The 56,970-nt window shown below is 66.8% G+C and carries 48 protein-coding genes and 1 pseudogene (1 of these 49 cut by a window edge); 19 read left to right on the top strand and 30 right to left on the bottom strand.

Features of this window, described 5'->3' with window-relative positions; genetic code table 11:
* Positions 1-166 precede the first annotated feature (166 nt).
* The 4 genes from MRBLAR12_RS19375 to MRBLAR12_RS19360 form a co-directional block, all read right to left on the bottom strand.
* Positions 167-934, bottom strand: coding sequence for an amino acid ABC transporter ATP-binding protein (locus MRBLAR12_RS19375; RefSeq protein ID WP_364747721.1), 768 nt, complete (start codon positions 932-934; stop codon positions 167-169).
* Positions 931-1,950 (bottom strand): amino acid ABC transporter permease, encoded by a 1,020-nt coding sequence (locus MRBLAR12_RS19370; protein ID WP_364747719.1) that lies wholly within the window; start codon positions 1,948-1,950, stop codon positions 931-933. Before MRBLAR12_RS19370 ends, MRBLAR12_RS19375 begins: the two co-directional genes overlap by 4 nt.
* Before the next feature lie 6 nt (positions 1,951-1,956).
* On the bottom strand, positions 1,957-2,859 hold the full coding sequence (locus tag MRBLAR12_RS19365; protein ID WP_364747717.1) for an ABC transporter substrate-binding protein: 903 nt from the start codon (positions 2,857-2,859) through the stop codon (positions 1,957-1,959).
* A gap of 81 nt (positions 2,860-2,940) precedes the next feature.
* The gene (locus tag MRBLAR12_RS19360) at positions 2,941-4,212 is read right to left on the bottom strand and encodes an alpha-hydroxy acid oxidase (protein WP_364747715.1); all 1,272 of its coding nucleotides are present in this window, start codon (positions 4,210-4,212) and stop codon (positions 2,941-2,943) included.
* A gap of 131 nt (positions 4,213-4,343) precedes the next feature.
* On the opposite strand from MRBLAR12_RS19360, the gene MRBLAR12_RS19355 reads away from it, so the two are divergent.
* Positions 4,344-5,972 (top strand): PucR family transcriptional regulator, encoded by a 1,629-nt coding sequence (locus MRBLAR12_RS19355; RefSeq protein ID WP_364747713.1) that lies wholly within the window; start codon positions 4,344-4,346, stop codon positions 5,970-5,972.
* Between the two features lie 117 nt (positions 5,973-6,089).
* On the opposite strand, the gene MRBLAR12_RS19350 is transcribed toward MRBLAR12_RS19355, so the two are convergent.
* From MRBLAR12_RS19350 to MRBLAR12_RS19335, 4 genes are all read right to left on the bottom strand, one after another.
* The gene (locus MRBLAR12_RS19350; RefSeq protein ID WP_364747711.1) at positions 6,090-6,695 is read right to left on the bottom strand and encodes a class I SAM-dependent methyltransferase; all 606 of its coding nucleotides are present in this window, start codon (positions 6,693-6,695) and stop codon (positions 6,090-6,092) included.
* A gap of 24 nt (positions 6,696-6,719) precedes the next feature.
* Positions 6,720-8,087 (bottom strand): diacylglycerol/lipid kinase family protein, encoded by a 1,368-nt coding sequence (locus MRBLAR12_RS19345; protein WP_229993882.1) that lies wholly within the window; start codon positions 8,085-8,087, stop codon positions 6,720-6,722.
* Positions 8,088-8,258: 171 nt separating this feature from the next.
* Positions 8,259-8,594: a cupin domain-containing protein gene (locus MRBLAR12_RS19340; RefSeq protein WP_229993881.1), complete on the bottom strand. Its 336-nt coding sequence runs from the start codon at positions 8,592-8,594 to the stop codon at positions 8,259-8,261.
* A gap of 125 nt (positions 8,595-8,719) precedes the next feature.
* On the bottom strand, positions 8,720-9,037 hold the full coding sequence (locus tag MRBLAR12_RS19335) for an acylphosphatase (RefSeq protein ID WP_229993880.1): 318 nt from the start codon (positions 9,035-9,037) through the stop codon (positions 8,720-8,722).
* A gap of 226 nt (positions 9,038-9,263) precedes the next feature.
* Between MRBLAR12_RS19335 and MRBLAR12_RS19330 the strand changes: the two genes are divergently transcribed.
* Complete coding sequence (locus tag MRBLAR12_RS19330; protein WP_229993879.1) at positions 9,264-9,527, top strand: YegP family protein; 264 nt, start codon at positions 9,264-9,266, stop codon at positions 9,525-9,527.
* A gap of 61 nt (positions 9,528-9,588) precedes the next feature.
* Here MRBLAR12_RS19330 and MRBLAR12_RS19325 read toward each other — a convergent pair whose 3' ends face one another.
* A complete protein-coding gene (locus tag MRBLAR12_RS19325; protein WP_364747708.1) occupies positions 9,589-10,113 on the bottom strand; it encodes a hypothetical protein in 525 nt (174 codons plus the stop codon).
* A 43-nt stretch (positions 10,114-10,156) separates the two neighbouring features.
* Here MRBLAR12_RS19325 and MRBLAR12_RS19320 point away from each other — a divergent pair, with 43 nt between their 5' ends.
* Positions 10,157-10,327, top strand: a complete 171-nt coding sequence (locus MRBLAR12_RS19320) for a hypothetical protein (RefSeq protein WP_364747706.1) — start codon at positions 10,157-10,159, stop codon at positions 10,325-10,327.
* A 182-nt stretch (positions 10,328-10,509) separates the two neighbouring features.
* Here the strand turns inward: MRBLAR12_RS19320 and MRBLAR12_RS19315 are convergent, their stop codons facing one another.
* Positions 10,510-11,256: a hypothetical protein gene (locus MRBLAR12_RS19315; RefSeq protein WP_364747704.1), complete on the bottom strand. Its 747-nt coding sequence runs from the start codon at positions 11,254-11,256 to the stop codon at positions 10,510-10,512.
* Between the two features lie 222 nt (positions 11,257-11,478).
* On the opposite strand from MRBLAR12_RS19315, the gene MRBLAR12_RS19310 reads away from it, so the two are divergent.
* On the top strand, positions 11,479-12,720 hold the full coding sequence (locus MRBLAR12_RS19310; protein ID WP_364747702.1) for a mechanosensitive ion channel family protein: 1,242 nt from the start codon (positions 11,479-11,481) through the stop codon (positions 12,718-12,720).
* A gap of 150 nt (positions 12,721-12,870) precedes the next feature.
* Complete coding sequence (locus tag MRBLAR12_RS19305) at positions 12,871-14,727, top strand: glycoside hydrolase family 13 protein (protein WP_364747700.1); 1,857 nt, start codon at positions 12,871-12,873, stop codon at positions 14,725-14,727.
* A gap of 527 nt (positions 14,728-15,254) precedes the next feature.
* Here the strand turns inward: MRBLAR12_RS19305 and MRBLAR12_RS19300 are convergent.
* Positions 15,255-16,169, bottom strand: coding sequence for a glycosidase (locus tag MRBLAR12_RS19300; RefSeq protein ID WP_364747698.1), 915 nt, complete (start codon positions 16,167-16,169; stop codon positions 15,255-15,257).
* A gap of 276 nt (positions 16,170-16,445) precedes the next feature.
* Here MRBLAR12_RS19300 and MRBLAR12_RS19295 point away from each other — a divergent pair, with 276 nt between their 5' ends.
* Together MRBLAR12_RS19295 and MRBLAR12_RS19290 are read left to right on the top strand one after the other, a co-directional pair.
* Positions 16,446-17,273, top strand: a complete 828-nt coding sequence (locus MRBLAR12_RS19295) for a CPBP family intramembrane glutamic endopeptidase (protein ID WP_364747696.1) — start codon at positions 16,446-16,448, stop codon at positions 17,271-17,273.
* 9 nt (positions 17,274-17,282) lie between these two features.
* Positions 17,283-17,900, top strand: a complete 618-nt coding sequence (locus MRBLAR12_RS19290) for a hypothetical protein (RefSeq protein WP_364747694.1) — start codon at positions 17,283-17,285, stop codon at positions 17,898-17,900.
* Between the two features lie 48 nt (positions 17,901-17,948).
* On the opposite strand, the gene MRBLAR12_RS19285 is transcribed toward MRBLAR12_RS19290, so the two are convergent.
* Positions 17,949-19,682, bottom strand: coding sequence for a SulP family inorganic anion transporter (locus tag MRBLAR12_RS19285; RefSeq protein WP_229995959.1), 1,734 nt, complete (start codon positions 19,680-19,682; stop codon positions 17,949-17,951).
* 172 nt (positions 19,683-19,854) lie between these two features.
* On the opposite strand from MRBLAR12_RS19285, the gene MRBLAR12_RS19280 reads away from it, so the two are divergent.
* Positions 19,855-20,829, top strand: coding sequence for an aldo/keto reductase (locus tag MRBLAR12_RS19280; protein WP_364747692.1), 975 nt, complete (start codon positions 19,855-19,857; stop codon positions 20,827-20,829).
* Positions 20,830-20,937: 108 nt separating this feature from the next.
* On the opposite strand, the gene MRBLAR12_RS19275 is transcribed toward MRBLAR12_RS19280, so the two are convergent.
* Complete coding sequence (locus MRBLAR12_RS19275; protein ID WP_364747690.1) at positions 20,938-21,999, bottom strand: adenosine deaminase; 1,062 nt, start codon at positions 21,997-21,999, stop codon at positions 20,938-20,940.
* A gap of 48 nt (positions 22,000-22,047) precedes the next feature.
* On the opposite strand from MRBLAR12_RS19275, the pseudogene MRBLAR12_RS19270 reads away from it, so the two are divergent.
* Together MRBLAR12_RS19270 and MRBLAR12_RS19265 are read left to right on the top strand one after the other, a co-directional pair.
* Positions 22,048-24,651: pseudogene (locus MRBLAR12_RS19270) on the top strand (ABC transporter); the annotation flags it as partial.
* Between the two features lie 321 nt (positions 24,652-24,972).
* A complete protein-coding gene (locus MRBLAR12_RS19265; protein ID WP_364747918.1) occupies positions 24,973-25,626 on the top strand; it encodes a transglycosylase family protein in 654 nt (217 codons plus the stop codon).
* A gap of 129 nt (positions 25,627-25,755) precedes the next feature.
* Here MRBLAR12_RS19265 and MRBLAR12_RS19260 read toward each other — a convergent pair whose 3' ends face one another.
* The gene (locus tag MRBLAR12_RS19260) at positions 25,756-26,328 is read right to left on the bottom strand and encodes a hypothetical protein (protein ID WP_364747686.1); all 573 of its coding nucleotides are present in this window, start codon (positions 26,326-26,328) and stop codon (positions 25,756-25,758) included.
* A gap of 145 nt (positions 26,329-26,473) precedes the next feature.
* On the opposite strand from MRBLAR12_RS19260, the gene MRBLAR12_RS19255 reads away from it, so the two are divergent.
* From MRBLAR12_RS19255 to MRBLAR12_RS19225, 7 genes are all read left to right on the top strand, one after another.
* On the top strand, positions 26,474-27,370 hold the full coding sequence (locus tag MRBLAR12_RS19255) for an MSMEG_6728 family protein (protein WP_229996161.1): 897 nt from the start codon (positions 26,474-26,476) through the stop codon (positions 27,368-27,370).
* A 261-nt stretch (positions 27,371-27,631) separates the two neighbouring features.
* On the top strand, positions 27,632-28,519 hold the full coding sequence (locus tag MRBLAR12_RS19250; RefSeq protein ID WP_364747684.1) for a response regulator transcription factor: 888 nt from the start codon (positions 27,632-27,634) through the stop codon (positions 28,517-28,519).
* A 134-nt stretch (positions 28,520-28,653) separates the two neighbouring features.
* Positions 28,654-29,592 (top strand): NAD-dependent epimerase/dehydratase family protein, encoded by a 939-nt coding sequence (locus MRBLAR12_RS19245; RefSeq protein WP_364747682.1) that lies wholly within the window; start codon positions 28,654-28,656, stop codon positions 29,590-29,592.
* Positions 29,593-29,634: 42 nt separating this feature from the next.
* Positions 29,635-30,024 (top strand): DUF1622 domain-containing protein, encoded by a 390-nt coding sequence (locus tag MRBLAR12_RS19240; RefSeq protein WP_364747680.1) that lies wholly within the window; start codon positions 29,635-29,637, stop codon positions 30,022-30,024.
* A gap of 40 nt (positions 30,025-30,064) precedes the next feature.
* Positions 30,065-30,853, top strand: a complete 789-nt coding sequence (locus MRBLAR12_RS19235; protein WP_229996209.1) for an isocitrate lyase/PEP mutase family protein — start codon at positions 30,065-30,067, stop codon at positions 30,851-30,853.
* Positions 30,854-30,996: 143 nt separating this feature from the next.
* On the top strand, positions 30,997-31,734 hold the full coding sequence (locus MRBLAR12_RS19230; RefSeq protein WP_364747915.1) for a YqjF family protein: 738 nt from the start codon (positions 30,997-30,999) through the stop codon (positions 31,732-31,734).
* 88 nt (positions 31,735-31,822) lie between these two features.
* Positions 31,823-33,934: an HNH endonuclease gene (locus MRBLAR12_RS19225; protein ID WP_364747678.1), complete on the top strand. Its 2,112-nt coding sequence runs from the start codon at positions 31,823-31,825 to the stop codon at positions 33,932-33,934.
* A gap of 441 nt (positions 33,935-34,375) precedes the next feature.
* Here MRBLAR12_RS19225 and MRBLAR12_RS19220 read toward each other — a convergent pair whose 3' ends face one another.
* From MRBLAR12_RS19220 to MRBLAR12_RS19200, 5 genes are all read right to left on the bottom strand, one after another.
* Positions 34,376-36,130, bottom strand: a complete 1,755-nt coding sequence (locus tag MRBLAR12_RS19220; RefSeq protein ID WP_364747913.1) for a gamma-glutamyltransferase family protein — start codon at positions 36,128-36,130, stop codon at positions 34,376-34,378.
* Between the two features lie 106 nt (positions 36,131-36,236).
* Positions 36,237-36,365: an MFS transporter small subunit gene (locus MRBLAR12_RS19215; protein ID WP_364747677.1), complete on the bottom strand. Its 129-nt coding sequence runs from the start codon at positions 36,363-36,365 to the stop codon at positions 36,237-36,239.
* A gap of 1 nt (position 36,366) precedes the next feature.
* On the bottom strand, positions 36,367-37,761 hold the full coding sequence (locus MRBLAR12_RS19210) for an OFA family MFS transporter (protein WP_229994536.1): 1,395 nt from the start codon (positions 37,759-37,761) through the stop codon (positions 36,367-36,369).
* A gap of 227 nt (positions 37,762-37,988) precedes the next feature.
* The gene (locus MRBLAR12_RS19205; RefSeq protein WP_229994537.1) at positions 37,989-40,505 is read right to left on the bottom strand and encodes a Tex family protein; all 2,517 of its coding nucleotides are present in this window, start codon (positions 40,503-40,505) and stop codon (positions 37,989-37,991) included.
* Positions 40,506-40,520: 15 nt separating this feature from the next.
* Complete coding sequence (locus tag MRBLAR12_RS19200) at positions 40,521-41,126, bottom strand: SOUL family heme-binding protein (RefSeq protein ID WP_364747674.1); 606 nt, start codon at positions 41,124-41,126, stop codon at positions 40,521-40,523.
* 140 nt (positions 41,127-41,266) lie between these two features.
* Between MRBLAR12_RS19200 and MRBLAR12_RS19195 the strand changes: the two genes are divergently transcribed.
* On the top strand, positions 41,267-44,896 hold the full coding sequence (locus MRBLAR12_RS19195; protein WP_364747672.1) for a TM0106 family RecB-like putative nuclease: 3,630 nt from the start codon (positions 41,267-41,269) through the stop codon (positions 44,894-44,896).
* A 307-nt stretch (positions 44,897-45,203) separates the two neighbouring features.
* Complete coding sequence (locus tag MRBLAR12_RS19190) at positions 45,204-45,644, top strand: hypothetical protein (RefSeq protein WP_229994540.1); 441 nt, start codon at positions 45,204-45,206, stop codon at positions 45,642-45,644.
* Between the two features lie 295 nt (positions 45,645-45,939).
* Here the strand turns inward: MRBLAR12_RS19190 and MRBLAR12_RS19185 are convergent, their stop codons facing one another.
* The 11 genes from MRBLAR12_RS19185 to MRBLAR12_RS19135 form a co-directional block, all read right to left on the bottom strand.
* A complete protein-coding gene (locus tag MRBLAR12_RS19185; RefSeq protein ID WP_229994541.1) occupies positions 45,940-46,773 on the bottom strand; it encodes a triose-phosphate isomerase family protein in 834 nt (277 codons plus the stop codon).
* Between the two features lie 60 nt (positions 46,774-46,833).
* Positions 46,834-48,183 carry an MFS transporter gene (locus tag MRBLAR12_RS19180; RefSeq protein ID WP_229994542.1) on the bottom strand — a complete coding sequence of 450 codons (1,350 nt, stop codon included), beginning with the start codon at positions 48,181-48,183 and terminating at the stop codon, positions 46,834-46,836.
* A 137-nt stretch (positions 48,184-48,320) separates the two neighbouring features.
* Positions 48,321-48,449, bottom strand: a complete 129-nt coding sequence (locus MRBLAR12_RS19175) for a hypothetical protein (protein WP_290369378.1) — start codon at positions 48,447-48,449, stop codon at positions 48,321-48,323.
* 12 nt (positions 48,450-48,461) lie between these two features.
* Positions 48,462-49,229, bottom strand: a complete 768-nt coding sequence (locus MRBLAR12_RS19170) for an SDR family NAD(P)-dependent oxidoreductase (protein ID WP_364747669.1) — start codon at positions 49,227-49,229, stop codon at positions 48,462-48,464.
* Between the two features lie 36 nt (positions 49,230-49,265).
* Positions 49,266-50,252, bottom strand: coding sequence for a 3-hydroxyacyl-CoA dehydrogenase family protein (locus tag MRBLAR12_RS19165; protein WP_229994544.1), 987 nt, complete (start codon positions 50,250-50,252; stop codon positions 49,266-49,268).
* A 2-nt stretch (positions 50,253-50,254) separates the two neighbouring features.
* Positions 50,255-50,737, bottom strand: coding sequence for a ribose-5-phosphate isomerase (locus tag MRBLAR12_RS19160; RefSeq protein ID WP_229994545.1), 483 nt, complete (start codon positions 50,735-50,737; stop codon positions 50,255-50,257).
* Positions 50,734-52,506 carry a dihydroxyacetone kinase subunit DhaL gene (gene dhaL / locus MRBLAR12_RS19155; protein WP_364747667.1) on the bottom strand — a complete coding sequence of 591 codons (1,773 nt, stop codon included), beginning with the start codon at positions 52,504-52,506 and terminating at the stop codon, positions 50,734-50,736. Before dhaL ends, MRBLAR12_RS19160 begins: the two co-directional genes overlap by 4 nt.
* A 127-nt stretch (positions 52,507-52,633) precedes the next feature.
* A complete protein-coding gene (locus tag MRBLAR12_RS19150; protein ID WP_229994547.1) occupies positions 52,634-53,638 on the bottom strand; it encodes a sugar phosphate isomerase/epimerase family protein in 1,005 nt (334 codons plus the stop codon).
* Between the two features lie 79 nt (positions 53,639-53,717).
* Positions 53,718-54,842: an NAD(P)-dependent oxidoreductase gene (locus tag MRBLAR12_RS19145; protein ID WP_364747665.1), complete on the bottom strand. Its 1,125-nt coding sequence runs from the start codon at positions 54,840-54,842 to the stop codon at positions 53,718-53,720.
* On the bottom strand, positions 54,839-56,179 hold the full coding sequence (locus MRBLAR12_RS19140; RefSeq protein ID WP_229994548.1) for an MFS transporter: 1,341 nt from the start codon (positions 56,177-56,179) through the stop codon (positions 54,839-54,841). Before MRBLAR12_RS19140 ends, MRBLAR12_RS19145 begins: the two co-directional genes overlap by 4 nt.
* Before the next feature lie 186 nt (positions 56,180-56,365).
* A protein-coding gene (locus MRBLAR12_RS19135) for a GntR family transcriptional regulator (RefSeq protein WP_364747663.1) crosses the window boundary here: on the bottom strand, positions 56,366-56,970 show its 3' portion. 106 nt of this gene lie beyond the right edge of the window; the window shows 605 of its 711 coding nt (coding positions 107-711); its start codon lies off the right edge, out of view; the stop codon is at positions 56,366-56,368.

The following is a 56,970-nucleotide window of genomic DNA, read 5'->3' as shown; positions in this document are numbered from 1 at the left end:
GCCTGCCGGGCGGATGGGACAGGGCCCTTGGATGATCGGTACCACGTCATGATCGCCCCATTTCCCAGGAATGCACCGGCCGCGGCAGCGCCAACTTCGGATTCTTCGAAGTATAGCTTTCGGCTCACGCCGGGTTCACGCTGTCACTCGCCGGCGGTCGCCGGCGTCAGAGCACCTTGGACAGGAATGCCTTGGTCCGGTCGTGCTGCGGATCGCTCAGGATCTGGCGGGGAGCTCCGGCCTCCACCACCACTCCTTCATCCATGAACACCAAAGTGTCCGCCACTTCGCGGGCGAACCCCATCTCGTGCGTCACCACGATCATGGTCATGCCGCTCTTGGCCAGTTCCTTCATGACGTCCAGCACTTCCCCCACCAGCTCCGGGTCCAGGGCGCTTGTGGGCTCGTCGAAGAGCATCAGCTTGGGATCCATTGCCAGGGCACGGGCAATGGCCACCCGCTGCTGCTGGCCGCCCGAAAGGTGGGCCGGATAGGCATCACCCTTATCTCCCAGCCCCACACGCTCTAGGAGTTCCTTGGCCCGGGCAGTGGCTTTGGTCTTAGAAAGACCTTTCACCCGCATGGGAGCAAGGGTGATGTTCTCCACCGCGGTCAGGTGCGGAAACAGGTTGAATCGTTGGAAGACCATCCCGATTTCCTGGCGTTGGAAAGCCGCTTCCTTGAGCTTGAGTTCGTAGAGCTTTTCGCCTTTTTGACGGTAGCCGACGAGCTGTCCGTCGACCGAAAGCCGGCCGCCATCAACGCGTTCCAGGTGGTTGATACACCGCAGGAACGTCGACTTACCCGAACCGCTGGGCCCCACAATGCAAAGAACCTCCCCGGGGTCGACCTCCAGGCTGATCCCGCGCAAGACCCTGTTGGTGCCGAAATTCTTGGAAACCTTCTCCGCAAGCACCATTGGCACGTCCGTCATCCTTTTCCTCCAAAGTCTGTGCCGAGCGGTGCACCCGGGGCGCCGGGCCCCGCAGTGGGTGGTGCCTCCGGTGCCGCCGGTTCCTTGCCCGTCTTGACCCGCCCGGTTCCCCGGGAGAACCGCTTTTCAATGAAGTGCTGTCCCACCATCAGGACGGAGGTGAAGAGCAGGTACCAAAGGGAAGCCACAATCAGCAGCGGCACAGGAGTGAACGTCACCGCGGAAATACCGCGGGACACGCCGTAAAGGTCAACGCTCAACGGAATCGCGGCCACCAGGGAGGTGGTCTTGAGCATCGAAATCACTTCGTTGCCGGTAGGCGGAATGATGATCTTCATGGCCTGCGGCACCACGACGTACCGCATGGTCTGCCCCCAGGACATGGCCAGCGCCGTCGACGCTTCCTCCTGGCCCTCGTCCACTGACAGCAGGCCTGCACGCACGATTTCAGACATGTAGGCGGCTTCATTCAGGGCCAGCCCGATCACGGCGGTGATAAACAGGTTTGTGAAGATCTCGTTCGGGACGGTGACCCACGGCGTCGTGAATGGAATACCCAGCGTAAACACCGGATAGATCAGGGACACGATGCCCCAGAACACGAGCTGCACATAAACTGGAGTTCCCCGGAAAATCCAGATGTACAGCCAGGCGATGCTCTTCAGCACCGGGTTCGGCGAGAGGCGCATGATGGCCAGCAGCAGGCCGATGACGATAGCGCCGATCATCGAGTAGATGGTCAGCCACAACGTCACCCACGCAGCCTGGCTGATCCGGCGGTCGAAGATGTACTTGCCGACGTCGGGCCAGCCGTAGTCTGCACGTTGCGCGGCGTCCAACACAAAGACCGCCAGCCCAAGCAGCAGCACCACGGCAATCAGAATCCGCCACGGGTGCCGCAGCGGGATCGCCACGATCGCCTCCGGCGGCGCGTTGTCCGCGTCCCGTCCCCTGCCGGCCCGCGGCGTCCTGCCCGGTTCCGCCTCAATCATCCGGTCGGATTCCGGCTCGCTCATGTGCTATCACCCTTTGGCTGCCACGTTGAGGTCCGCCGTCTTGACTCCGCCGGCTTCCACGCCCCACTTGGACAGGATCTTGTTGTAGGTACCATCGTCGATCAGCGCCTGGAGGGCCTTCTGGAGGACCGGCGTAAATTCACTGCCCTTGGCCACGGGGATCCCGTACGGCGCCACTTCGAAGGCGTCGCCGGCGGTCTGCAGCTTGTCGTTAGTCTTGGAGATGGCATAGAGAGTCACGGGCGAATCGGCGCTCATGGCGTCGACCTGTCCGACCACAAGGGCGTTGGTCGCCTGGTCCTGCGCGTCGTACTTGAAGATGGTGATGGCCGGTTTGCCGGCGTCGGTGCAGGCCTTCGATTTTGCGGGCACTTCGTGAGTGTCCTCATAGGTGGTTGCCTGGACAGCGACTTTGAGCCCGCACGCGTTATTGGGGTCGACGGTCTTGCCCTTCGGCGAGGCCCACTGGATGCCGGCGGAGTAGTAGTTCACGAAATCCACCTGCTTTTCGCGTTCCAGGGTGTCCGTGAAGGAGGACATGCCCATGTCATCCTTTCCGGCCTTCACCGCCGGAAGAATGTTGTCGAAGGTGCCGATATCGAAATTGACCTTCAATCCCATAACCTGGCCCAAGGCGTTGGTAAGGTCCACTGACCAGCCTGCCGGCGCACCGTTATCGTCCTTGAACTCGTTGGGCGGGTAGTTGTTAGCCATGCCGACATTGAGCACGCCGGCACTCTTGATTTTCTCCGGAAGCGACGCGGCAATCGAGTCATTCTTTTTCACGTCGATGGCGTCGGCGGTTCCGGACTCCCCGCCAGTGGCGGCCGGTTCGCTGTTGTTGACGCAGCCGGAAAGCGAGAGCGCCGTGGCTATGGTGAGGACGGGGAGTAGGTATCGGGTGCGCATGGTTTCCTTAGCTGTTCAGGGATCCTCTAGGCTCCCGCAACGCTGCGGGAGGGCACTGCATGGCTGCTTGTTCAGAACTCATCAAATCGTGTTGCCCGACGCTGTATTTTCAAGGATTTCTCCAGAGCGACGGATGTCCCGCAGAATTTCCCCGCCTCGTGCTTTCAACTCGGAAATGCTGGAAACGCCTACCAACGTCATCGTACGCCGCAGTTCGTCCCCGAAGATCTCAATGATGCGCCCGACGCCCGGCGATCCGGCCGCCACCAACCCGTACAGGTAGGCCCGGCCGATCGAGCAGGCGTCGGCACCCAACGCCAACGCTTTGAGGATGTCGCTGCCCCGGCGGATGCCGGAGTCCACGTAGATCTCGATCGAGTCGCCCACCCGCTGCCGCGATTCCTGGAGGACATCCATGGGGCTCAGCATGTGGTCGAGTTGGCGTCCGCCATGGTTGCTCAGCTGGACGGCGTCCAGGCCAATACGGGAGGCCTTTGCCACGTCGGCAGGGTTGACGCAGCCCTTGAGCACGATCTTGCCGTGCCAAGCCTGACGCAAGGCTTCCAGTTCCTTCCATCCGCTCGTCGCATCCGAGTGGCCAAGAATGTGCTGCCACATGGACGGGGTGACCACGGAGGTGGCTGCGGCACTGCGCGGATCCAGATTGGGAAAACTGATTCCGTCCGACTTCAGGAAATTGATCCACCACGAGGGACGGCGGGCGATGTCCGCGATGGTTGAAAGCGTTAGAGCGGGGGGCGCGGTGAAGCCGTTGTGGAGGTCCCTCTCCCTCGAACCCAGAGCTCGTGTATCGACTCCGATAATCAGGGTGGTGAATCCGGCGGCCTCGCAACGGGCAAGTTTGTCCTTCAGCGCCTGGGCGTCGGAGGTGAGCCCAAAATTGAACCAGCGGTCAAGGGTCGGGTGGTGCTCTGCGATCGTTTCCATGGCCACGGTGCTCAGTCCGGCCAGCCCGTAGGGGATGCGGGCCCGGTCGGCGGCAGCCGCGACGGCGAGCTCGCCCTCAGGGTGGAACAGCCGGGTGGCCCCGGTGGGGGTCAACGTGAGCGGCAGCGCGCTTTCTTTTCCGAGCAGGGTGGTCGTCGTGTCGGGTCCGGACACCGGGCCCCAGCTGGGCATGAGGGCCCACGCGTCGAAGACGGCTCGATTGCGGCGGAGCGTCACTTCGTCTTCAGATCCGCCGTCGAGGTAGTCGAAAATCCCTGCCGGCAGGACCTTGCGCGCCGATTGCCGGTATTCCTCGACATTGAAAGCGTTGGCCAGCACCCGGCGTCGGCGGGATATCACCGGGGCTTTGACCTGGATGAGCTGCTTGGCTTCGCTGATTTTCAATGACGGCCTTCCGTTTTGCTGTCCTACGTTATGGTTCAGCGTAGGAAATGAAACTCCGCACCACTATGGAGTTATCGACAAATTGAGGGGGCCGTCATTAGTAGCGAATGCCAAACAGATGCGGTGTCCCCGTGACGACGCCGGCTGTGGAAACGCACGCCCTGCCCACGTTGGCCGACGTCGCCCGCTCGGCGGGTTCTGAAATTCTCAGCCTGGTGGAAATGCCGCCCGATGACCGGCAGATCGTCGCCGGCTCTGTTCTCTACGACTCGACGGCCCGGCCCACCAAGTTCCCGGGCGCCGTGGCCCTGGCCATCGGTTTGTCCCTTTCCGGGAAACGTCTGGGCGCGAAAGTGCGGGAGCTCAGCGACGCCGGCTACGTGGCGATCGTTTACAAATCCAACGGCACCTCGGACGAAGTGTTGCGGGCATCCGCCCGGGACAACGGGATGGCGCTTTTCCGGGCCTCCGACTCGGTGCCGTGGAACCAGCTCGCGGAGATCATGGATGCCGCAGTCGTCCCGCACCGGCAATCGGGACGGACCCTGGTGGACATCCGGCCCGGCGACCTGTTCGACCTCGCCAACACGGTGGCGGCCCAAGCCGGCGGTGCCATCGCGATCGCCGATCCCGAGCAGACGATCCTGGCGTATTCGACCCTCCCGGACCAACCCATTGACGAGACGCGCAGGAGTTCCATCCTGAGTCTGCAGGTACCGCATTCCATGGAAACGGATAACGACTACCGTCGCGTCCATGCCGCCACAGACGCCCTGGACGTGGTGACGCAGGATCCCCTGCTCCGGCGCACGGCCATCGCGATCCGGGCCGGCGACTCAGTTCTGGGCTCGCTCTGGCTCCTCGAACGGGCGGACCACCACAACGAGGACGCCAACCGGATCCTGCGGGAAGCCGCCAACGTGGCCGCGCTCCACATCCTGCACAAACGGACCACCTACGTCTCGAACCTCACGCGCCAGATAGACCTGGTCCAGCCGCTGCTGTTCGATCCGAAACGCGCCGAACTGGCGGCCATCAGGCTTGGGATCTCGGCGCCGTCGATCCGTGTTGCGGCCCTGGGCGTCTGGCCGTCCGATGCCATCGCAGCCGAAACGCTGCAGTCCCGCCTCCGGCTCTTCGATACCATCCGGACCGCCTGCGCCATCCGGCTGCCCTCGGCCGTTTGCGGGCTCTCGGACAACATCGTCTACATCGTCCTGCCGCAAACCACCGAATCGTCACGCCAATTCCAACGCGCCGCGATTCTGAAAATTGTGCAGAATGCGCGCCGGCTTCTCTCGCGCCCGGTCCTGGCGGCGCTGGGCGGCTCAGCGACGATCGACCGTTTGGAGGAGTCCAGGGTCAACGCGGAACTGGTCCTGTCCGAGCTTGTACGCAACGTCGCGGAAGGGCGCATAGCCGCCGATTCCGATGACATCGTGGCCGACGACGACTCCCTCGGCTCGCGTCTGCAGCTGCGCCACGTCGTCTCGTCGCTGACGGCCGCCGGCCAGCTGCCCGGGGCGCATGCCCTCAGTATCGCGGCGTACGACGAACAGCATAAGAAATCCTTCGAGGAAACCATCTACGCCTACCTGAGCTGCGGCGGAAACGCGATCGACGCCGCCAAGTCGCTGGACGTGCACGTCAACACGGTCCGCTACCGCTTGTCCCGGGTGGAGCCGCTCTTCGGCATAGACCTCGACGACGCCGAAACGCGCCTGCTCGTGTGGCTGCAGTTATGGGCAAGACACAACTAGTGGCTGGCTCACACGGTTCAGGCTAGATCTGCCCGGAATCCGCGGATCCCCATCTTGCCGGGGCCTCAAAGTCTGCCTTCCGTGACGTCCGCCCGCCGGCAGCTCACGCCCGGCCGCTCACGCCTTCCGGGCGATCACATCGAATATTTGCCAGTGCTTGGGCCCGCGGAACGATTGACCGTCGTCGTCGAACACCTCAAACTTCAGGATCTTCAGTCCGGCAAAGAGCCCCCGGGCGTCGGCCTCGGTGTGGAAGTTCCACTCGGGAATGACGGCCCAGGAGTCCCGGTCCCCAAACAGGTTCACAGCAATGACGCCGTCTGGCAGAAGCGCCCCCAGCAGCATCCGCCAGACATGGCCGAAGTTCGCCGGGTGGACGAACGGCAGCGAATAGCTGGCCAGGACGAGCCCCGCCTCCGGGAGCCGCGAAAGGTCCTCGAACGGGCTGAGCTCAATCTCCAACTGTTCGGCGAGCGCGGCGGGAACGGTTGCGAGCAGCAGGTCCCGGGTGTCCGGGAGCGAATCGACGGCGAGGACCCGCCAGCCGCCGTCGAGCAGCGCCAAGGTTTCCTTGCCCGCGCCGCAGCCCAGATCAATGGCCCGGCGGCCGTTGCCCGGTCCGGCGAAGGCCATCGCGTCAAGGCACAACTGGCGCACGGAACGCGTCGACTGGGCGGCGTTGTAGTCCGTCCACACCTTGCTGTCCGCGGGGCTGTCCAACACGGTCACTCGCCTGGGGAGGCTCTGTCACTCGCCCGCGGACGCCGGCGCAGACGGCGCGGACGGCGCAGTCGGGTGCCGCCCCCATGCCAACTCACGGAGCCGGACCAGGTCCAGGGAGGGCTGGGCCGGCGGAACGCCTGGACGGTTCCGCGGAACCAGTACCCGCAGCGCGCGGGGTTCGATGCTGCATCGCACCGGCGTGCTCATCAGCAGGGCCTCCCCGTCCACACCGACGGGGATCTCGGGCACGTCGGCGTCGACCACCACCTCCGCCGCCGCGACTTGGATCAGGCCGCGCTTCGTGGCACGGCGCAGCAGGCCCACCGCTTCGCGGGTGCTGGCGGCGGAGAGCGCCACCGCGCCGAGAACGCCGCGGTCCAGCCGGGTTCGGCGGCCCAGGCCGGCCAGGTCGTTGCTGCCGTACGGACCATTGCTGACCAGCACCGCCTGGGGGCCGTCCACGGTTGAGCCGTCCATCTGGGCTCGAAGTCGCGCACCCTTAGCGCCCCTGATCAGGTCCGGAAGCATCTCCAGCACGGTACCGGCCTTGTCGTCGCGGTACTCCGGGCTCTGCACCACCTCGGCGTACACGCCGAAAGATGAGTTGTTGACGAAGGTGCGGCCGTTGATCTTGCCGAGGTCAACGTGAAGCTCCACGCCGTCCCGGAGGGCGTCCAGGCAGCCCGTCGGGTCTTCCCGGTCCAGCCCGAGGTCCAGGGCGAAATGGTTGCGGGTGCCGGCGCTGATCACCAGGAACGGAAGGTTGTGCTCGGCCGCAATGCCGGCCACCAGCGCCTGGGTCCCGTCCCCACCGGCGACGCCGAGCAGATCGGCCCCGCGCTCCACCGCCTGCCGGGCCAGCGCATCGACATCCACCTGTCCCGGACCTTCAAGAAGTGCCACCTCCGCACCGAGTTCCTCGGCCTTGCGCTGGAGATCGAACTTCACCACCTTGCCCCCGCCGGAACGCGGATTCATCACCAGGAAGGCATGCCGCCAGGTGGGAGCGGGGTACTCAGCCATGGCCTTGCCCTCGCCCCTTTCCCGGAGGGCGGCGCGGGCACAGACCACCGCAACAGCCGCCAGTCCAACCGAGAGCACCATCTCCCACAGCAGGCCCGCCCGAATGTGTAGGACCACGAGCACCAGCGGGGCCAGTACCGCGAGCGCCAACGCACACCAGCGCAGGAAACCGCGGCTGATGAGGAACCAGTAGATCGCAGCCACAGTCACCAACACGGCGCCGGCATCGATCATGACCAGCGCAATGGTGCCTGCCAAACCTGCAGCCACCAAAGGGACAGCCACCGCGAGGAGGACCGCGACGTAAGCCGCCCTCGCCCACCAGCGCCGGGTTTCCGGGACCTCCTCGATGGACGGTATGACGGTCATGTCGCGCCCCCGATCTGCGTTACCACGACGGCGGTCATCTTCCCGGCCCCTGCCGTGCGCTCCCTTTCATGCAAGGGCGCAGATGTCTGATCTCTCTGGCATCCCTGGAATTCACTTTCGGCCTCTCCTTCGTCTCGAATGGCTGCGGGCCACCCGGATTGGGCGGGCGGTTCAGGTCCTGATCTTGGCCACCGTCATCAAGATCGCAGAGTCTTCCTCGGCTTCCAGGCTGTGCAGCCCCTCCGGCACAATCAGCAGATCGCCGGTTTTGCCCTGCCAGGATTCGTTGCCGGCCCGCAGGCGCACACAGCCGCGGAGCACAAACACCGTCGCCTCCCCGGGGTTCTGGTGCTCGCTCAGCTGTGTCCCGGCCCTGAACGCCATGACGGTCTGGCGCAGAACTTTCTCGTGCCCGCCGAACACCGTGTCGGCGGCCCGTCCGCTCCCTGCAGCGAGGGCAGCCGCGACCTGCTGCCTGGCCAGGGCATCGATCGATATTTTCTGCATGGGCACACCGTACTCGCCTCAGGCCGCGCTGCCGAGGGTCCTTCGCCCCGGGCTCGGGTTACCGTTCCCGGGTCAGGGGAGCTCGGGCCGGCGGAGTGCAGCTGCAGCCCAGCACATCTGGAGCCCTAGTACGCCACGTCGAATCCGCCGAACTCTCCCGTCGCCGCCGAGAGCGATTCTTCGACGTCCTCCACCCGGCCGGGCGCCTCGGGCGAGCGCAGCCAGCGACGCAGCTCCAGCACCACGGACTGCGGCCCCTCGGCCACAATGCCCACGGAGCCGTCGTAGTTGTTCCGGACCGTGCCGCTGAGCCCAAGCTCCTCGGCCTTCCGGACCGTCCAGTACCGGAACCCGACGGCCTGCACCACACCGGACACCCGCGCGTTCAGCCGCACGGGCTCGCCGGAATCGGCCGGAAACTGCACAGGGTGTTTGTCAGTCATGCTCCCAATGTAGCGCCCGCCACCGCCCCTGGTTTGGGTCATGCGGGGTTTGGTCCCGCAGGCTAAGTCTCTTCGCCCAGACACCAAGGGACCTTTGCCCCTTTCCGGGCGGCCGACGTTCGCGAAAGGCTGTTCCAGCACTGCAACAGCTTGTCGAAGACCCGGCAACAGCACACCGAAGTGCCTTACCCTCCCGGCAGCCACCGCTGCCCGAAAGGACAAGACAATGGCTGGACAATTCGAAATCTTCACGGACGGGGAATCCAACGTCCGGTTCCGTCTCATAGTCGCCGACGGGACCGTGTTGGCCATTTCCACAGCATTCGACGACAAACGCCAGGCGGCGAACGCGATCATGGCCGTGCGCGAGTGCGCCGGCACCGGGCTGATCCGGGAGGTCCGCAGCACCCCGTGGGCCGGGCAGCGCGGCACCAGGAACACGTCGCCGGCACCGACAGCCCGCCGACACCGGCACCTGCCCGCTGTCTAGCGACGTTGGCAGCGCGCCGTGCCCGCACCGTAGCCGGCCGCCAAGAAGTGTCCGGCCGCACCTACATCGCCGGTTCCGTGCCCGTCCCCTCGGCGGCGGGACGGAGCGAGGTGATCATCTTCCGGACGTCCTGGTACTCCGCCGTGGCAGCGTAGAGCTTCGCTTTCTCCAGATACGGCAGCCCGGGGTCCCCCGGCGTCGTGTTCTTCGCCGGGTCGTAGGCCTGGCCGAACAGCGCACCGCTGGGCGGCCAGAGGAAAAGCTGGAACATCGGACACGCCAGGGGTCCGGTCTCCTCCGGCATCATGGTGATGCCGTACGACGCGTAGGTGGGCGGCGAAGCTTCCGGTGCCGCGGCATCACCGCGGCCCTCGAAGACGTAACGCGGCCCATTCTGGTCCGCCGCACCGGGTTCGGCGAGGGCCTGCATCGGCTCCGAATCGATGAGCAGGTACGGCTGCTGCTCGCTGCATTCGGCGCCCGTGACCACATTCGTGCGCAGCGCGGCCATCTGCTTCCCGGCGGCGTTCACCACGTCTACGAACTCTCCGCCCAGCGGCGCCTCCCCTGCCGGGTCCCGGATCACCCATGTGGCCGGGTAGTCGAAACTCAGCGTCCCATCCGACGTCGTGAACGTCTTCCACCCGGACGACGACGGCGGACCCACCGCCGCCGGTGAGGTTGCCGGCGTCGTGGTCCCCGGAGCCGTTCCCGGTGTTGTTTCTGGCGGCGTGGTTCCCTGCGTTCCCTGCGGGGAATTTCCCGACCCCGCGTTTCCCGACTCCGTGTTTCCCGACTGAGCGTCTCCCGCAGGCGGGCCGCCGGACGTTGCATCCGGCGCCGGCGCAGCGCCGGATGTCGCGGGCGGCACCACCGGCGAGCCGCAGCCGGCCAGCAGCAGGGCTGCGAGGACCAGCGCCGGGCGAAACGGAGCCGGAAACACTGTGCGTCGCCGCTGCCTCACCATCAGTCCGGGCCGGCCCTACTGCCCCGCCGGGCGCAGCGAGGTGATCATCTTCCTGATGTCCTTGTATTCGGAGGTCTCCAGGTACGCCTCCGGGGTGTCGACAAAAGGCTCGTTGCCCGGGCTGGTGTCGAAGGGGTTGTAGACGCCTCCGAACGACGCTCCGCTGGGCGGCCAGGTGAAGAAATGGAAGATCGGACAGGCATCTGGCCCGGACGGCTTCGGTGCCGAGCTGATGCCGTAGGCCATGACATTGGCCTTCATGGGGTCCTTCTCTGCCGGATACAGGCGCAACTCAAAGATGAAGTGCGGCTCAACCCCTTGCTGGACCAAAGCCGGAACGGGCACCAGATCGAGCACGGAGTAGGGGATCCGCTGCGTGCATTCCGAGCCCGTGACCACGTTGGTCCGCAGCGTGGCCAGCGACTTGCCGTCCGCGGTGAGGACCTCCAGGAACACCCCGCCGGGCGCGGCCTCGGCGCCGCGGTCCTTGACAGTCCACTCGGCCGGGTGGTCGAACTCCAGCTGCCCGTCGGATGTCTTGACGGTTTTCCAGTCCTCTGCCGTCGGCGCGGGCGTGGCCGGCGTCGACGGCGCCTCCGTCGGCGGAACATCAGTTGCGCCGGGCGCGGACGTCAGCGGGGGCACAGAGGGCATCGACGGCGACGTCGGGCCCGGGCCCGCGGGGCCGCCGCAGGCGCCGAGCAGTGCCGCAACCAAGAAACCGGCCGATGCTGCCGTGCCGAACGCCGAGAGTCGACGCATGTCACCCTCCCCCTGGGATTCAAGTGGTTCGACCATTGTGGAGCGTCTGGACGCCAAAGCAAGGGCCAAAAGTCCCGAGTTGGCGGCCGGAGGGTGCCATAACCCGCCGCTGCATGCCATGCCCGCCACCTTCTGTAGCGGCGTTCTGTAGCGGCGTGACCGGACCCACGTTGACATCCCTCCGATTTCAATTGCCCGTGGAAGCTTGCTAGAGCTTAACTAATGCAAGAGTTCCTGACACAAGCAATGCCGTTCCTGGCCATGGCCCTCGCCGTGGTTGCCGGACTCGTCCTGTCCTGGCTGGTTCGCAAGATTGTGCTCCGGCTCAACCGCAGCAAGCCCGAACTGCGCGAGACGTCCCGCGTGGCCCGGCTGCCGTTGCGCTTGTCGCTGTGCCTGATCGCCGTCAGGATCGCGCTGGCGACAAGCACCGGGGACCTCGAATGGCGCCACGGCCTGGACCATCTGCTGCTGATTGCGCTCATCGCGTCCCTGGCCTGGCTGGCCGTCGCCATGCTGCTCATCATCGAGGCGATGGTCCTGACCCGGTACCGGGTGGATGTCGCGGACAACCGCCGCGCCCGGCGGCTGCGCACCCAGGTGATCCTGGCCCGGCGGATCGGCGTCGCACTGATCGTGGTGGTGGCCCTGGGCAGCATGATGCTGACGTTCCCCGCGATCCAGGCACTCGGCGCAGGGCTCCTTGCCTCCGCGGGCGTGATCTCGATTGTGGCCGGCCTCGCCGCGCAGACCTCGCTGGTAAACGTCTTCGCCGGCATCCAGCTCGCCTTCACGGACGCGATCCGGGTGGACGATGTGGTGGTGGTCCAGAAGGAATGGGGCCGGATCGAGGAGATAACCCTGACCTACGTGGTGGTCCACATCTGGGACGACCGCCGGCTGATCCTGCCCTCGACGTATTTCACCACCACCCCGTTCGAGAACTGGACCCGGCGGCAGTCCGAGGTCATGGGCACCGTGGAGTTCGACCTCGACTGGCGCGCTCCTGTCGAGGCGATGCGCGGCGAGCTGAAGAAGGTCCTGGCCGAGACCCCGTTGTGGGACAAGCGGGTGGGGATCCTGCAGATCACGGACGCCACCGCCGGCTTTGTCCGGGTGCGCATTTTGGTCAGCGCCGCGGACAGCGCCTCCCTGTTCGACCTCCGCTGCCTGATCCGTGAGGAACTGGTGCTGTTCCTGCAGCAGGACCACCCGACGGCGCTCCCCCACGTGCGCCTGGAATCGCTGCCGTCGGCGGTGGGATCCGCCGCGTTCGACGCCGGGACGGAATCCAAGCGACCGGGCAAGGATGCTGCCACTGGCGAGCACCCCCGGCACGCAGACCCCCAGGACTCCCAGCTGTTCACCGGGTCCATCGAGGCGATCCAGCGCTCCAAAGCCTTCTCCGGTCCCGGCGAGGACGTCTTCGAGGACCGCGATAACGCCATCGCCTCGCAGAACTAGCCAAGTCCGGACAACCCGGCCGGACGGCTTCGGCCGGACAGCAGGACCGGGCAGGTCTTCCCACCCCTCTCCAACTGGTCAATAATCAGACGTTGGCGGGTCAGCAACGCGCTGTCCCGATAGCCTGCAGGACCAGCTGAGGAGTCCCCCATGACGGTCGAACAAGCCCCCGCGGAAACACCAAAGACGACTGCCCGCGACTGGTTCCAACGCGCCGTCGTCTATCAGATATATCCGCGCAGCTTTGCCGATTCGAACGGCGACGGCATCGGCGACCTCCGCGGCATCATCAGCAAGCTGGACTACCTGCAGCGGCTGGGGGTCGACGTCGTGTGGCTCTCCCCGATCTACACCTCGCCGCAGGACGACAACGGCTATGACATCAGCGACTACCGCAATGTCGATCCGCTCTTCGGCACTCTCGAGGAGCTCCGGGAACTGACCGACGGGCTGCACGCGCGCGGCATGAAGCTGGTGATGGACCTGGTGGTCAACCACACATCGGATGAACACCCCTGGTTCGTGGAGTCCCGGTCCTCGAAGGAGAACCCGAAGCGCGACTGGTACTGGTGGCGGCCACCCCGGGAGGTGGACGCCCGGGCCTCCCAACGACGCGCGGCCGCCGCCGCGGAGCCGAACAACTGGGGCTCGGCGTTCTCCGGGCCCGCGTGGGAGTTCGATCAGGCCACCGGGGAGTACTACCTGCACATTTTCTCGAAGAAGCAGCCGGACCTGAATTGGGAGAATCCCGAGGTCCGCGCGGCGGTTTACGAGATGATGAACTGGTGGCTGGACCGGGGCGTGGACGGCTTCCGGATGGATGTCATCAACTTCATCTCCAAGGACATTTCGCTCCCGGACGGGCCCGTCGCGGACGGCAAGCTCTTTGGCGACGGCAGCCCGTTCTACATCGACGGCCCGCGCATGCACGAGTTCCTGCAGGAGATGCACCGGGAAGTCTTCGCCAGCCGAACTGGCGGGCTGCTCACCGTCGGCGAAATGCCCGGCGTGACCGTGGAGGACGCCGTCCTGTACACCGACCCCGCCCGGGCCGAGGTGGACATGGTGTTCCAGTTCGAGCACGTGGCGCTGGACCAGGAGGAGGGCGACAAATGGCGGCCCAAGAAGCTCCTGCTCACCGAGCTGAAGCAGACCCTGGGACGCTGGCAGGAAGGCCTGGCCGAGACCGGCTGGAACAGCCTGTACTGGGGCAACCACGACCAGGCCCGCGCCGTGTCCCGCTTCGGCGACGACGGGAAGTACCGCGAGCACTCAGCCAAGATGCTGGCCGGCATCCTGCACCTGCACCGGGGCACGCCCTACGTCTACCAGGGCGAGGAACTGGGCATGACCAACATGACGTTCGGCGCGATCAGCGATTACCGCGACATCGAGGTCCTCAACCACCACCGCGAAGCCACCACCCATCTGGGCCACACCGACGCCGAGGTCCTCGCCGCGCTCGCGCCGCTGAACCGGGACAACGCGCGGACCCCGGTCCAGTGGGACGCCTCCCGGCACGCCGGGTTTACCACCGGCGCTCCCTGGATCGCGGTGAACCCGAATGCCAACCACATCAACGCCGCCGCCCAGATGGATGATCCGGACTCGGTCTACAGCTTCTACCGCAAGGTGATAGCGCTGCGGCATGCGGAGCCGGTGGTCTCGCACGGGGACTTCACCATGCTCCTGCCCGATGACCCGCACGTCTACGCCTTCACCCGGGCCCTGGCTGGTTCCGGTTCAGCTGGTTCCCCCGGCAGCCCCGCAGACGGCACGCAGATTCTGGTTCTGGGCAACTTCTCCGGCGAAGAGCGCGACGCCCAGCTCGGGGACCAGACCTGGCATGACGCGGAGCTGGTCTTGGGCAACTACCCGTCCGACGCCGGCGCTGCCGCGCGCGACGGCGGTTCAGCCGCGAGTGCCGTGCACGGCAGCTCTGCCACGGGCGGGATGCGCCTGAGGCCCTGGGAACTGCTGGTCTTGCGCCGGCGCAGCGGCGCCTGATTGCCGTATCCGGAACGCCAGCTAAGAAAGGAAGCCAGACATGACTATTCCCCCGACACCCGAACCCGATCCGTTTCCGCCGGAACCGGGCCCCACGACGCCGCCGCCGGAACCCGGGGACCCGTTCCCGCCGGAACCTGGCCCGGTCACGCCACCACCGGTTCCGGGGCCTGAGCCGGTTCCCGGGCCCGCGCCCACACCGTCACCGGCACCGGGTCCGTTCCCGACGCCCAATCCCCTCCCGATTCCGGATCCCGGCCCGGTGCCGCCGCGGCCGGACCCGACCCGGTTCTAAGCAGCCGTCAAGCAGGACCAGCGGTGGCCCGTGGCCGGCACGCTGGTAGCGGATTCGCAGGCCCGCAAGCTCGACGGTGGCCATGAGGCAATGCTAGGTCCGGCGGGCTCAGGATGCGCAAATCCGCCCGCGACGCGCAAATGACCCTGCGTCACCCGAATTCGGGTGTCGCAGGGTCATTTGCGCGTCGGCAGGATGATTGCGCGTCGGCAGGATGATTGGCGGTCGGTGCCTATCGCAGGACGATGTCCCGGGTGCGGTGATCGTACTGAATGACCAGGAGGCCGCCGCCGTGGTGGACCTCGTGGTTGGGTCCGTCGAAGACGCCGAACGCACCATAGTTTTCGTCCCAGGAGCGGTTCAGGGCGATCTTGAAGGTGTAGAAGCCGGCCGGAATGTCCGCGGCGATCTTCCAGAGCTGGTCCGCCTGGTCCAGTTCCATCTGGGCTTCGTCATACTGCGGTGCCCAGTTGGCGGGCGCGCCGATCAGGACGTTGAAGTCACCGGCAACCGCGACGGCTTCCGGCTGCTCGATGGTTTCGACGCTGACGGCCGGGGCTGCCGCTGCCGCGGTTTCTGCCGTAGCTTCTGCTGACTGTGCGGCCTTCGCAGCGGGCTTGCGCTTCCGCACCGCCTTGGCCACCGGCGCCACAACTTCCTCGACGATCTTGGCGGCCTTGCCGGCAACCTTGCCGGCTTTCGACGGCGCTTCCTCGGCCTTGGCGGCCGGCGTTGCTGCTGTCTTTGCTGCCTTCGCCGGCTTCGCCGGCTTCGCCACGGGAGCAGACGGCAGCGGGGTGCCCGCCGGAACCGGAGTGCCGGCGTCGAGCGCTGAAGCGAAGGCGGCAGGCTCGGCGAAAGCGACCGTGGCGCGCTGGCCGTCGTCGGTGATGGACCAGCCGGAGCGGCCCTTGACCAGCCAGCCGGCCTTGACCAGCTTGGCCGTGGCGGTGGTCAGCGTCTTGTGGCCGCGGGGAATGCCGCCGCTGAGAAGTTCGGACTCCTGGTCGTTGAGGGGTACCCGTGCGATTGCCTCGCCCAGTACGGCTCCGGCGTTCGGCTTCGCGCCAGTCCACGCCTCCTCTGACAGGACATCCAGCACGGCCTTGAGCCGAAGGTTGGTGTTTTCCGCGGTGTTCGCGCCCATGGGTCTCCTTTAGAAGCAATTGATCCACCTGCATTTTGCCAAGGAAATGATGGTTTTTGCGAGCGGATCCGGTTAACTCTGTGTGTCGTGACCCACTATGACAGGGCCGAGCGGAGCGCGCGAGTTACCAACTCACCGCTACCCGCGAGTAGCCTGGCGCCGGAGTACTCTTGGCCGCCATGCCCGTTTCGGCAGTGCTGGATTCGGCAGATCTGGATTCGGGGCGCCCGCGAGCGGACAATGAGCCGTATTCGTCCCTGTTCCTCAGGAGCCGTCATGCCTCGTTTCAAGGTCTGGCTGCAGCGCCACCGCCTCCCGGCGTTCTTTGTCCTGGCCTTCGCGATTTCGTGGTGCTCCTGGCCGCTCTATGCGGCAGGCCTAATGCCGCAGTTCGAGTTCCTGCCGGTCGGTCCACTCGTGGCGGCACTGATCATCATTGGGCTCGCCGAGGGCAGAGCTGGTTTCCGGGTGTGGGCCCGGCGGCTGATCAGGTGGCGGGTGGGCTGGGCCTGGTACGCCGTGGCGCTCCTCCTCCCGGCAATGCTGGCGCTGCTCACCGGATTCGCGAACATGGCCCTCGGCGCCGCGGCTCCCGGGCTGGCAGAGGTGACGTGGTCGGGGCTCCTGGCTGTTTTTGCCGTACGCCTGGTCAATCCGATGGACGGCCCCCTAGGAGAGGAACCGGGGTTCCGCGGCTATGCCGTGCCCCTGCTCCAGGCCAGGTGGACTCCGCTGCGGTCCGCGGCACTCCTCGGCGTTGTGGTGTCTCTCTGGCACCTTCCGCTGGTCCTGTTCGGGCAGCTCAGCCTGATCGGGCTGCCCACCACCTTCGCCATCACTTTCCTCTACGTGTGGCTGTTCAACCGCACCGGCGGCAGCGTGCTGCTCACATTCCTCTTCCACAACAGCCAGGGCACCTTCACCGTGGGTTCCTTCGGTTTCTCCGGTGCCGAGGCTGACCGGGCGGAACTGATCTACTTCGCCGTGGTGGTCCTTGCAGTCCTCACCACCGTTCTCCTGGACCGGGGTGCCTGGCGCGCGGCGCCTGCCTCCGCCATCGACTCAGTGCTGCTCCGTTCCGGATCAGATCCAATCCACCGCTAAGGAGGGACCATGTCCTCACCCCTGCCGTCCCATGCCGGGCCCATTGCCCTGGCAGCCGGCCTGGCCTTCGCCGCCGAGGACGTCTGGCGCCTGCTCGCGGCCGACCACAGCCTCGAGCGAATAGAAATGATGCGCCAGACTCCGTTCCAGCTGTCCAACGCGTTCTACTTTGTGGTCTTCATCGGGCTGATGCTCGCCTTGGTGTCCGTCTACATGAGGTACGCGGACAGCGCCGGTGCCCTCGGCGTCGTCGGATTCTGCGGAGCCCTCATCGGCACCATGGATATGGCGGGCAACATGTGGTTCGACGGGTTTGCCGGTCCGTGGATTGCCGAAACTGCGCCCGGCGCCATCCTCGCCGGCGGGTCCGGCATGCTGGTCATCGGCGCACTCTCCAGTTACGTGCTGTTTGCGCTCGGCTGGATTAGCTTCGGCCTAGTGGGCTGGCGGACGCACATGTTCCCGGCGTGGGCCGGCGCGGCGTTCGTCGTCGCCGGGGCCCTGGGATTCAACGTGGGCCTGCCGCCGTACGGGATTCCCATCGGACTGGCGATGGCCGCGCTGGGCTGGTGGATCACCCGCAGCGCCCGTGTGCCGGCCGAGCAGCGCCAGGACGCCCGCTCCTAGGCACCCGCTACTACGTCGACGTCCAGGACCGTGGTGCCCACGTAATTCTCACTCCTCGGCGCTCCACTGAGCCCCGGTCTTGGCCATGTAGGCAGCTACCGCTGCTTCGGTGGTGGGATAGAAATGCTCCGGCTCGATTTCGCGGGTCAGTCCGTAGCGTTCGATCTTGTCCCGGGTCCGGTGCTTGAGCTCGGCGAACACCAGGGAGATACCCTGGGCGTTCAGCTCGACATCCAGATCGAGCAAGACGTCTGCGGCGGTGGTATCCACGTCCGTGATCGGTTCGGCCGCGATGATGATCCACTGCAGTTTGGGTTCTGTCCGTGCCAAGTGCCGGATGTTGTCGCGGAACGGCCTGACGTTGGCGAAGAACAACGGAGCGTCCCACCGGTAGATCACCAGGCCGGGCAGGTGCTTCGCGTCCGGGTGGACGTTGACGTCATGAAACCCCTCATAGCCGGGCACCCGCCCGATCACGGTCTCGTATGGCCACCACGCCCGGCGGAAGATGTTCAGGATGGACAGCCCCACCGCAATGCCGATGCCGGGCAGAACGCCCAGCAACGCCACTCCGAGGAAGGCGGCCAGGGACAGGTAGAACTCGGTTCGTCTCTGGTGCAAGAGACGCAACGTTCCAGGAATATCGGCGAGGGAAACAGCCGCCGTCATCACCACGGCCGCCAGAGCCGGCTGTGGCAGGTTCCGGAACAGCCCCGGCAGCAGCACGAGCATGAGCAGGATCAGCACGGCACCCGTCACCCCCGTGAGCTGGGTCTTCGAGCCGGAACGTTCGGCGACGGCGGTCCGGGAGCCGCTGGTGCTGACCGGGAAGCCTTGGAAGAGACCAGCGGCCAGGTTGGCGGCACCGATCCCGATCATCTCGTGGTTGCCACGGATTTCCTGGCCGGAGCGCGCGGCGAACGATGTCGCCGTCGAGATGGTGTCCGTCAAGGACACCAACGCAATACCTAGGGCCCCGGCGAACATCAGTCCGAGGTCCGCGAAGTCCACCTGCGGGATGGTGAACGGCGGGAAGCCCTGCGGGAGTTCCCCGACCAGCGAGACGCCCTTGGCTGCGAGGTCGAACACCGCCGCCGCCGCGATGGCGAGGACCACCATGACCAGCACCGCAGGGACCTTGGGCAGCCACCGTTGCAGAGCCAGTATCAGCACGATTCCGCTAATACCGACGGCCGCGGCGGCGATCACCGTCTCGCCGTTGGCCACGCCCTGGACGAAGCCGACGAGGTCACCTAGGAAACTTTCACTGTCCACCTTGAAGCCGAAGAGCTTGGGCAACTGGCCCACCAGGATGGTGATGGCGAGGCCGTTCATGTAGCCGATCATGGTCGGTTTGGAGATGAGGTCGGCGATGAAGCCCAGCTTGGCCACGGACGCGAGCACCATGATGGCGCCGACCATGAGGGCCAGCATTGACGCGAGCGCGATCGCCTTCTGCGGGTCGCCGTCGGACGCGACGAGCGGCAGGACCGTCGCGGCGATCATGGGCCCGAGCGCAGAATCCGGTCCCAACACGAGAATGCGGGACGGACCGAACACAGCATAGGCGAGCAGGCAGAGGATGCTCGTGTACAGCCCGGTGATCGGGGGCAACCCTGCCAGCTCGGCGTAGGCCATTCCCTGGGGAACCAGCAACGTCGTCAGGACGATCCCGGAAATGATGTCCTTGCCGAACCAGTCCTTCTGATACGTCGCGGCGACATCGAGTCCGGGCATAGAGCGGCGCAGCCAGCCCTTGCGCGGCTCCCGAGTCTTCGTCATATCTGCACTTTGCCGCGCGGTCGCCGCCCGGCGCATCCTCCTGCAAGGGTGAGCCGGGCTTCCGTTGTGTCCCTTGACGGATAGGCCTAGAGTGGCCATCGGCCAACTGCGTCCCGCCCCGGTGCACGAGGCGGCGGAGGCCGCTCCCACCTTTCTGATCGAGGAGATACCTATGGAAACCCGCACGCTCGGTTCGCTCACCGTCTCCGCCCTGGGTTTGGGCTGCATGGGCATGAGCGAGTTCTACGGCCACGGCGAGGAAACCGAATCCATCGCCACCATCCAAGCCTTTCTCGACGCCGGCGGAAGCCTGCTCGACACGGCTGACATGTACGGCCCGTTCACCAACGAGACGCTTGTGGGCCGGGCCATCGCGGGCCGGCGCGACGACGTCGTCCTGGCCACCAAATTCGGCAACGAACGCCGGCCCGACGGATCCTGGGTGGGCATCAACGGCTCCCCCGACTACGTGCACGCCGCCTGTGATGCAAGCCTGCAGCGGCTGGGCGTGGACCACATCGACCTGTACTACCAGCACCGGGTGGACAAGACCGTCCCGATCGAGGAAACCGTCGGGGCCATGGCTGAGCTGGTACAGGCCGGGAAAGTCCGGCACCTTGGCCTGTCCGAGGCCAGCGCCGACACCGTGCGCCGGGCCCACGCGGTGCACCCCATCACGGCCCTGCAGACCGAATACTCGCTGTGGGAGCGCGAGCCGGAGACCAAAGTCTTCCCGGTCCTCGCGGAACTGGGCATCGGCTTTGTCCCCTACAGTCCGCTGGGCCGTGGCTTCCTGACCGGCCAGTTCCGCAGCCCGGAAGATTTCCCGGCGGACGATTTCCGCCGGCACTCCCCGCGCTTCCAGGGCGAGAACTTTGCCCGCAACCTGCAGCTCGTGGGTCGGGTCACGGAGTTGGCGGATGCGAAGGGCTGCACCCCGGCGCAACTGGCACTGGCGTGGCTGCTGGCCCAGGGCGAGCACATCGTTCCCATCCCTGGCACCAAGAAGCGCGACCGCCTGCGGGAGAACCTGGGCGCTGCCGACGTCGAACTCTCCGCCGAGGACCTCAACCGTCTGGACGAACTCGCTCCGGCCGGGGCGGCAGCCGGAGCGCGGTACCCGCACATGGACTCGATCGACGTCTAAGCCGGCCACCGGGGGTCACCCAGACCCCCAACGCTGCGCTGTTGCCCTATCAGTTATGGTTCCCAACCGCCCGTTTTAGCGACCATAAGTGATAGGGCAACGGTGATTTTAGTGCCCGGACGCGGCGAGTTCGGCCAGGAGTTCGGCCTTGCGTTCCTCGCTCGCGAAGGACGAACGGATCGAGTTCGCGGCCATCCGGACACAGTCGAACTCGGACAGGCCAATCACCGATTGCAGCTGCGCGAAGTTGTCGTCCACATACCCGCCGAAATACGCGGGATCATCCGAGTTCACGCACACGTTCAGCCCCGCCGCGAGCATCGCCGGCAGCGGGTGCTCAGCCAGGGTGTCCACCGCCCGGAGCCGGACGTTGGACAGCGGGCACACGGTCAGCGGCATGAGCTCGTCCACCAGCCGTTCCACGAGTTCCGGGTCTTCCATGCACCGGATGCCGTGGTCAATCCGCTCCACTTCGAGGATGTCCAGCGCGTTAATGATGTACGACGGCGGGCCCTCCTCGCCGGCGTGCGCGATCCGGTGCAGCCCGGCGTCCTTGGCCCTGGCGAAGAGCCGCTCAAACTTGGCCGGCGGGTTGCCCACCTCGGCGGAATCGAGCCCGATTCCGGCGATCGGAGCGTCCATGGCAAGCAGCTGCTCCAGCACCTCAAGGGCGGATTCCTCGGTGAGGTCGCGCAGGAAGGCCGCGATCAGGAGGGTGGAGATGCCGAACTCTTCCCGTGAGCCGGCCAGTACCGAGGCCACGCCGTTGACGCACGTCTCCAGGGATACCCCGCGGGACAGATGGGCCTGCGGGTCCAGCATGATCTCGGCATGCCTGACCCCGGCGAGCGCCGCCCGGGCCAGGTAGGCCCGGGTCATGTCGGCGAAGTCCTGCTCCGTCTGCAGCACGGCCATATTGGCGTAGTACAGGTCCAGGAAGGACTGCAGGTCCGTGAACTCGTAGCGCGAGCGCAGCTCCTCCAGGTCCTTATAGGGCAGTTCAATCCCGTTGCGTTCCGCCAGCGCGAAGATCAGCTCCGGTTCCAGGGTTCCTTCAATATGCAGGTGCAGTTCGGCAACCGGGAGCGGGAGGGGTTCGCCGGCTTCCGGTTCTTCCGATTCTTCCGGTTCTTCCGCTGTCAACTCGGCCCCGCCGTCGTACGTTTCCATCCGGTAAGGATATGCCTGCCCGCTGGCATCACCGATAGAGTCGAACCAATGCAAAGTAAACAGCATGCTTCCGATTTGCCGCGGCCGACCGACCGGGATGTAGTTCACGATCTGGCTCCCGGCAATCCGACGGACGGTTTTGTCCGGGTGCGCGGTGCCCGTGAGAACAACCTGCGCAACGTGGATGTGGACGTGCCCCGCGATGCGATCGTCGCCTTCACCGGCGTTTCCGGCTCCGGCAAGTCCTCCCTCGCCTTCGGCACCATCTATGCCGAGGCGCAGCGCCGCTACTTCGAATCCGTAGCCCCCTACGCCCGCCGGCTCATCCAGCAGGGGCACAACCCCAAGGTGGAAATGATCACCGGACTGCCGCCCGCCGTCGCACTCCAGCAGCGCCGCGGGACGCCGAGTTCGCGGTCCACGGTGGGCACGCTCACCACGCTGTCCAACTCGCTGCGCATGCTTTTCTCCCGCGCCGGCAGCTATCCCGACGGCGCCGGCCCGCTGGACTCGGACGCGTTTTCCCCGAACACGGCCGCCGGCGCCTGCCCGGAGTGCCACGGCCTGGGGATCGCGCACACCGTCACCGAGTCCTCCCTGGTGCCGGACACCTCGCTAAGCATCCGCGACGGCGCCATCGCCGCCTGGCCCGGGGCGTGGCAGGGCAAAAACCTGCGCGACATCCTGACCCACCTGGGCCACGAGGTCGACACCCCCTGGCGGAAGCTGCCGAGAAAAGACCGCGACTGGATCCTGTTCACCGAGGAACAGCCCGTGGTGGAAGTGACGCCCCAGCGCGACCGCGTCGCCAAGCCCTACAAGGGCCGGTTCTGGAGCGCCAAGAGTTACGTGCTGCATACGCTCGCCGACTCCAAGAGCACCACCATGCGCGACCGCGTGCTGCGCTTTATGGAGACCGGACCCTGCCCGGTGTGCGGCGGCAGCGGCCTGACCCCGGCCGCCCTCGCCGTCACCTTCGCCGGGCGCACCATCGTGGACCTCTATGCCGTCCCCCTGACGGAACTGGCCGAGATCATCCGCCCCACCACCGAGCTCACGGAGGCCGGGACCGCCTCCCGCAAGCAGTCCTCCGGCGAGGGCAACGAGGTGGCCGTCGCCATCACCCGGGACCTCCTGCAGCGCGTCACCGTGCTGCTGGATCTAGGCCTGGGCTACCTCGCGCTGGGCCGGTCCACCCCCACACTCTCCCCCGGCGAAATGCAGCGGCTCCGGATCGCCACCCAGCTCCGCTCCGGCCTGTTTGGCGTGATCTACGTGCTGGACGAGCCCTCCGCCGGCCTGCACCCCGCCGACGCCGAGCCGCTCCTTGCGGTCCTGGACCAGCTCAAGTCCTCCGGCAATTCGGTGTTCGTGGTGGAGCACAACATGGACATCGTCCGCCGCGCGGACTGGCTGGTGGATGTGGGTCCCCGCGCCGGTGAAGGCGGCGGCGAAGTGCTCTACAGCGGGCCCGTGGCCGGCCTCGCCGAGGTGGACGCGTCCGTCACCCGGCCGTTCCTGTTCCCGAACGGTTCAGCCGGCCCTGCCGGAAAGTCTGCCGTCATGACGGACGACGGCGGCGGTTCTGCCGCCAGCGGCCCCCGCCGGGATGCTGCCGGCTGGTTGGAGCTGCGCGACATCAGCCGGCACAACCTGCGCGAACTCGACGCCGACTTCCCGCTGGGCGTGCTGACCGCAGTCACCGGCGTCTCCGGCTCCGGCAAGTCCACGCTGGTCAGCCAGGTCCTGGCCGAGGTGGTCGGTGCCCGGCTGCACCCGGAATCCGGCGCCGAGGCGAGCCCGCCTGTTGAGGACCTGGAGTCCCAGGCCGGCGAGTCCACGGGCCCGCTCAGTGTGGGACCCGTGTCCGGGCTGGACCAGCTGGACCGGCTCGTCAAGGTGGACCAGAAGCCGATCGGCCGAACCCCTCGCTCCAACCTCGCCACGTACACCGGACTCTTCGATGCGGTCCGCAAGGAATTCGCGGCCACGGACCAGGCCAAGGCGCGGGGCTTCGGCGCAGGGCGCTTTTCCTTCAACGTTTCCGGCGGCCGCTGCGAGACCTGCCAGGGTGAGGGCTTCGTCGCCGTCGAACTGCTGTTCCTGCCCGGCAGCTACGGCCCCTGCCCGGAGTGCCAGGGCTCGCGCTACAACCCGGAAACCCTGGAGGTGACGTACAAGGGCAAGAACGTGGCAGAAGTTCTCGGCCTGACGGTCAATGCCGCCGCAGAGTTCCTCGGAGGAGTGCCGGCAGCGGCGCGCAGCCTGCAAACGCTGCGCGAAGTGGGCCTGGGCTATCTTCGCCTCGGCCAGCCGGCCACCGAGCTCTCGGGCGGCGAGGCCCAGCGCATCAAACTCGCCACCGAACTGCAGCGTGCCCAGCGGGGCCACTCCCTCTATCTGCTGGACGAGCCCACCACCGGGCTGCATCCGGCCGACGTCCAGCTCCTCATGGCCCAGCTGCACCGGCTCGTTGACGCAGGCAACACCGTCATTGTGGTGGAACACGACATGGATGTGGTGGCCGCAGCGGACTGGGTGATCGACCTCGGCCCCGCAGGTGGCGACGCCGGAGGGGAGATCGTCGCGATCGGGACCCCCGCCGCCGTCGCGAGGTCCAAGAACAGCAGGACCGCTCCGTACTTGGCCGCATGCTCGGAAGCTGAGGCACGCGAACGTGTCCGCGAGCATCCGTTACGAGACAGCGAGCGGCGATATCGGCCCCGACGCGATGGGTTACCACGCGATGGTAACGGCAAAAACAGCAAAAATAACGTCTTGATAACGGACGGGGCCTGGCTTAGCCTAGTGTGCATGCCCGGCAACCGGGTATTGCATGCCCGGTGCTACCACCACCAGATACTGCCCGACCGGTAGACACCGCAAATGACCTCTATTGTCAGGGGCGGGCAGTGGCGCGACAACGTCCGGGGACGGACCGAGCGCTGGTGGCCCTCAGGAGCATCTGAAATCATGAAGAAATCAACCTATGGCACTGCCGCGCGCCGCGGCATCACCCTGGCGGCTGTTTCCATCGCAGGCGTCGCGCTGTCCGCTTCCGCCGCTAACGCGGCCGTCCCGGCCACAGCCCCCGCCTCCACCTGGGACTCGCTGGCCCAATGCGAAAGTGGCGGGAACTGGGCCACCAACACAGGAAACGGCTACTCGGGCGGGCTGCAATTCAGCGCCAGCACGTGGGCGGCCCATGGCGGCACGGGGTCCGCGGCGAACGCCAGCCGTGAACAGCAGATCGCCGTCGCCCAGAGAGTGCAGGCCAGCCAGGGTTGGGGCGCGTGGCCAGCCTGCGCCGCGAAACTGGGCCTGCGCGGCGGCGCCGCGGCTCCACAGAGCGCACCCACATCACGACAGCCCGCCCCGGTTCCCGCCCCGGCCAAGGTGGCTGCCCGGCAAGCGGCCCCCATGGCAGCCGTCCCGGCACCCCGCCACGTTGCACCGGTATCCGTCAGTGGCCAGACCTACACCATCCGGAGCGGCGAAACCCTGAGCACAATCGCCGAGAAGCTCAACATCGCCGGAGGCTGGCACTCGCTGGCCGACGCGAACACGGCGACCATCAGCAACCCCAACCTGGTGTTCCCGGGCCAGGTGCTGCAGCTTCCCGGATAGGGCTACACGGTTAAACAACGACGCCGGAGCGCTCCCTCGAGGGGTCGCTCCGGCGTCGTGCTGTAATCGGGTCGCGCTGTAATCGGGTCGCGCTGTAATCGGTGAGCCCTGCGGCCTTAGACGTGCGGCTCAGGCAGCCTGCGGGAGTTCGCGGACGATCTGCAGTTTCCACGCGGCGTCGTCGCTCGTGTCCAGCACGGCCACCGTGCCCATGGCCAAGTGCAGGGCTACCCGCTTCGCGGCGAGGAGCTCAAGGTAGAGGCTTTCATTCATCCGGGCAGGGGCGTCAATGACGTACTTCACGGCGTCGCGGACCTTGCGGTAATTGTCGCTCCGCTCCCGGTGCAGATGCAGTTCCAGCATGCGGCGCTGCCGGATCCGCGGCTCCTGACGGTTCAGCCAGGACACCGCGGCGTGGACTGCAACCACCAGGGTCAGTGAGACCGCGTAAATCCACCAGCCCGTGTTGAGCAGAAAGAGGGGCAGGTTGGCGATCGCCACAACGGCGATGCAGAGGCGCAACGCCAGTATCCGCCGCATGGTCAGCGCGAACGATGCCATTGCGGCGCGGAACCCGTGCTGTTCCTTGAGGGCTGCCACCGGGTCAAGAATAACTTCCTCGAGCACCAGAATGCCGTTCGCTTCCGGGCCGAGCAGTTGTCCGTATTTCGGCACAAACGGCACAACAGGGGCTGGATTCATGGCGTGTCCTCCGGGCGACATTGATGGGGTCCTGCTATATTACGCCCCTCCGTAATGAGATGTCTGCTTCATTCCAAAATGTGAACATGCGCACGCACGGTCCTGTGCAATTGGTGGTTTCGTCGTGTGGCCTCAAACTGGAGAGATGCAGACTTTCCTCCCCTTCCCCGATTTCCAGCAGAGCGCCGCGGTTTTGGACCGCGAGCGGCTCGGCAAGCAGCGTGTTGAGGCGCTGCAGATCCTGCGTGCGCTGGTGATCCCGGAGTACGGCTGGCAGTCGCACCCGGCTGTCCGGATGTGGATGGGGTACGTTCCCGCGCTGACAATGTACGGGCTGGCCATGGTGGATGAATGGACGGCCCGCGGCGGCGAGGACACCACGCGCGAGAAGATCATGGAGTTCGCCCCGCAGGCTGCCCACCCCGACTACGCCGCCAAGATCCCGATGCCGCCATGGCTGGGCAATCCGGATTTCCACCTCAGCCACCGGTCCCGGCTGATCGCCAAGGATCCGCGGTTCTACACACAGGTATTCCCAGGCACGGACCCGGACCTGGAGTACGTCTGGCCCGAACCGAAGCACGAGCTTGTGCCCGAGGATCCTGCCGGGGACCGCATGTGGGTCCTGCGCCTGCCGCTCGGAGACACCGAGCCCGAGCAGCTGAAGACTGTCAGCCTGCCGCCCGTGGGACGGGCCAAGGCCCCCTCGGACGACGACTACCAGTTCGTCTACGCCGAATCAGGCTCCCGCCGCCCGGGCAAGGTGCGCAAGCTGCCCCCGAAGCAGCTCGTCAAGAAGCCCACCCGCAAGCGCCAGCAGCAGGAAGAGGCGTTCACCACCCTTCCCGGCAACTCCGTGGTTGCCATCCCGGTCAACGGCGGCACCTCCTTCGCCATCGGCAAGGTCCTGGGCCGTCCGATCACCGTTGACGGCCACTTCGCCCGGAACTTCCAGGTGGACGAGATCGTGGATCGCTCCGCCTTCGATTACCCGGCTCTGATGCAGGACCCGCGGGCTTTCTTCCCGGTTCCGGCGCGGTAGACGGACGACGCCGGATCCGGCGAGGTAGCTGGCCGGCGCCGAACGCGTCCGGCACTGATGGCGCTTTCTGCCTGAGCGGCTGGACTTGTAGCTTCAACTCTGGCAGTCCAGCTTCAAACCACGACCGGCTAAAACTTCAACATTTGCTCAAGAAAACCGTGTTAGCCTGAGTCCAACTGTTACTCCTGTGGCTTGCGTCACAGCCTGTGGCGTGTGGGGTGACTGTGACACACGGGTCTCTTGGTCTTGGAAGCTGGAGTCATGTTGGAATCACCGGGGCAGCTCCGCGCTGTGGTTGTAGATGATGACGGTGATGTTCGGCTCCTCATCCGCCGGACACTGGAAATGCAGGGCTTCGCCGTTTTTGAGGCTAGTTCCGGGGCCGAAGCCATGCTGAACATCCAGGAACATCGGCCGGACCTTGTGACGCTGGAACTGAACCTCCCCGATTTGGACGGCGTGGAAGTGTGCCGCCGGATGCGCAAATTCTCCGACGCCTATGTCGTCATGATCACGGCCCGGGCGGACGAGGTTGACGAGTTGATAGGACTGGAGATCGGTGCGGATGATTTCATCCGCAAGCCGTTCAGCCCGCGCTCCGTCCAGGCCCGTGTGACCGCGGTGATGCGGCGCCACCGGCCAACCCCTCAACGTCCCACGCCGCGACGCCGCGCCACGGATTTCATGGTGGCCGCGCCCGGCGGCTCAGCGCCTGAGACACACCACCTGCCCGGTGCCCTGCGACGCCGGGCGGACGACGCCTCGCCCGGCATGTCCATCCATCCGTCGCCCGAGTCCACCTCAGCGGCAGGTACCGACGTCCGGCATGCCGATGCCAACGGCGTCGTCCGTCACGGGCCGCTAGTTGTCGAGGTCCAAAGCCGTGCGGCGTCCCTTGACGGCGTCGAATTGGAATTGACGCGCACCGAATTTGACCTGCTGGAGACCCTGGCCCGAGCGCCGCGGCGGGTGTGGACCCGGAAGGCACTTTTGACCCATGTGTGGGGCACCGAATGGCCCAGGGACGAGCACCTCGTGGAGGTGCACATCGGCAACCTGCGCAAGAAGCTTGGTGACAAAGGCCGCGAACCGCGGTTCATCCGCACGGTACGGGGCGTTGGCTACCGGATGGCACCGGTCGAAGGGTGAGCAAACCTGTCGGCCTGCCCGACAGACGGCGGGCCCGGAATTTCAGCAGCGGGCCCGGAATTTCAGCAGCGCCAGGATCCAAGAATTCCTCACGCCTGTCCGTAGGGCTTCCCGAAGGCTGGCAGACTGGCCCTATGACTGTACTGCTGGCCGGTTGCGGCGATCTGGGCACCGAGGCCGGGCTGCGTTTCGCGGCTGCAGGCCACCGCGTGGTGGGGTGGCGCCGGTCGCCGGAGAAACTTCCGGCCGCCATCGAAGGGGTCGCCGCTGACCTGAGCTCCGGTGAGCTGCCGCCCATCCCGGCGGACACCACCGCCGTCGTCGTCGCGATTGCCGCGGATGCCCCGACTGAGGATGCCTACCGGGCTGCCTACGTGGACGGTCTGTCGAACGTGCTGGACGCGGTCCTGGCGTCCGGGGCAAGTGTCCGCCGGATCCTGTTTGTTTCTTCGACGGCCGTTTACGGCGACGCCGGCGGCGGCTGGATTGATGAACGCACGACGCCGGAACCCGGCGGGTTCTCGGGCCGCATCATCCGCGAGGCAGAGGAACTCCTCAACAGCCGTCTGCGCGGCACCGGCATCACCCCCGTGGTACTGCGGCTCGGCGGGATCTACGGCCCCGGCCGGACGCGACTGATCGACCAGGTGCGCGGCGGAAGCGCGGTCATTCCCGCCGCGTCACGCTTCACCAACCGTATCCACCGCGACGACGCCGCCGCGGCAATCGTCCATCTGTGCACTATGGACACGGTTCCCGCGCCCGTGTATCTGGGCGTGGACAACGAACCGGCCGAGCTCGGCGAGGTGCTGGGCTTCCTGGCCGCGGAGCTGGGACTCCCCCGGCCGGCGTCGGACTCTGCTGGCGCGGCGGACGGCGCTTCGGCGGGCGGCACTTCGGCGGGGGGCACTTCGGCGGGCAGGCCTCCGGCGTCGGGCGGCGAACCGTCGCGGGGCGGAAACAAGCGAGCTAGCAACGGACGGCTCCGCAGCACCGGTTTCGAGTTGCAGTACCCAAGTTTCCGAGAAGGCTACCGGGCCATTCTGGCCGGCAAAGGCGTCCGGCACCCGTAAGTCCTGATTTGAAATTCACCACCCACTTCTCAGAGGGGAACCATGGATCTTCAGCACATTATCGAGACGGCCGGCCGCTTCATGGACTTCGCCGGCGTGGCCGTTATGGTAATCGGCGCCCTCGTGTCCATCCCCATGGCGCTGCGGGGATTCCAGCCGGAACGCCTGCCGGCGGGCTCCGCGCGACTCTCCGTCTACCGCTCCTACCGGCAGCTGCTGGGCCGCTCCATCCTCCTCGGGCTCGAACTGCTCGTCGCGGCGGACATCATCCGTTCAGTCGCCGTCACACCAACCTTCGAGGGCGTCGGCGTGCTGGCCATTATTGTGCTCATCCGGACCTTCCTCAGCTTCTCGCTCGAGCTTGAAATCACCGGACGCTGGCCCTGGCAGACTAAGCGCGAGCATTCCTCCGACTCTTCCGCGGCTGGCTGAAACCCTTCCGGGTGGCACGGCGCCCGGCTAGGCTCGCGCCATGACTGACTACGCGCGTTCCCGTGCCTCCAAAGCCACCGAGCTGCTCCGTCTCCACCAAGCCCCGGAGATCCTCCAAGTCATCAATGTCTGGGACGCGATCACCGCGAAAGTGGTCGGCGACGTTCCTGGTACCAAGGCGCTGGCCACGGCCAGCCACTCCATCGCAGCGTCCCGCGGCTACGAAGACGGCGAGAAGATCCCGGTGGACGAGATGATCGCCGCCGTCGGGCTGATTGCCGCCGCTACGTCGCTGCCCGTCAGCGCTGACCTCGAAGCGGGCTACGGGAACCCCGGGGAAACGGTGCGCAAGGCGATCGGGGCCGGCGCTGTCGGAGCCAACATCGAAGACCAGATGCGCCCGCTCGCCGATGCCGTTGCGCAGATGCGTGCTGCGGTGCGTGCAGCCGAGGCTGAGGGGATCGAGTTCGTCCTCAACGCCCGCACCGACGCCTTTTTGAAGGGCAAGGATCGGGACCCTGCCGCGGTACTGGCCGATGCCATTGAGCGCGGCCGTGCCTTCCTCGAAGTGGGTGCGACCACGGTGTTCGTGCCGGGCCTGCTGGACGAGGCTACCGTCACCGCGCTGGTGGAAGGGATTGGCTGGAACAAGGTGTCGGTCATCAATGTGCCCGGTTCACTGGCTCCGGCCAAACTGCAGGAACTTGGCGTTGCCCGCATTTCCTACGGCCCGTGGACCCAGCGCGTGGCGCTGACGGCGTTGGCCGACGCGACGGCGGCGCTGCTGGCAGGCGGGTCTCTTCCGGAAGGCACCCGGGCACTGAACTGACCGGCGTGTTTTCCTGACGTTCTCACTGTGGCGACTCACCATGGCGACTCACCCTGCCGACTCACCCTGCCAACCGAAGGGAGCTGATCCGATTGGACGTAGATCCTTGGCCGGAGTCACCCGAGCTTCCGGCGCCGATCATTATGGACCAGCGATGGATGGACGCCGTCTTCCTGCACTGGCGCATCCCTGAGGCAGTGGCGGCGGCGTACATGCCACCGGGCGTCGCGCCGGACAGCTTCGACGGATCGGCCTGGGTGGGGCTGATCGGCTTCCGCATGCAGCGTGCCGGGCTTGGCCGCGGTCCTGGCATCCCCTATTTCGGAAGCTTCAACGAGATCAACGTGCGCCTCTACTCCCGGGAGCCGGACGGTGCTCGGGGTGTGGTTTTCCGCAGTCTGGATGCTTCACGCTTGGCAGTGGTGCTGGCAGCGCGGGCGGCCGGGATTCCCTATGTGTGGTCGCGGACGAGCTTCCTTCATTCTCCGGATTCCGCATTGGATTCCGAGGGGCGCACCGCTTTCGCTGCCGCTGGGTCGGCCGGAGCCGGAGGGACCGCTGGGTATTCCGTGCGCCGATTCCGGGGCGGCGCCCGGAGCGACTTCGCCGTCGTCCCGAAGCCCGACGACGAAGCGACCGACGCGCTGTCCATCCACCTCACGGCACGGTTCGGCCTGCATTCTCGATTCAAGAACCGGACCCTGTACATCCCCAATACGCACAGTGCATGGCCGTTGTACCGGGCGCAATTGACCCTACTTCAGGACGACCTCGTCGGCGCGGCCGGCATCCATGTCGCTGGACCACCGGAGTCCGTGCTGTATTCGCCGGGAGTCCGCACCCAGTTTGGCTGGCCACGAGTCCTGAATCCCGTCTCCTGAGTACTGCCCGGTGGCAGGAAATCGGCGGGCCTCCGGTCCTACCCATGAGCGGGCTAAAAATGTCACACCCCTTTGTCAGACTCTAGTTATGGAAGCCGTCAGGGATTTCATTGCTTGCCAGGAAGAAGGGCAGGACACGGACCGGGGCCCAGCCCCGCTCCGGCAACCCCGGCCGTCCGGCGCAGACCGCGTGGACGGGGCACTGGCCGCTTTGCAGGCGTTGAGTGCGGCGGCGGAACAGGACGCGGGGTCGTGGGGATTCCGGGCCGCGTCGGACTTCGCCGGACGGGTGGAGGAGTTCTCGCGCACGGTGGAGTTTCTGCAGCTGGTGGCGGCTTCGGCTGTGGACCGGACCCGGAAGCAGTCCGCGGCCGATGCCGGGGCCGCGGGGGCTGTCACCTCGTGGACCACGGGCTGGCGGGAGAGCCCGGCCGGCTGGGAGACCGGCGGATCCGGAGCCGCGGAGCCTGCCGGCACCGCCGCGGCAGGCGCGTCCGCAGGCGGCGCGTCCGTGGCGGCGGCCGTGACGGCTGCCGTATCCGGATCGGCGGCCGCGGCGGCGCCTCCTGCCTCTGCGACGGCTGACGTGGCTGACGGGTCAGCCGTGCCGGCGTCGGTCCTGGATGACGGGTACCGGAACACCGTGGAGTTCCTGCGGGCCCGGCTGCGGATCGGCGCCGCGGAGGCCCGGCGGAGGCTCTCCCTGGCCGAGGCTCTGCTGCCCGGGCAGGGACTCGCCGGCCGGCCGGTGCCGCCCCTGCACCGGGAGCTCGGTGCCGCGGTCGCGGCCGGCGAGGTCGCGTCCCGGGCCGCGAGCGTCATCACCGCCGCGCTCGAGCGGGTCCGGCCGCTGTGCGAGGCGGACGCCGCGGCCCGGATGGAACACGCCCTGACCCGCACGGCCGCCGAGAACGACGCCGACTTCCTCGTCCGTGTCACCCGCAGCTGGGCCGACGCGCTGGACCAGGACGGCGCCGAGCCCTCCGAGGAGCTGCTGCGCCAGCTCCAGGGCGCCTTCATCCGCCGCCGGCGCCACGGCCTGCACCACCTCGAGATCTTCGCGACCACCGAACAGTTCGAACACCTCCTGACCGTCATGAACACCGCCACCAACCCCCGCACCGGCAACACCGGAACCTCCCCGGCCACGGACACCGCCGAGAGGTCCGCCGCCGGCGCCACTGCCGCCGGTGACGGCTGGACTGCCGGCACGGCGTTCGGTGTTGGCTGGGCCGCAGGCGCGGCCTCCGGTGAGGCTTCGGTCGCCGGCGCCGGCTGGACTGCCGGCGCGGCCTCCGGTGACGCTTCGGGCGGCGGCGGCTGGGCCGCCGGCGCGGCCTCCGGTGAGGCTTCGGTCAGTGCTGCTGCCGCCGGGGCATCGGCCTGCGTATCCCGTGCCGACTACGACCCGTCCGGTGCGGGCGCTTTTACTCCCGACGTTTCGAACGGTGCAGGCGCTTCGGCCGCCGCGACCAGCCCGGAGCACCAGCCCGGCCCCGGCGATGAGCCCGCCGCGGATGAGGACCCCGCGCTGCCGGCCCTGGACCTCCGCTCCCGGGCCCAGAGGCTGCTCGACGGACTGGTCGGCGCGTGCAAGGTCGCCCTCGCCGCCGGAACGCTGCCCGCCGCCGGCGGGCTCCGGCCCCAGGTCATGGTGACCATCGACTACCGGGACCTGCTCACCCGGCTGCAGAACACCCCTGGCGCCACAGCAAACACCGGACAGCCCGGGACGGCGAACGGGACAGGCAACGGGACGGGCACCGGGGCGCTGCTGTTCACCGGGCCCGTCACCGCCTCCACGATCCGGAAGATTGCCTGCGACGCGGACATCATCCCGGTCGTCCTCGGCGGCGAGGGCCGGGTCCTGGACATCGGCCGCGCCTCCCGGGTCTTCCCGCCGCACATCCGCAAAGCCATCACGGCCCGGGACCGGGGCTGCGCCTTTCCAGGCTGCACCATCCCCGCACCCTGGTGCGAGGCCCACCACATCACCTACTGGTCCCGCGGCGGGACCACCGGGACGGACAACGGGGTCCTGCTTTGCTCCCATCACCATCACGTGATCCACAAGGAACACTGGACCATCCGGCTCAAAACCGGGATTCCCTGGTTCATCCCGCCACCCCACCTCGACCCGCGCCAGCAACCCAGTCGGAACCACTACTTCCGTCCAGACGACCTCATGACGGCCGCATGACCACGGCCCAGGCGACCCCGCCGGGCCGTGCGGTTCCCACGTTCAAGCCAAAGTCTTGGCCGCGCGGGGGCAACGCCGCCGGGCTGCGTGATGCGGGATGGAACAGGGATTAGTGATGACCTCAAAAATTGGCTCGACGGTGACTCTGATATTTCTCTGACGGAGCGCCCTCGCCCTGGTGTGGAGATTGTCACCGTAGTCGTTGCTGGCCTTGTGGGGGGGACGGGCATCCCTTTGCGAGCGGCCTCACCGAACATCACTCCAATGGCGTTGGCTGGTCTAAGCCCGACCACAAAGTGGACCAACGTTGAGAAAGTTGAGAAAGAAGCGCACTCCTATCGCTCCGCTTCATGGACCGGCTCCACTTCCGGCTAAGAAGCGAGAATTGCTCAGCTCCTCCGCTGAGCGCAGCTACCGCTACCGCTACCGCTACCGCTACCGCTACCGGCCCGCAGCATAGCCCTGCGCACCCCGCGGATTCGCCGCGGCCTGCAGGACCCCGGTCTCGGGATCCCGCACGACGGCGGACAGCCGCCCCAGCGCCCAGTCACCAGCCCGGGTGACAACATGTCCGCGGCGCTCAAGGTATTCGATGACGTCCTCCCCCAGCCGGTCCTCGACGACGGCGCCGCCGGGCTCCCAGGTGCGCGGCCAGAAGGACCCGGGCATCGAGGTCGTGTGGAACGTCGGCGCGTCGATGGCCTGCTGCGGCGAGTACCCGCCCACGATGGTCCGCAGCAGGTACGGCAGCTGCCACTGGTCCTGCTGGTCGCCGCCGGGCGAACCCAGGGCCGCCACGGCGTGGCCGTCCCGCAGCACGAGAGTCGGCGTCAAAGTGGTGCGCGGGCGTTTGCCGGGTGTCAGCGTGGAAGGCGTCCCGGGCTCCAGCCAGGTCATCTGCAACCGGGTGCCCAGGCAGAAGCCCAGCTCCGGGATCGCGGGCGAGGACTGCAGCCAGCCGCCCGACGGTGTGGCCGAGACCATGTTGCCCCACCTATCCACGACGTCGATATGACAGGTGTCGCCCCGGGTGTCCCCCGCGGGTGTCACAGTGGGCTCGCCGACGCCGAGTCTGGCCGCGAAGGCATTGCCCGCGAGCGCCGGCGGCGTGTAATCGGTGCGCAGCGGTGGGATGTACGGCTCCCGGCCCGGCACGGTGCCGGGCCGAAACTCGTGGGAGGCCCGGTCCGTGATCAAGGCCCGTCGGCCGGCGCAGTATTCCTCCGACAATAGGTAGTCCAGCGGCACGTCCGTGTCGCCGTAGTACGCCTCCCGGTCCGCGAGCGCGAGCTTCTGCGCCTCCAGGATGGTGTGCGCGCCCAGCTCGGTGGACGGATCAAGGAATCGGTCTTCGAACCCGGACAGGATGGCCAGGGTCTGCAACAGCGCCGGTCCTTGACCCCAGGGCCCGGTCTTGGCGATCGTGTGGCCCCGGAACTCCACGGTGGCGGCCGACTCATACCCGGCCTCGAACCCCGCCAGGTCGTCCAGGGCGAGCACCCCGCGGTGATCTGTGCCCGAGGAATGCCGGTGCGGGGACTGAACCGAATCCACCATGGCGCGGGCCACGAAGCCCTCCCGCCACTCGCGCCGGGCCGCATCAATTCCTGCCTCGCGGGTAGGCGCTTTAACTCCGGCCTTCACGAGCCGTTCCAGTGTGCGGGCATAGGCCGGGTTCCACACCAGCTCACTTTCGGCAGGGATCCTTCCGCCGGGCATCCACAGCTCAGCCGACGTGGGCCAGTGCGTCTCGAACAGCGCGGCCACGGCGGCGATGGTGGTTCCAACCCGGCCGAGCATCGGGTGGCCGTCCCGCGCGTAGCCGATCGCGAAATCCAGCACCGCGTCCAGCTCCCACGTTCCGTGGTCACGCAGCAGCAGGAGCCAGGCGTCGACGGCGGCAGGCACCGCGGCGGCCAAGGCACCTGAGCCCGGAACGAGGTCCAGGCCTTCGGCCAAGTAATGCTCCACGGTGGCCCCGGCCGGCGCCGGCCCCTGCCCCATCAGGACTATCGGCTGATCCGGCCGGTCCGCGGTGACAAAGATCCCGGTCATGTCCCCGCCGGGCCCGTTGAGATGCGGCTCCGCCACATGGAGCACGAAGGCTCCCGCCACCGCGGCGTCGAAGGCGTTGCCGCCGCGCTCAAGCACCGCCTGGGCAGCCGCCGTCGAGAGCCAGTGCGTGGACGCGCTCATCCCGAAGGTGCCTTGCAGTGTGGGGCGGGTGGTGAAGGGCTCCGGCCTGGTGAACGGCACCCGAGCCACGCGCGGGTGGTCACCGGAGACTTCCGCAACCACGGTGTCAGCCAAACAGGGCCGCCACGCGGGTGAGGGTCTCGTATACGCCATACCCAAGGGGCACGCCGACCAGCGCCCACGCGATGACCAATTTTCCGGTGGACGGTGTCACCGGTGTCTGTGCAGTAGTCATTTCAGGCCTCCAAGGCGGGTTCTTCGGACCGGACACGGCCGGCACGGGGTTCATGGAATCGCGCCTCGACCGGCGTGACCAGCAGGTTCGCCACGAACCCGATCACCAGCAGCCCCACCATGGTCAGCAAGGCCGGCTGGTAGGACGCGGCGTTGAGCGCGCCGGGCTTGCCCTGCGCGTCCAGGAACGCGTTGACGATCAGCGGGCCGGCGACGCCGGCCGCGGACCAGGCAGTCAGGAGACGGCCGTGGATGGCACCGACCTGGAAGGTACCGAATAGGTCGCGGAGGTAGGCGGGGGCGGTCGCGAACCCGCCGCCGTAGAAGGAGATGATGACGAATGCGAGGGCGACGTACAGGACGGTCGTCGTCGAGCCGGCCAGCGCCAGCACGGTGTAAAGCAACGCGCCGACGCCGAGGAAGACCATGTAGATGCGCTTGCGGCCGGTGACATCGGAGATCGCCGACCAGGCAAAACGGCCCGACATGTTGCCGATGGACAGGAGCCCCACGAAGCCGGCGGCCACAGCGGCGCTGGCCAGGGAGGTGCCGTCAGTCTGGCGGAAGAAGTCCTGGATCATCGGAGCGGCCTGTTCAAGGATGCCGATGCCTGCCGTGACATTGCAGAACAAGGCGATCCACACGAGCCAGAACTGTCTGGTCTTGACCGCGTTCCTGGCGGAGACATTCTCCGTGGTGACCAGGGAGGCGGCTTTGACCTTGGCCGGGTCGAAGCCTGCCGGCTTCCATCCCTCGGCCGGGACCTTGATGGTGAAGGCGCCGAACATCATGTAGGCCAGATAGACGACGGCGAGGGTCAGGAAGAGCTTGCCCACGGATTCGCCGCTGGCCACCCAGCCCTTGGCGCCGGAGTTGGGATCGTACATCTTGAGCAGTGCCGTGGAGACTGGGCTGGCAATCAGGGCGCCGCCGCCGAATCCCATGATGGCCATGCCGGTGGCGAGTCCGGGACGGTCGGGGAACCATTTGATCAGGGTGGAGACCGGAGAGATGTAGCCGACCCCCAGGCCAATGCCGCCGACGACGCCGTAGCCGAGGTAGACGAGCCAGAGCTGGTGGCTGAAGATGCCCAGCGACCCGATCAGGAAGCCGCTGGCCCAGAACGCGGCGGAGGTGAACATCGCCTTCCGGGGCCCGTTCCTGTCCACCCACGTGCCCATGATGGCGGCCGAGAGGCCCAACATCACGATCGCGATGGAGAAGATCACGCCGACCTCGGTCAGGCTGGCGCCGAAGTGCTTCACCAACGCGGTCTTGTAGACGCTGGTCGCGTAGGCCTGTCCGATGCACAGGTGCACGGCAAGGGCTGCTGGGGGTACGAGCCACCGGTTGAATCCCGGCGGGGCAATGGTTCGTTCGCGGTCCAGCCAGCCCATGTATGCTCCCCTGCTCGTCAACGACATCGGTGTCCAGCACATTGCAGCGACGGTCCTCTGCCAGGGCCTCTGACCGAGCTTCCGGCAGAGCTTCCGGCAGAGGGCCGTTGCCTCCGGCAATCATGGTGCAAGATCGTCAGTAAACGTACTAGTTATGCGCCAAGCGGTAGGGAATCCGCGACGAACGGTAGGTCCGGGGCGGCGGGGGCAGCCGCACCCTGGGAGCGCTACTTGCCCAGACCGGCCCTCCGGAGTGCCTCGGCCATCGCTGTGTTGACGGGCGACGGCGGCGGCGTCGACTTCTGCGGTTGTCGGGCGGGCGTCCGCCGGTCGGGCGCCGGTTTCCCGGACGGCTGCTTCGACGGCGTCTGCGGCGCCGACTGCCGCGGACGTTCCGCCCGCGAGTCTGCACGTCCGCCGGCCGCACGATCGCCGGAGGCTGCCGGTTCGTCGTCGAGCCTTAATGTCAGCGAGATGCGCTTCCGCTCCGGATCCGCTTCCAGCACCTTGACCCGGACCACCTGCCCGGATTTGACCACCTCCCGGGGGTCGGAGACGAACCGGTTGGCCAGCGCGGACACGTGCACGAGCCCGTCCTGGTGCACGCCGACGTCGACGAACGCACCGAACGCCGCCACGTTGGTCACGGTGCCCTCCAACACCATGCCCGGCCTCAGATCCGAGATCTTCTCGATGCCCTCCGAGAACGCTGCCGCAGCGAAGGCCGGACGCGGGTCACGGCCGGGCTTCTCGAGCTCGGCGATGATGTCCTGCACGGTTGGCAGGCCGAAGGAGCCGTCCACGAAGTCCTGCGGGTTCAGTGCCGCATAGCTTCCCGCGGCCGGCGCCTTCCCGGCGGCCGCCTTGATTTTCCGGGCCACCGGGTAAGCCTCGGGGTGCACGCTGGAGGCATCCAGCGGCTCCGCTCCCCCGGTGATCCGGAGGAAGCCCGCACACTGCTCAAACGCCTTGGCGCCCAGCCGCGGGACCTTCTTCAGCTCGCTGCGCTTGTTGAATGGCCCGTGCTCGTTCCGGTACGCCACGATGTTTTCGCTCAGCAGCGGCCCCACGCCGGCCACCCGGCTCAGCAATGCCGGCGAGGCGGTGTTGACGTCCACGCCCACCGCGTTCACGCAGTCCTCGACGACGGCGTCCAGGCTGCGGTCCAGCTTCGCGGCCGTGACGTCGTGCTGGTACTGCCCGACGCCGATCGACTTCGGCTCGATCTTCACCAGCTCCGCGAGCGGGTCCTGCAGGCGCCGCGCGATCGAGACGGCGCCGCGCAAGGATACGTCCATGCCGGGCAGCTCGGCCGCGGCGAGCGCCGACGCCGAATACACCGACGCTCCGGCCTCGGACACCACGATCTTCTGCGGTTTGGCGTGCAAGTTGGCAGAGTCTGAGGCGGGCGCTAGCTGTTTCAGCAGCTCGGCGGCGAGCTTGTCCGTCTCCCGTGACGCCGTACCGTTCCCGATCGCGACGAGTTCGACGCCGTGCTTCTTCGCCAGGCCCACGAGGGTCCGCAGCGCCTCGTCCCATTTCCGGGCCGGGGCGTGCGGGTAAACGGTGTCCGTCGCAACCACCTTGCCGGTTCCATCCACCACCGCGACCTTCACGCCGGTCCGGAGTCCCGGGTCCAGGCCCAGGGTGGCACGGTTCCCGGCCGGCGCGGCGAGCAGCACGTCGCGCAGGTTGGCGGCGAAGACGCGCACGGCCTCGTCCTCGGCGGCGGCGAACATCCGGCTCCGCAGATCAGCCGTCAGCCGGGCCAGCACCCGTGAGCGCCAGGCCAGCTGCGCGGTCTGCAGCAGCCAGGCGTCGGCGGGCCGGCCACGGTCGGCAACCCCGAGGAACCTGGCCACAGCGGCCTCGTAACGGCCGCGCGCGGCCGTGAGGGCGGCGTCGTCGTTCGGTTCAGCCTCGGCGAGCTCCAGCTCCAGCGCCCCGTCCTTCTCGCCGCGCAACAGCGCCAGGACGCGGTGTGATGGCATGCCGGCCGGCTGCTGGGAGAACTCGAAGTAGTCCTTGAACTTCTGGCCCTCAGCTTCCTTGCCCTTCTTCACGCGGGACACCATCCGGCCCTGGGTCCAGAGCCGTTCCCGGAGTGTGGCGGCCAGGTCGGCATCCTGCGCGACGCGTTCCACCAGGATGGAGCGGGCACCGGCGAGGGCCGCCGCGGAGTCCCCGATCGAGTGTTCGGCGTTGAGGTATTTGGCGGCTTCGCGGTCCGGGTCCAGTTCCGGGCGCTTGAGCAGGGCGTCGGCGAGCGGCTCCAGCCCGGCTTCGCGGGCGATCTGAGCCTTCGTGCGCCGCTTGGTTTTGAACGGGAGGTAGATGTCCTCCAGCCGCGACTTGGTGTCGGCGCCGACGACGGCGGCCTGCAGTTCCGGGGTCAGCGCACCCTGGGCGGCGATCGCTTCGAGGATGCTCCGGCGGCGGTCCTCGAGCTCGCGCAAGTAGCGCAGCCGCTCCTCCAACTCGCGGAGCTGGGTGTCGTCCAGGGTTCCGGTCGCTTCCTTGCGGTAGCGGGCGATGAACGGCACGGTGGAGCCGGCGTCGAGCAGGTCCACGGCAGCCTTGACCTGCCAAGGAAGGACGCCGAGTTCGCCGGCGATCTGGGCGGCGATGCCGGACTCCTGCGTGTGCGGCGTGCCGGGCTGTGGTGAGCCGGTCTTCGGCGAGGGGCCGGAGGCGGGCGAGACGGGTGAGGCGGGGCGCTGCGGGTGTTGGGTCACCCAAACCATTTTGCCTTACCCCGGTCAGCGGCCGGGCTCGCCCGGAGGAGTAAAGGGCTCCTGCACGTCCTGAACAACTTCGTTGCGGCGCAGGAACCACGGCTTGAACGGCGGATCAAAACGGGCGAATCGTGGCGGCCCCACAGCCTTCAGCCCGGCTAGCTTCAGTGCCTCCTGGAGGCCATCGTTTCGCCGTACAAAGGCCGCCTCCGACCCGCTGCCTGAGAACCGAAGGGCGGCTGCCAGGGAACCTGGCTGGGCCCGGACTCTAACGTCGGGGTTCGCCGGGACCGGCGCCGTCTCCGCCGTCACCCCAGCGGGGAGCACAAAGGCCACGATGAAATCAGCGGGCTCTGCACTTCCCGGCAGCGGGCCGCTTTGCAATACCGGCGCGGTCATCGCCAGCTTTTGCGACGGCCCGGGCCCCTGGATCACCGGGGCCGTCATCGCCAGCTTCCGTTGCGCCGTGTTGCTGCCGCTGATGTAGTTGAACAGGTGCCGGAAGGCAGCATTCCCGGCGCGGTCGAAGGTCGCGTTGACCTCTATTTCCGCCACGGCGTACGCGGGATAGCGGCGCAGCTCGAAGTGCGCGTAGCGCTGGACCAGCTCATACGGTTGCTGTTCGGTCATAGTCCTCAGACCCTACGCCGGTCCTGCGACAGGAACCAGAGGGGCATTGCCTGGTTCCTGTCCCGTGTTTGACTGTCAGAGGGCTTTGATAGCTTGAATAGCGGAGGCACCAACAACGGGGCACCAGCAACGGGGGCACAGTGTTTTTTCTTGAACCTGAGGTACCGGGCTCATCACCGGATCTGGTCTACTCCGCGAGCGACCTCGTGGTGGCAGCGAGTTGCGAGTATCAGCTGCTGCGCAAACTCGACGAGAAGCTGGGCCGGTCCCCCAGGGCTACGTTCGAAGACGACGAGATGCTCAAGCATGCAGCGGTGTTGGGTGAGCTCCACGAGCGCAAGGTCCTCGGCGGTTTCGTGGCGGAGTTTGGCGACTGGGATCCGGCCACCGGGCACGGCGTGTACGACGTCGTCCCGGCCGAGGCCATGGACCGCGCCACGCTGGCGGCCAAGCACGCCGAGTCCATTGGGGCGCTGCGCGCGGGAGCCGACGTCGTCTTCCAGGCCGCCTTCTTCGACGGCCAGTTCCACGGCCGCTCCGACTTCCTCGTGCGGCAGTCCGACGGTAGCTACGCCGTGTTCGACACCAAGCTCGCCCGCCACGCAAAGGTGACGGCTCTGCTCCAGCTGGCCGCCTACGGCGACCAGCTGCTGAAGGCCGGGATCCCGGTGGACCCGGCGGTGACACTCGTCCTTGGCTCGACGGTGCAGCTGCCCGGCGGCGGATTCGACTACGTGCGAAGCCACCACAAACTCTCCGAGATCCTGCCGGTTTTCCGCGAGCGCCGCGAGCGTTTCCTCGCGCTGACCGCCGCGCACATCGCACAGCCGGGAACAGTGGGCTGGGGCGCGCCCGGGCTCACCGCCTGTGGCCGCTGCGATTACTGCCAGGAGCAAGTCAAAGCCACCGACGATCTCCTCCTCGTGGCCCGGATGAACTCCGTGCAGCGCAAGAACCTCCACGAACGTGGGATTAGTTCAGTCACTGACCTGGCGCAAGCGACCCTCACCAAGCCCACCCCTACGCTCCTGCGCCTGCAGGAACAGGCGCGGATGCAGAGCGGCGTTGGCCCTGCCGACGGCGAAGTCTGCTACCGCAAGGACGGCGAAGAGCACACCATCCGCTACGGCGTCCTGCCCGGGAACACCTTGGCCGAGCTGCCCCCACCGAGCCGGGGCGATATTTTCTTCGACTTCGAAGGCGATCCGCTGTGGCAGGACCGCGCCACGGGAGTGTGGGGGCTCGAGTACCTGTTCGGCGTGATTGAGGCGCCCACCGAGCCCGGCAGTCCGGGGATTTTCCGGCCATTCTGGGCCCACAGCCGGGAGGCGGAGAAGCAGGCGTTCCTCGATTTCCTTGACTACGTCGAGAAACGCCGGCGGGACCACCCGGACATGCACGTCTACCACTACGCACCGTATGAAAAAACGGCGCTTCGAAAACTCTCGGTGATGCACGTTGCCGGGGAGGACATCGTGGACGAGTGGCTCCGCGAAGGCCTGCTGGTGGACCTGTACCAAACGGTCCGGAACAGCATCAGGATCTCCGAGAACTCTTACAGCATCAAGAAGCTCGAGCCGCTCTACATGCGGGCGAACCTTCGAACTGGCGAAGTGAAGGATGCCGGCGCCTCCGTGATTGCCTATGCACGGTTCTGCGACGCGAGGGACAATGAGCGGCCCGACGAAGCGGCCACAATCCTCGCCGGGATCTCCGACTACAACGAATACGACTGCCTCTCCACGCTGGAGCTCCGGAACTGGCTGCTCGGGCTGGCCAAGGAACGCCGGCCGGAGCCGCACGGCGCGGAGGCGGGCGCGGCGTCCGGCGCGGAGGACGGCGCGGAGGCGGGCTTAGAGGACGGCCCCGACGACGACGGCTCGGCACGAGCCGATGCCGCGCTGGCCCCGGCTGAGCTGGCACTGATGGAATTTGCTGAGCCGGGCAGCGGCCTGTCCGAGGACGACCGTAAGGCCGTCGCCATGCTGGCCGCGGCCGTGAGCTATCACCGCCGGGAGCGCAAGTCGTTCTGGTGGGCGCACTTCGACCGGTGTGAGCACGGTCCGGACACGCACGAACGGGACCGGAACGTTTTCCTCGTCGAATCCGCGGAACTCCTCGACGACTGGCAACAGACGGGGACCAAACTTCCGGAGCGGCGGGTCAAGCTGACCGGCTCCGTGAGTCCCGGGTCGGACCTCCGCGAGGGCAGCAAGTGGTTCCGCATGTACGAGCTGCCTCTTCCCGCCGGGCTGGAGGGTACCGGCAAGAACGGAACCGGGCGGAGCGGATGGTTCGGCACGGAGGTCCTGGAGCTGGGGCATGAGGACGGCAAGGACACCGTCATCATCCGGGACCGGCTGCACCGGAAGATACCGCCCTACAATGACCTCCCCATTGCGCTGACGGAAGACCAACCCCTCGCCACCAAGAGCCTCGAGCAAGCACTGGCAGCCCTCGCTGACACGGTGGTCGCCGGCCTGGGGTCCGGCTCCCTCCCCCGCCATCCTGCGCTTGACCTCGTCCGGCGTCAGCCGCCGAGGCTGGCCGCCGGAGCTTCACTGCCGCAGCCTGGTGCCGGACCGGACCGCTTCATTGAAGCCATCACGGCGGCCGTGCTGGCCCTTGACCACTCCTACCTGGCGGTGCAGGGTCCGCCCGGAACGGGCAAGACCCATGTGGGGTCCCACGTCATCGCCCGGCTCGTGGCCCGCGGCTGGAAAATCGGCGTCGTCGGCCAGTCGCACGCGGTGGTGGAGAACCTGCTGAAGACCGCTGTCACGAAGGCCGGGGTCGACCCGGCGCGCGTGGCCAAAGACGTGAAGCACAACGACGCCCTGCCGTGGGCCCGGCGCACCGGCAAGGACGTTGCGGAGCTGCTGGGTGCGCCTGGAGGCGCCCTCGTCGGTGGCACGGCGTGGACCATGACCGGCACCACCGTCCCGGCCGGCTCCCTGGACCTCCTGGTGATTGACGAGGCCGGCCAGTTCTCGCTGGCCAACACCCTTGCCGTGGCCCAGGCCAGCAGCCGGCTGCTCTTGCTCGGCGACCCGCAGCAGCTGCCGCAGGTCAGCCAGGGCAGGCACCCCGAGCCGGTCGACGAGTCTGCCCTGGGCTGGATTTCCGCAGGCCACGCCACGTTGCCGCCCGAGCTTGGCTACTTCTTGGCCGACTCGTGGCGGATGAACTCAGAGCTGTGCCTGGCCGTCTCGGAGTTGTCCTACGAAGGCCGGTTACGTTCCGCCCCGCCCGCGGATCTGCGCCGTCTGGAGGGTGTGCCCGCGGGGATTGAGACGGTGATGGTGCCGCACAGCGGGAACACGACGTCGTCGGCCGAGGAGGCTGCCGAGGTCGTCGGGCAGGTGCGCCGCCATTTGGGCCTTTCCTGGCACACCGCAGACGGAGCCCGGCCATTGGAGGCGGCCGACATCCTGGTGGTGGCTGCCTACAACGCACAGGTCAACGTCATTCGCGATGCCCTGGACGCCGCGAATCTCTCCGGCGTGCGGGTGGGGACCGTGGATAAGTTCCAGGGCCAGGAGGCCGCGGTCGTGATTGTGTCCATGGCATGTTCTGCGGTGGCCGAGGCTCCGCGGGGCATGGAGTTCCTGCTCTCGCGGAACCGGATCAATGTGGCGGTGTCCCGCGGCCAATGGCGTGCCGTGATCGTCCGCGCGCCCGAACTGACCAACTACCTCCCCGCCCACCCCGAGGGTCTGGAGCAGCTGGGCGGCTTCATCGGCCTGTGCCAGAGGTCAGTGGCCTCCTGAGTTTCGGAGTGCTATCGAGGACGGGCTCACTCCCACCGGGGTTCCGGCCAAATACGACGCCAAGATCAGCCCGAATTCCTGGAGCCCGGAATGAAAAAATGGAGTGCTGCACTTGTTGCTGCAAACACGGTAACTCCCGGTTCCCCGGATCCGACCAGGTCGGGAAACTTCGGCAGATAGCAATCATGAAAAATCATCGTTTGGAGTAATGACAGGAAGCACTCCTTGCTGTGATGATAGTCGTGGCTCGGCCCACTGGCTGGAGTTCAATGGGGCTGGCACTTCGCTAGCCTGAGGGGAGATTTGCATGTTTAGAGTCGAAAAAACCGAGGACAATCTGGTGCCTCGAGTCGCAGATGCCGACGCCGGTGTATATCTCGAGTGGTTAGTAACAGGAAGCCCCTACACCACCGAAGTTTTCGAGCTGCTAAATGCAAGCGGCGGAATCCCTTTTACCACGTCGCGAGAACACGTCGTTGACCCTGAAAGTGGACTTAAGTTCACACTGTTCAAATTTATCACCTTTGGCAGTGCCCCCCGAGCTCAAAGTAGGGCTAAGCATCTAGTCAATCGCACATTCGACGACGACAACGAAAAGCAATATTGGATGAAAATTGCCGTGGAGGCGCTGCTAGTCTTTGGAACTGCTTTCAATGGCTTAGAGGCACCCTATAAGGGGTTCACGCGTGTTGAATTTAATAATCGCATCTACACTCTTGAGCATTTTGGATACACGTTGGGCAAATAATAAAGCTGCAGAGGCCGAGAGTGCGGTTAAGTAACTTATATAAAGCTTGCGGATGCCCTCATGGCGTTTGGCAACCTTGGTGAAAACATTACATCTGCCGCTTTTGAGAATTTAGTCCGCCAGCCCAACCTTTAACGCCAGCAGTCGGCACAAGGGTGTCCTGCCCAATCCTCAGGGCCAAGGCTGGACATGTCCCTCGGTGATTCACAACCTGTCCGCGGTTATTCATGGCAATCCTTTGGACATGCCCATTCTTAGCCGCCAGCAGTGAGCACAATGGCATCCTGCCCACTCTTCAGGACCAAGGCTGAACATGTCCCACGGTGGTTGGTGCCGGCGCGTGGAGACCTTCGGCCAGCAGGAGTGCCTCATCCAGCACCGCGCCAAAATTCGCGGGATCGTGCGCAAACCGGCCCAGGAACAGGCCCGAGACGCCTTCAAGGGTTGGCAGCAGTCCCGGCTTGGCCGAGCCCCCGTAGATGACCGGCGATCCTGGCACGCCAGCCACGGCGAGCTGAGCCCGGAGCCGCTGGACGACGGCGGACACGTAGGAAGCGTCCGCCGGCTCCGCCGCACCAATAGCCCAGACCGGTTCGTAGGCCACCACCAGCCGGCCGGCCAGGTCCCAGTCGCCGTCGACGGCCGACTCGATCTGGCGGTGCACAAAGTCCGCGGCGGCGGCGGGCTCCCCGCGCTCAGTCTCCCCCACGCACAGCAGCGGCGTCAGCCCGGCGTCGTCCGCGGCCCGGACCTTGAGGGCCACCATGGCGTCGTCCTCGTTGAAATGCCGCCGGCGTTCGGCGTGACCGATCTCCACGAGCCGCACGCCGAGTTCCACGAGCATGGACGGTGCGACTTCCCCAGTCCAGGGGCCGTCGGCCCAGCCGCAGTTCTGCGCCCCGAGCAGGAGTGGCGAACTGGCCAAGAGCCCGGCCGCCGCCGGCAGGACGGGGAAGGACGGAATGACAAACGGGACAACCCGCCCGGCCGCGAGGGCCGGACGGGTGTCCACTTCGTGCCGCAGCCGCTCCAGCCAGGCCAGGCTGTCCCGGTAGCCGAGATACATCTTGGTGCTAACCCCCACCAGGATCTGGTTGCTGGAGGTCTGGCTACTGGGGCTCTGCTGCATGTGTTGGTGCTTTCTGCTGGATCCAGTTGATGGGCGCTGGAAGGCGGGGGCTGGGAGGCCTTACTGCTCCAGCAGTTCGTCGGCCTTGTTCTTGAAGCGGCGGGTCGCGAACATCATGGCCGCTGCCAGGAACGGGAGCACGCCGAGGGCGTAGACGCCCATGGTGCCCGTGTCCGAGGCGGTGATCTGGTTGACCGAGGTCCGCAGGATCGGCGCCACGAAGCCGCCGAGGTTTCCGAGCGAGTTGATCAGGCCGATGCCCGCGGCCGCAGCCGTTCCGGTGAGGAACGCCGTCGGGTAGGACCAGGCGATGGGGCCGATGGAAAGGAAGGAGCACACGGCCAGGGTGATGAAGATGATGCCGAGTGCCGGAATGTGGTTTGCGCCGGCCCACGCGGAGCCGAAGATGCAGAGACCGGTAGAGATGAACAGCCCAGTGCCCCAGACCCGGCGGCGGACTACCGTGTTGGCGGCCTTGCCGATGAAGTAACAGGCAAAGATGCCGAAGAACCACGGGATGGCTGCCATCAGTCCGACGGCGATGCCCACCTTCTGCCCGGTCAGCTGGGCCACCTGCTGCGGCAGGTAGAACGTGACGCCGTAGACGGCGATCTGCAGGCAGAAGTAGATGATGGTGAAGTACCAGACCTTGCCATTCTTCATGGCAGCCAGGACGCCGCGCGGCCCGGACTCTTCCTTGACGGTGTCCTCGAGCGCCATGACTTCCAGGAGCGCGCGCTTCTCGTCCTTGTCCAGGAATTTGGCATCCTGCGGGCTGTTGATCAGGAAGAAGTACGCGGCGATGCCGGCGATGACCGCCAGCATGCCTTCGACGAAGAACATGACCTGCCAGCCCTGGACCCCGGGGACCTGGTCGCCGATGTTGATCAGCCAGCCGGAGAGCGGGGCGCCCAGCATCTGGGAGAACGGCTGGGCCAGGTAGAAGATGGCGAACATCTTGACGCGGACCTTGTTGGGGAACCACGCGGCCAGGAACATGATGACGCCGGGGAACAGCCCGGCCTCGGTGACACCCAGCAGGAACCGCAGGATGATGAAGGACGTCTCGCCCTGGACGAACGCGAAGCAGGCAGAGACGATGCCCCAGGTGATGGCGATGCGGGCCAGCCACACCTTCGCCCCGAACTTGGTCAGGAGCAGGTTGCTCGGGATTTCGAACAGGGCGTAGCCGATGAAGAAGATCCCGGCGCCCAGGGCGTAGGCCCCGGCAGTGATGCCCTTGTCCACGCCGAGAGCGGCCTCGGCGAAGCCCACGTTGGTGCGGTCCAGGAAGGCGACCACATAGAGGATCACCAGCATGGGCATGAGCCGGCGGGAGGCCTTGGAGATAGCCGATTTAAGTACCGGTGTCTCCAGTAGGTCCCGGGTGGACGTTGTTGTTACGGTCATCAAAAAACTCCTCGTCGAGCAATCAGTGGGGTAAATCAGTTGCGTGGAGAACGGCCGGATCCGGCCAGCCCAAATGAGGCCAGCCCAAATGAGGCCAGCCCAAATGAGGCCAGGCCGGATCCGGCCGGGAACAACTTCTAGCGTGAAAAAGCCATCATCAGGACGCCGGCCAGGCAGGCCAGGATCCCGACGGCGAGGTAGATCTTCCGTCCCTTGCTCCAGGCCGCGAATCCGGAGGCAGCGGGGGTTTGGCTGTGTTGTGCCACGATGCTTCTTCCTTAGTGCATGTAGAGTCCGCCATCCACATTCAGCGTCTGGCCGGAGATGTAACCGGCGTCCTCGCTGATGAGGAAGGCGATGGCTGCTGCGATGTCCCGGGTGGAGCCAACGCGGTTGACCACGAGGTCTTTGGTCAGTTCGTCCTTGCGTTCATCGCTGAGGGTGCCGCCCATGATGTCGGTGTCGATGGGGCCCGGTGAGATGGCGTTGACGGTGATGTCGTATTCGCCCAGTTCGCGGGCCGTTGCCCGGGTCAGGCCGATCACGCCGGCCTTCGCCACCGAGTACGGCGTCTTGGAGAACGTGCCGCCGCCGCGCTGCGCGGAGACAGAGGAGATGTTCACGATGCGCCCGATCCTGTTCTTCACCATGGATTCTGCGACGCGGCGCGTGGCGTAGTGGACGCCGTTGAGGTTGATGTTGAGCACGCGGTCCCATTCGGCGGCGTCGAGTTCCAGGTAGGGAACCGGCGAGCTGACACCTGCCACGTTGGCGAGCGCAACGATCTGCGGCAGCTCCGCCTCGATGGTGTCGATTGCCGCGCGGACCGAGCTTTCGTCGGAAACGTTGGCGCCGGCGCCGAACGCCTTGACGCCGTGCTCGGCGGCCAGTTCCGTGGCCGCGGCCTTGCAGAGTGCGTCATCGAGATCGATGATGCCGATGTTCCAGCCCTGGGCCGCCAGGTAGCTGGCGGTGGCGCGGCCGATGCCTCGCTCGGACACGGCGCCGGTGATGATGGCCGTGCGTTCTGCGGGGAAAGTGCTCATTGGAAGGCTCCTGAAGTGAAAGTGGAAGGTGCGGACTCAGTTGATGGGAGCGGGGCCGAGCTCGTCGATGAGCTTCTGCATGGCCACGTACGCCTTGTTCCGGTACGCGATCAGTTCCGGCGTGCGCTCCGCCGGGACGTTCAGGAAGCCCGCTCCTGTTTTGGTGCCCAGCTTTCCGGCCTCCACCAGCTCGGTGAGGATCTTCGGGGTGGCGAACCGTTCCGGGAAGTCGGTCTGGAGCGACTTGTAGCAGAAGTTGTAGACGTCCAGTCCGGCCATGTCGGCGATCGCGAAGGGCCCGAAGAACGGCAGACGGAAGCCGAAGGTGGTCCGGACCAGGGTGTCGACGTCTTCCGCGGTCGCGATTTCCTGCTCCACCAGCTGGGCGGCCTCGTGGAACAGCGCGTACTGGAGCCGGTTGAGCACGAATCCGGTCACATCCTTGACGACGGCGGTCTGCTTGTTGGCCGCATGCACGAGGTCGCGGACGGCGCCGACAGTGACTGCCGAGGTACCGGCGTGAGGGATGATTTCCACACCCGGGATGAAGGGCGACGGGTTGGAGAAGTGCACGCCCAGGAAGCGTTCCGGATTGGTGACCGGCTCGGACAGGTCCGCGATGGAGATCGTGGACGTGTTGGAGCCGATGATGGCATCCGGGCGGGCAGCCGCACTGATGCGGGCGAGGGTCTGGTGCTTGATCTCGATGACCTCGGGGACAGCTTCTTCGATGAAGTCCGCGTCCGCCACGGCTTCCTCGATGTCCTTGGCGGCCCAGAGGTTTTCCTTCAGGATGGCGGTGGAGCCTTCCGGGAAAAGCCCCGCGGCAACGAATTCGTCAGATTCGGCCAGGAGCCGCTCGTAGTTCTTCAGGGCGACTTCGGCGGACACGTCCGCGAGTGCAACCCGGGCGCCGCCGAGCGCCAGGACCTGCGCGATCCCGCCGCCCATGTAGCCGGAGCCGACGACGGCGATCTTGCGGGCGGCGTTGATGGCCGCTGCGGTAGCTGTTGATTCGGTCATGTTCAGACTGCCTTCGTGTATTCGGGCTCGTACGAGCAGATGGCGTCCACCTTCGCGGCGGAAGAGGAGTTTTCATCGAAGCGGTGGCTCAGCCATTCGCCCACGAGCTTCTTGGCGAGTTCCAGCCCGATGACGCGCTGCCCCATGGTGAGCACCTGGGCGTTGTTGCTCAGGACCGACCGTTCCACGGAGTAGCTGTCGTGGGCGGTGACAGCGCGGATGCCGGGGACCTTGTTGGCCGCGATGGCCACGCCCAGGCCGGTGCCGCAGATCAGCAGCGCCCGGTCGGCTTCGCCCTCGGCGATTTTGCGGGCCGCGTCGACAGCCACGTGCGGGTAGGCGGTGGAGTCGTCGGGTCCGACGCCGATATCCAGCACGGAGGCGACGCGGGGGTCGGCTTCGAGCAGCGCCTTCAGGGCGTTCTTGTATTCGACGCCGGCCTCATCGTTGCCGACGACGATGCGCCAGCCTGCTGTTGTGCTCATGCTTGTGCTCCTTGTTCCGCCGGCTCGGAAGTAGCGAGCCGGGTTCCTGTGCTGGAAGTGTCGGTGTGTGCAGAAATCCGGGTGGCGATGAGTGCGAAGGACACCGCACCGGGGTCGGGGTGGCCGAGGCTCTTTTCCGCGAGGGGGCGGGCCCGGCCCTTGAGTGGACGCAACCCGGAGGTCGCCTCCGCGGCGGCCGTGGCGGCTTCCGCTGCCGCGGCGAGGGAGGCAGCCACTGGGGTGCCGGCGTCGAACGCGGTGAGGAAGGCGTTCCGGAACGGCACGAGGGCGTCCACCATGGTCTTGTCGCCCAGTTCGGCCTTGCCGAGCTCGGTGATCGCGTCAACGAAGGCCGTGACCGCGGCAGCCGCGTCCTCGCCGCTGTAGCTGTCCTGGTTGCCCAGGGCCTGTCCGGCCGCGATGATCGCCGAGCCCCAGAGTGCGCCCGAGGTGCCGCCGGCGCGTTCGCTCCAGGCCTCCCCTGCAGCGGTCAGGATGCGCGACGGCGAGGCGCCGCCGTCGTTCGCCGCAGCCTGCTCAGCCGCAGTGACTGCCGCGTCCACGCCGCGGCGCATGCCGATGCCGTGGTCGCCGTCGCCGGCGATCGCATCCAGCCGGCCGAGTTCTTCCTCATGCTCAATGATCACGTTCTGCGTCTGGCCGAGCAGGTCGGCAGCCAGCCGGCCAAGGGCTGCCGCCGCTGCGGTGGGGCGCTCGACGTCGGCGGTCTCGGCGGCTTCGGGACCGGCGAGCTCGCGGCGGGCACGGGGCGCCAGGTTTCCCTTGCGGAACGCCGGGGTGTCCGCCGGGGCGGCCCAGTACTGCTCGAGTTCCTCGTCCAGCCACAGCAGGGTCAGGGACAGTCCGGACATGTCCAGGCTGGTGACGAGCTCGCCGCATTCGGGCTCCACCACGGTGAGCCCGGCTGCGGTGAGGAGCTTCTCGATCTTGCCGAACAGCAGGAAGAGCTCGTCGTACTTGACCGTGCCGAGGCCGTTGACGATTGCGACCACGCGGGTGCCGGCGTCGTCCGGCTTGTCGGCCAGGAGCCGGCTGACCAGGAGTTCGGCCAGTTCAGAGGCGGTGGGCATGGGGTGATCGGAGATGCCCGGTTCGCCGTGGATGCCCAGGCCGAGGGACATGTGCCCCGCCGGGACAGTGAACAGCGGCGCGTCCGCCCCGGGCAGGGTGCAGCCGTCGAAGGCCACGCCGAGGGAGCGGGTGCGGTAGTTGGTCCGGATGGCCAGCCGTTCGACGTCGTCCAGGCTCAGTCCGGCCTCGGCGGCGGCGCCGGCGATCTTGAAGACTGTCAGGTCCCCGGCGATGCCGCGGCGCTTCTCGATCTGGTCCAGCGGGGCGCTGGCGATGTCGTCGGTGACCAGGACCGTGCGGGTTTCAATGCCTTCGGCGTTGAGCCGCAGTTGGGCCTGGCCGAAGTGCAGGACGTCGCCGGCGTAGTTGCCGTAGCTCAGCAGCACGCCGCCGCCGGCGTTGGCGGCCTTGGCCACGCGGTAGACCTGGCCGGCCGCGGGCGAGGCGAACATGTTGCCGCAGGCCGAGGCGGTGGCCAGGCCCGGCCCGACGAGGCCGGCGAAGGCCGGGTAGTGCCCGGAGCCGCCGCCGACCACCAGGGCGACCTGCCCGGCCGGGACCTCGGTGGAGCGGACGACGCCGCCGTCGACACGGGCAACGTAGCCGCGGTTGGCCGCAACGAAGCCGTCCAGTGCCTCATCCGCGAAATCAGCGGGATTGTCGAAGATCTGAGTCATGGTTCCTCATTGAATCCGTGTTGGAGAAGTATTGCTGGGGGTAGATCCGGGGTGGTGCGGCCGCCCCCCCAAATGGCTTGACGGCCGCACCAGGCGCCAGCTTCAGGCGCCAGCGTTAGGCACCGGGTCAGACGCCGGCAAGTGCCGTGGCTGCGGGCTGCTGCCGGCCCTGGGCTACCTGGCTCTGGCCGAGGGCGTAGCCGTCGGCCTTCGGCAGGACCTGGCGGCGGAGGTAGTCCTGGTTGCTGGCCGTAACGCTGAGCCCGTCGCCGCCGTAGTGCTCGGTGCACAGGATGCCCTGGAAGCCAACGGAGAGCGCCACCTTGAACGCCTCGCGGTAGTTGATGAGGCCGCTTTCCATCGGGGCCGGCATCGCGACGTAGGTGTCCCTGGCCACGTCCTCGTCGCGGATGTAGTTCTTCATGTGCCAGTAGTTGGAGTACGGGAGGGTCTTGGCCACCATCTCGCGCCAGTCCTCGATCGGGCGGTGGAGCCGGATGAGGTTGCCGATGTCAGGGTTGATGCCGACGTTGGCCAGGCCGATGTCCTGGACCAACTGGACCGAAGAATCCGCGGTGCCGAGGTACGTGTCCTCGTACATTTCGAGCGAGAGCAGGACGCCGACCTCGGCCGCGTGCTGGCCGAGTTCCCGCAGGCGGGTCACAGCCTTGCCCCAGGTTTCCTTATCCCCCACCGGGTCCTTGTAGCCTTCGACGGTCCAGAACCAGAGCTGTTTCTGCTGCTCTGCGGTGATGGCCTGGTGCAGTCCGAAGGAGACGACCTCGCAGCCAAGCTCGGCCGCTGCGTCGATGGTGCGGTGGCTGTACGCCAGATTGGCTTCCCAGTTGGCTGCCTCGATGACGCTGCGGCGGATGGCCGAGATGACGGGGATGCCGATGCCCACGTTGTCCGCGGTCTGCTTGAACTCGGCAAGGCGGGCGGAGCTCAGGTCGCCGGGGCGTACCCAGCTGTCCGTGAGGTCGGCGTTGGCAAAGCCGGCGTCCTTGACCTCGGTGAGGACCTCGGCCCAGGCGGAGGCGTCGGCGTCGTTGATGTGGTTACCCTGCGCGTCGGTTCCCGGGAACTGCAGGAGCGCTGCGGTGATGGGCCAGTTTTCGGCTGTATAAGCCATGGGGGTTCACTCCTTCGTGGAATCCTGTTTCCTATAGGATTTACTATCTGGGGGGATGTTGTCAAGGTCACATCCCGGGTTACGCGCGCCTTGCGGTGAATGCCGCGGTTGCGAAGACCTCCGGATTCAGGACGTTGGCAGGGCGCTCCCCCGCCGCGACGGCCAGGATCGAGGCAATGGCGCTGGCCGCGACGTCCCGGGTGAAATCCTCGGTCCAGCACAGGGAATGCGGCGACAGCACCACGTTGTCCAAGGTCAGTAGCTCGTCATTGGGAAGTAGGGGTTCCGGCTCAAAGACGTCCAGGCCGGCGCCGGCGATCCGGCCGTCCCGGAGGACGTCCCGGAGGGCATCCGTGTCCACGAGCTTTCCGCGGCCGATATTGATCAGGTAGGCGCTGGGCTTCATCCGGGCCAACGCGGTGGCGTCTATCAGCTTTTCGGTCGCCGGGGTCAGTGCGGCACAGAGGACAACGTAGTCCGAGCGCTCCAGGAGCTCGTTCAGGCCCAGCAGCTCGACGCCGAGCCCGGCGGCCCCCGCATGGCGGCCGCTGCGGTTGTTGCCCACCACTTTCATCCCGAGTGGGGCCAGCAGGCGGGCAAGCTCAGCGCCCACGCTGCCGAAGCCCACGATGCCGACCGTCTGGCCCACGAGCGGCGCGCCGCGGTAGTGCTCGCGCTGCACCCAGTCAGAGGTCCGGGTCAGCCTGTCCTTGGCCAGGAGCTTGTGCGAGAGCGCCAGGAGCAGCGTCAGCCCCGCCACCGCCAACGGCCGCCGGATCGCGTCCGGGGTGTTGGTGACAACGACGCCGGCGCGGGTGCAGGCGTCCAAATCGATGGTTTCGTAGCCGGCCCCGAACCGGGCGATCAGCCTCAGGTCCGGAGCGTGGTCCACGGTGCGTGAATCGAAAGCGATGTGTCCCAGTGACAGAACGGCCTGGACCCCGGCGAGGTCGGGCAGCGGAACCGGGTCTGTGTAGCTGGGCAGGACGTTCCAACTGATGCCATTCTCAGTGAGTCGTTGCAGCCCCAGGTCGCCGTGGATGGAGCTGCCGTCCGGCCGGGCGGCGTCGGCCGTGACGGCCACGGTGAACGGCGGGCGGGCGGTTCCCGCTGTGATGGTTTCCGCCGTGGTGGTTCCCGCCGCCGGGGCGGTCGCCGAGTTGGCGACCGCCGTCGTGGTCAATGCATTTGTTGCTGCGCTCATGCGTCGGTTCGGCTTTCTGTCTGCGTTGCTGCGGTCTTGTCCTTGATGGGTTCGCGGACCAGCACCGTGTAAGCCACGGCGGCCAGGGCCGCGATGATGCCGCCGATAACGAACGACGGCGCGTAGGAGCCGGTGGCATCGGCGATCACGCCGGTCAGCAGCGGGGCAAAGGCGCCGCCGAAGTAGCCGCCGAAGTTCTGGATGGCACCGACCGAGGCAACCTGGGAGTTATCCACGATGTCGCCGGGCATGGCCCAGGCGGCCGCCTGCATGGTGGCGACGAAGCCCAGCGCCACAGTCATGACAGCGATGGCGAGCGGAAGGGAATCCACGAACGGGATGAGGCAGATCAGGATGCCGGCCGCGACGGCGGCTACGGACATCACGTGGCGCTTGGCCAGCAGCGGATCGCGGCCTGCCTTCTTCGAGTAGCGTGTCATGACCCAGCCGCCGGTGATGCCGAGGATGGCTGCGCCGAGGTACGGGACGGCGGCGAGCCAGCCGGAGCTGGCGATGCTGGCACCGCGTTCTTCCTGCAGGTAGAGCGGCAGGAAGACGATGAAGATGTTCCAGATCCAGATGACGCAGAAGAAGCCGGCCATCATGCCCCAGATTTGGCGGTGCTTGAAAAGTCCGAGCCACGAGACTTTCTTGGCGGTCAGAAGCTGGGTGGTGCGCTGGCTTTCGATGTAGTCCAGTTCCTTGGAGCTGATGCGTTTGTGCTCTTCGGGAGCGCGGTAGTAAAGGAAGAAGGCCAGCGCCAGCACGAGGCCTGCGACGCCGAGGAATACGAAGATGGCCTGCCAGCCGAAGGCGAGCATGATGGCGGTCAGGACGGGCGGCGCGATGGCGGGTCCCCATTTGGACCCGCTATCCCAGATGGCGGTGGCCTGTCCGCGCTCGGCCCGGGGGAACCAGTCAGCGGTGAGCTTGGCCGACGCAGGCCCGTTCGGGGCTTCGGTGATGCCGAGCAGGAAGCGGAAGGTGATGAACTGCCACATCTTGGTGCCGACGGCCATCAGCGCTGTCGCGATGCTCCAGCCCGCGATCGCCAGGAAGTACATCCGGCGGGCGCCCAGCTTGTCCACGAGCCAGCCCGCGGGCAGCTGGGCAAAAGCGTAGGTCCAGGAGAACACCGTGCCCAGGAGGCCAATGTCCGTGCGGGTCATTCCGAAGTCTTTGATCAGTTGCGGCGCGGCGATAGAGATCGCGCTGCGGTCCATGTAGTTGATGATGCCGGCGGCCAGCGCCCAGCCGAGGATCCACCACCGCAGATTCTTGATGGTGCGGCGTGTTGCTGACTCCTTGGGCCCTGCGGCCAAAGTTTCTGTTTGCACTCTTCACTCCCTTGTGACTCCCCATGCCGGCACCGTAGCCGTCACAATCGAAGATCCTATAGGGTCTTCTATCTACTGTGAAGGGGGTCACAAAAAAGCTTTTACAGGAGTCTGCTGCGGCCGTCCGCGGGGCTGTCCGCAGGGCCGTCCGCAGGGCCGTCCGCGGGGCCGTCCGCGGAACGGAGTTTATTCGGCGGGAGCGTCCGCGATGGCGCGGCCGCGCACCTTCCGCACGTGCTCGGCCATGGCAGCTGCGGCCTTCTCCGGGTCGCCCGTGGAAAGCGCGTCCAGGACCGCCTGGTGCTCGGCGATGGCCTGCTCCGCGTCGGTGATGCCCACGCCGCCGAACAGGCGGAAGCGCTGGACCTGCCCGCCGAGGGCCGCATAGGCAGCCACCATGAACTGGTTGCCGGTCTGCTCCGCGATCAACCGGTGGAACCGCTCATCGGCTTCCAGATAGTCGCGGTATTCGGCAAACGACGGGCCGCGCGGCGCCTTCTTGAGGTCGGCGACAGCCCTGGCCAGCTCGGCTTGGTGCGCCGGTGTCTGCCGGGCGCACGCCAGGCGGGCATTGACGGGCTCGATGGCCAGCCGCGCTTCCATGAGTTCGGCGAAGTCCTCACGGGTGAACATCGGCGCCACCCGGTAGCCCTTGAGCGCGACACGGCGGACCATTCCGGTGTGTTCGAGCCGGGCAAGCGCCTCGCGCACCGGCGTCGGGGAAACATCGAGCTCCCTGGCGGTGCCATCGATGCTCACAGCGGCCCCGGGTTCGAGCCGCCCGTCCATCA

Source organism: Arthrobacter sp. LAR12-1-1.1, assembly GCF_040676555.1.
GTDB lineage: Bacteria > Actinomycetota > Actinomycetes > Actinomycetales > Micrococcaceae > Arthrobacter.
Note: the sequence above shows the minus strand (reverse complement) of the source record. Positions and strands in the feature narration are given on the sequence as shown.

What these genes read in the sequence shown, in the direction of transcription:
- MRBLAR12_RS19315 (WP_364747704.1), bottom strand. Translation starts at nt 11,256, where the DNA reads ATGCGTCGACTCTCGGCGTTCGGCACGGCAGCATCGGCCGGTTTCTTG.
- MRBLAR12_RS19240 (WP_364747680.1), top strand. Translation starts at nt 29,635, where the DNA reads ATGGATCTTCAGCACATTATCGAGACGGCCGGCCGCTTCATGGACTTC.
- MRBLAR12_RS19280 (WP_364747692.1), top strand. Translation starts at nt 19,855, where the DNA reads ATGGAAACCCGCACGCTCGGTTCGCTCACCGTCTCCGCCCTGGGTTTG.
- MRBLAR12_RS19220 (WP_364747913.1), bottom strand. Translation starts at nt 36,130, where the DNA reads ATGAGCGCGTCCACGCACTGGCTCTCGACGGCGGCTGCCCAGGCGGTG.
- MRBLAR12_RS19165 (WP_229994544.1), bottom strand. Translation starts at nt 50,252, where the DNA reads ATGACCGAATCAACAGCTACCGCAGCGGCCATCAACGCCGCCCGCAAG.
- MRBLAR12_RS19180 (WP_229994542.1), bottom strand. Translation starts at nt 48,183, where the DNA reads ATGACCGTAACAACAACGTCCACCCGGGACCTACTGGAGACACCGGTA.
- MRBLAR12_RS19250 (WP_364747684.1), top strand. Translation starts at nt 27,632, where the DNA reads ATGTTGGAATCACCGGGGCAGCTCCGCGCTGTGGTTGTAGATGATGAC.
- MRBLAR12_RS19345 (WP_229993882.1), bottom strand. Translation starts at nt 8,087, where the DNA reads ATGACCGTCATACCGTCCATCGAGGAGGTCCCGGAAACCCGGCGCTGG.
- MRBLAR12_RS19290 (WP_364747694.1), top strand. Translation starts at nt 17,283, where the DNA reads ATGTCCTCACCCCTGCCGTCCCATGCCGGGCCCATTGCCCTGGCAGCC.
- MRBLAR12_RS19235 (WP_229996209.1), top strand. Translation starts at nt 30,065, where the DNA reads ATGACTGACTACGCGCGTTCCCGTGCCTCCAAAGCCACCGAGCTGCTC.
- MRBLAR12_RS19375 (WP_364747721.1), bottom strand. Translation starts at nt 934, where the DNA reads ATGACGGACGTGCCAATGGTGCTTGCGGAGAAGGTTTCCAAGAATTTC.
- dhaL (WP_364747667.1), bottom strand. Translation starts at nt 52,506, where the DNA reads ATGACTCAGATCTTCGACAATCCCGCTGATTTCGCGGATGAGGCACTG.
- MRBLAR12_RS19300 (WP_364747698.1), bottom strand. Translation starts at nt 16,169, where the DNA reads ATGGGCGCGAACACCGCGGAAAACACCAACCTTCGGCTCAAGGCCGTG.
- MRBLAR12_RS19260 (WP_364747686.1), bottom strand. Translation starts at nt 26,328, where the DNA reads ATGAATCCAGCCCCTGTTGTGCCGTTTGTGCCGAAATACGGACAACTG.
- MRBLAR12_RS19335 (WP_229993880.1), bottom strand. Translation starts at nt 9,037, where the DNA reads ATGACTGACAAACACCCTGTGCAGTTTCCGGCCGATTCCGGCGAGCCC.
- MRBLAR12_RS19275 (WP_364747690.1), bottom strand. Translation starts at nt 21,999, where the DNA reads ATGGAAACGTACGACGGCGGGGCCGAGTTGACAGCGGAAGAACCGGAA.
- MRBLAR12_RS19330 (WP_229993879.1), top strand. Translation starts at nt 9,264, where the DNA reads ATGGCTGGACAATTCGAAATCTTCACGGACGGGGAATCCAACGTCCGG.
- MRBLAR12_RS19370 (WP_364747719.1), bottom strand. Translation starts at nt 1,950, where the DNA reads ATGAGCGAGCCGGAATCCGACCGGATGATTGAGGCGGAACCGGGCAGG.
- MRBLAR12_RS19225 (WP_364747678.1), top strand. Translation starts at nt 31,823, where the DNA reads ATGGAAGCCGTCAGGGATTTCATTGCTTGCCAGGAAGAAGGGCAGGAC.
- MRBLAR12_RS19160 (WP_229994545.1), bottom strand. Translation starts at nt 50,737, where the DNA reads ATGAGCACAACAGCAGGCTGGCGCATCGTCGTCGGCAACGATGAGGCC.
- MRBLAR12_RS19205 (WP_229994537.1), bottom strand. Translation starts at nt 40,505, where the DNA reads ATGGTTTGGGTGACCCAACACCCGCAGCGCCCCGCCTCACCCGTCTCG.
- MRBLAR12_RS19200 (WP_364747674.1), bottom strand. Translation starts at nt 41,126, where the DNA reads ATGACCGAACAGCAACCGTATGAGCTGGTCCAGCGCTACGCGCACTTC.
- MRBLAR12_RS19310 (WP_364747702.1), top strand. Translation starts at nt 11,479, where the DNA reads ATGCAAGAGTTCCTGACACAAGCAATGCCGTTCCTGGCCATGGCCCTC.
- MRBLAR12_RS19215 (WP_364747677.1), bottom strand. Translation starts at nt 36,365, where the DNA reads ATGACTACTGCACAGACACCGGTGACACCGTCCACCGGAAAATTGGTC.
- MRBLAR12_RS19295 (WP_364747696.1), top strand. Translation starts at nt 16,446, where the DNA reads ATGCCTCGTTTCAAGGTCTGGCTGCAGCGCCACCGCCTCCCGGCGTTC.
- MRBLAR12_RS19145 (WP_364747665.1), bottom strand. Translation starts at nt 54,842, where the DNA reads ATGAGCGCAGCAACAAATGCATTGACCACGACGGCGGTCGCCAACTCG.
- MRBLAR12_RS19255 (WP_229996161.1), top strand. Translation starts at nt 26,474, where the DNA reads ATGCAGACTTTCCTCCCCTTCCCCGATTTCCAGCAGAGCGCCGCGGTT.
- MRBLAR12_RS19210 (WP_229994536.1), bottom strand. Translation starts at nt 37,761, where the DNA reads ATGGGCTGGCTGGACCGCGAACGAACCATTGCCCCGCCGGGATTCAAC.
- MRBLAR12_RS19265 (WP_364747918.1), top strand. Translation starts at nt 24,973, where the DNA reads ATGAAGAAATCAACCTATGGCACTGCCGCGCGCCGCGGCATCACCCTG.
- MRBLAR12_RS19245 (WP_364747682.1), top strand. Translation starts at nt 28,654, where the DNA reads ATGACTGTACTGCTGGCCGGTTGCGGCGATCTGGGCACCGAGGCCGGG.
- MRBLAR12_RS19340 (WP_229993881.1), bottom strand. Translation starts at nt 8,594, where the DNA reads ATGCAGAAAATATCGATCGATGCCCTGGCCAGGCAGCAGGTCGCGGCT.
- MRBLAR12_RS19185 (WP_229994541.1), bottom strand. Translation starts at nt 46,773, where the DNA reads ATGCAGCAGAGCCCCAGTAGCCAGACCTCCAGCAACCAGATCCTGGTG.
- MRBLAR12_RS19230 (WP_364747915.1), top strand. Translation starts at nt 30,997, where the DNA reads ATGGACCAGCGATGGATGGACGCCGTCTTCCTGCACTGGCGCATCCCT.
- MRBLAR12_RS19190 (WP_229994540.1), top strand. Translation starts at nt 45,204, where the DNA reads ATGTTTAGAGTCGAAAAAACCGAGGACAATCTGGTGCCTCGAGTCGCA.
- MRBLAR12_RS19305 (WP_364747700.1), top strand. Translation starts at nt 12,871, where the DNA reads ATGACGGTCGAACAAGCCCCCGCGGAAACACCAAAGACGACTGCCCGC.
- MRBLAR12_RS19285 (WP_229995959.1), bottom strand. Translation starts at nt 19,682, where the DNA reads ATGACGAAGACTCGGGAGCCGCGCAAGGGCTGGCTGCGCCGCTCTATG.
- MRBLAR12_RS19150 (WP_229994547.1), bottom strand. Translation starts at nt 53,638, where the DNA reads ATGGCTTATACAGCCGAAAACTGGCCCATCACCGCAGCGCTCCTGCAG.
- MRBLAR12_RS19170 (WP_364747669.1), bottom strand. Translation starts at nt 49,229, where the DNA reads ATGAGCACTTTCCCCGCAGAACGCACGGCCATCATCACCGGCGCCGTG.
- MRBLAR12_RS19365 (WP_364747717.1), bottom strand. Translation starts at nt 2,859, where the DNA reads ATGCGCACCCGATACCTACTCCCCGTCCTCACCATAGCCACGGCGCTC.